This window comes from Desulfofundulus thermobenzoicus (genome assembly GCF_009428905.1).
Lineage (GTDB): Bacteria > Bacillota > Desulfotomaculia > Desulfotomaculales > Desulfovirgulaceae > Desulfofundulus_A > Desulfofundulus_A thermobenzoicus.
This window is the reverse complement of the sequence record NZ_WHYR01000001.1, coordinates 1-57,671: the sequence shown is the minus strand read 5'-3', so window position 1 is coordinate 57,671 and position 57,671 is coordinate 1. Positions and strand designations below refer to the sequence as shown.

General features: G+C 54.1%; 50 protein-coding genes, 1 pseudogene and 1 CRISPR repeat array (1 of these 52 running past the window's edge). Of the genes and pseudogenes, 7 read left to right on the top strand and 44 right to left on the bottom strand.

The features are described from left to right. The 5 genes from GFC01_RS00250 to GFC01_RS00230 all read right to left on the bottom strand — a co-directional run. Positions 1-541, bottom strand: partial view of an N-acyl-D-amino-acid deacylase family protein gene (locus GFC01_RS00250; protein ID WP_152944649.1) — the 5' end (the start) only. It extends 848 nt beyond the left edge of the window; only the first 541 of its 1,389 coding nucleotides appear in the window; the start codon lies at positions 539-541; the stop codon falls past the left edge of the window. Between the two features lie 7 nt (positions 542-548). Beyond that, positions 549-1,397: a carbon-nitrogen hydrolase gene (locus tag GFC01_RS00245; RefSeq protein WP_152944648.1), complete on the bottom strand. Its 849-nt coding sequence runs from the start codon at positions 1,395-1,397 to the stop codon at positions 549-551. 60 nt (positions 1,398-1,457) lie between these two features. Next, positions 1,458-2,852, bottom strand: coding sequence for an APC family permease (locus GFC01_RS00240; RefSeq protein ID WP_194174722.1), 1,395 nt, complete (start codon positions 2,850-2,852; stop codon positions 1,458-1,460). A 65-nt stretch (positions 2,853-2,917) separates the two neighbouring features. Then, positions 2,918-3,724, bottom strand: a complete 807-nt coding sequence (locus GFC01_RS00235) for a carbon-nitrogen hydrolase family protein (RefSeq protein ID WP_152944646.1) — start codon at positions 3,722-3,724, stop codon at positions 2,918-2,920. Between the two features lie 639 nt (positions 3,725-4,363). Next, the gene (locus GFC01_RS00230; protein WP_152944645.1) at positions 4,364-5,659 is read right to left on the bottom strand and encodes a Glu/Leu/Phe/Val family dehydrogenase; all 1,296 of its coding nucleotides are present in this window, start codon (positions 5,657-5,659) and stop codon (positions 4,364-4,366) included. Positions 5,660-6,095: 436 nt separating this feature from the next. On the opposite strand from GFC01_RS00230, the gene GFC01_RS19625 reads away from it, so the two are divergent. Further along, positions 6,096-7,871, top strand: a complete 1,776-nt coding sequence (locus GFC01_RS19625) for a sigma-54-dependent Fis family transcriptional regulator (RefSeq protein WP_152944644.1) — start codon at positions 6,096-6,098, stop codon at positions 7,869-7,871. On the opposite strand, the gene GFC01_RS00220 is transcribed toward GFC01_RS19625, so the two are convergent. Next, positions 7,872-9,620 carry an aldehyde ferredoxin oxidoreductase family protein gene (locus GFC01_RS00220; RefSeq protein ID WP_152944643.1) on the bottom strand — a complete coding sequence of 583 codons (1,749 nt, stop codon included), beginning with the start codon at positions 9,618-9,620 and terminating at the stop codon, positions 7,872-7,874. 252 nt (positions 9,621-9,872) lie between these two features. After that, positions 9,873-11,201 carry a 4-aminobutyrate--2-oxoglutarate transaminase gene (gene gabT / locus GFC01_RS00215; protein WP_152944642.1) on the bottom strand — a complete coding sequence of 443 codons (1,329 nt, stop codon included), beginning with the start codon at positions 11,199-11,201 and terminating at the stop codon, positions 9,873-9,875. An 851-nt stretch (positions 11,202-12,052) separates the two neighbouring features. On the opposite strand from gabT, the gene GFC01_RS00210 reads away from it, so the two are divergent. Next, a complete protein-coding gene (locus GFC01_RS00210; protein ID WP_152944641.1) occupies positions 12,053-13,324 on the top strand; it encodes a Glu/Leu/Phe/Val family dehydrogenase in 1,272 nt (423 codons plus the stop codon). Positions 13,325-13,544: 220 nt separating this feature from the next. Here the strand turns inward: GFC01_RS00210 and GFC01_RS00205 are convergent, their stop codons facing one another. The 13 genes from GFC01_RS00205 to GFC01_RS00145 all read right to left on the bottom strand — a co-directional run bounded on the left by GFC01_RS00205 (position 13,545) and on the right by GFC01_RS00145 (position 23,765). Then, positions 13,545-13,715, bottom strand: coding sequence for a hypothetical protein (locus GFC01_RS00205; protein WP_341473672.1), 171 nt, complete (start codon positions 13,713-13,715; stop codon positions 13,545-13,547). 71 nt (positions 13,716-13,786) lie between these two features. Continuing rightward, a complete protein-coding gene (locus tag GFC01_RS00200; protein ID WP_152944640.1) occupies positions 13,787-13,939 on the bottom strand; it encodes a hypothetical protein in 153 nt (50 codons plus the stop codon). Between the two features lie 13 nt (positions 13,940-13,952). Next, positions 13,953-14,720, bottom strand: coding sequence for a DUF1670 domain-containing protein (locus GFC01_RS00195; RefSeq protein ID WP_152944639.1), 768 nt, complete (start codon positions 14,718-14,720; stop codon positions 13,953-13,955). A 113-nt stretch (positions 14,721-14,833) separates the two neighbouring features. Continuing rightward, positions 14,834-16,507 (bottom strand): IS1634 family transposase, encoded by a 1,674-nt coding sequence (locus tag GFC01_RS00190; RefSeq protein ID WP_194174721.1) that lies wholly within the window; start codon positions 16,505-16,507, stop codon positions 14,834-14,836. Positions 16,508-16,782: 275 nt separating this feature from the next. Beyond that, positions 16,783-16,968 (bottom strand): hypothetical protein, encoded by a 186-nt coding sequence (locus GFC01_RS00185; RefSeq protein ID WP_152944637.1) that lies wholly within the window; start codon positions 16,966-16,968, stop codon positions 16,783-16,785. Between the two features lie 193 nt (positions 16,969-17,161). Then, positions 17,162-17,392, bottom strand: a complete 231-nt coding sequence (locus GFC01_RS00180) for a MoaD/ThiS family protein (protein ID WP_152944636.1) — start codon at positions 17,390-17,392, stop codon at positions 17,162-17,164. Positions 17,393-17,419: 27 nt separating this feature from the next. Beyond that, positions 17,420-19,180: an aldehyde ferredoxin oxidoreductase family protein gene (locus GFC01_RS00175; RefSeq protein ID WP_152944635.1), complete on the bottom strand. Its 1,761-nt coding sequence runs from the start codon at positions 19,178-19,180 to the stop codon at positions 17,420-17,422. A gap of 2 nt (positions 19,181-19,182) precedes the next feature. Beyond that, entirely contained in the window at positions 19,183-19,590 is a 408-nt protein-coding gene (locus GFC01_RS20100) for a 4Fe-4S dicluster domain-containing protein (RefSeq protein WP_152944634.1), read from the bottom strand. Then, a complete protein-coding gene (locus tag GFC01_RS00165; RefSeq protein WP_152944633.1) occupies positions 19,590-20,192 on the bottom strand; it encodes a DUF3156 family protein in 603 nt (200 codons plus the stop codon). Before GFC01_RS00165 ends, GFC01_RS20100 begins: the two co-directional genes overlap by 1 nt. A gap of 79 nt (positions 20,193-20,271) precedes the next feature. After that, positions 20,272-21,435, bottom strand: coding sequence for an iron-containing alcohol dehydrogenase (locus tag GFC01_RS00160; RefSeq protein ID WP_152944741.1), 1,164 nt, complete (start codon positions 21,433-21,435; stop codon positions 20,272-20,274). A gap of 271 nt (positions 21,436-21,706) precedes the next feature. Further along, a complete protein-coding gene (locus GFC01_RS00155) occupies positions 21,707-23,110 on the bottom strand; it encodes an APC family permease (RefSeq protein WP_152944632.1) in 1,404 nt (467 codons plus the stop codon). Between the two features lie 37 nt (positions 23,111-23,147). Further along, positions 23,148-23,435 carry a carboxyltransferase domain-containing protein gene (locus GFC01_RS00150; RefSeq protein ID WP_243137100.1) on the bottom strand — a complete coding sequence of 96 codons (288 nt, stop codon included), beginning with the start codon at positions 23,433-23,435 and terminating at the stop codon, positions 23,148-23,150. A 111-nt stretch (positions 23,436-23,546) separates the two neighbouring features. Continuing rightward, positions 23,547-23,765, bottom strand: coding sequence for a hypothetical protein (locus GFC01_RS00145; RefSeq protein WP_152944631.1), 219 nt, complete (start codon positions 23,763-23,765; stop codon positions 23,547-23,549). Between the two features lie 624 nt (positions 23,766-24,389). On the opposite strand from GFC01_RS00145, the gene GFC01_RS20095 reads away from it, so the two are divergent. From GFC01_RS20095 to GFC01_RS19125, 4 genes and pseudogenes are all read left to right on the top strand, one after another. Continuing rightward, complete coding sequence (locus tag GFC01_RS20095) at positions 24,390-24,659, top strand: transposase (protein WP_423244352.1); 270 nt, start codon at positions 24,390-24,392, stop codon at positions 24,657-24,659. Further along, positions 24,613-24,816, top strand: coding sequence for a transposase (locus tag GFC01_RS20090; RefSeq protein ID WP_423244351.1), 204 nt, complete (start codon positions 24,613-24,615; stop codon positions 24,814-24,816). The genes GFC01_RS20095 and GFC01_RS20090 overlap by 47 nt, the downstream gene beginning before the upstream one ends. A 305-nt stretch (positions 24,817-25,121) precedes the next feature. After that, a pseudogene (locus tag GFC01_RS20085) lies at positions 25,122-25,385 on the top strand (3-keto-5-aminohexanoate cleavage protein); the annotation flags it as partial. Continuing rightward, positions 25,286-25,519: a 3-keto-5-aminohexanoate cleavage protein gene (locus GFC01_RS19125; RefSeq protein WP_423244350.1), complete on the top strand. Its 234-nt coding sequence runs from the start codon at positions 25,286-25,288 to the stop codon at positions 25,517-25,519. The pseudogene GFC01_RS20085 and the gene GFC01_RS19125, both read left to right, overlap by 100 nt. Positions 25,520-25,844: 325 nt before the next feature. Here GFC01_RS19125 and GFC01_RS00125 read toward each other — a convergent pair whose 3' ends face one another. The 8 genes from GFC01_RS00125 to GFC01_RS00090 form a co-directional block, all read right to left on the bottom strand. Beyond that, positions 25,845-27,602 (bottom strand): sigma 54-interacting transcriptional regulator, encoded by a 1,758-nt coding sequence (locus GFC01_RS00125; RefSeq protein WP_243137098.1) that lies wholly within the window; start codon positions 27,600-27,602, stop codon positions 25,845-25,847. Between the two features lie 184 nt (positions 27,603-27,786). Beyond that, positions 27,787-30,474, bottom strand: a complete 2,688-nt coding sequence (gene fdhF / locus GFC01_RS00120; RefSeq protein WP_152944628.1) for a formate dehydrogenase subunit alpha — start codon at positions 30,472-30,474, stop codon at positions 27,787-27,789. A gap of 205 nt (positions 30,475-30,679) precedes the next feature. Beyond that, the gene (locus tag GFC01_RS00115) at positions 30,680-31,612 is read right to left on the bottom strand and encodes an NADH-quinone oxidoreductase subunit G (protein ID WP_341473657.1); all 933 of its coding nucleotides are present in this window, start codon (positions 31,610-31,612) and stop codon (positions 30,680-30,682) included. A gap of 85 nt (positions 31,613-31,697) precedes the next feature. After that, a complete protein-coding gene (gene nuoF, locus GFC01_RS00110) occupies positions 31,698-33,650 on the bottom strand; it encodes an NADH-quinone oxidoreductase subunit NuoF (RefSeq protein ID WP_152944626.1) in 1,953 nt (650 codons plus the stop codon). A gap of 15 nt (positions 33,651-33,665) precedes the next feature. Then, positions 33,666-34,151 carry an NADH-quinone oxidoreductase subunit NuoE gene (nuoE, locus tag GFC01_RS00105; RefSeq protein WP_152944625.1) on the bottom strand — a complete coding sequence of 162 codons (486 nt, stop codon included), beginning with the start codon at positions 34,149-34,151 and terminating at the stop codon, positions 33,666-33,668. 15 nt (positions 34,152-34,166) lie between these two features. Continuing rightward, positions 34,167-34,751, bottom strand: a complete 585-nt coding sequence (locus GFC01_RS00100) for a 5-formyltetrahydrofolate cyclo-ligase (protein ID WP_341473656.1) — start codon at positions 34,749-34,751, stop codon at positions 34,167-34,169. A gap of 170 nt (positions 34,752-34,921) precedes the next feature. Continuing rightward, positions 34,922-35,755 carry a formate/nitrite family transporter gene (locus GFC01_RS00095; RefSeq protein ID WP_207707557.1) on the bottom strand — a complete coding sequence of 278 codons (834 nt, stop codon included), beginning with the start codon at positions 35,753-35,755 and terminating at the stop codon, positions 34,922-34,924. Between the two features lie 411 nt (positions 35,756-36,166). Continuing rightward, a complete protein-coding gene (locus GFC01_RS00090; protein ID WP_194174720.1) occupies positions 36,167-37,225 on the bottom strand; it encodes a cache domain-containing protein in 1,059 nt (352 codons plus the stop codon). An 875-nt stretch (positions 37,226-38,100) separates the two neighbouring features. On the opposite strand from GFC01_RS00090, the gene GFC01_RS00085 reads away from it, so the two are divergent. Next, the gene (locus tag GFC01_RS00085) at positions 38,101-38,283 is read left to right on the top strand and encodes a hypothetical protein (protein ID WP_243137096.1); all 183 of its coding nucleotides are present in this window, start codon (positions 38,101-38,103) and stop codon (positions 38,281-38,283) included. Between the two features lie 180 nt (positions 38,284-38,463). Beyond that, positions 38,464-41,458: a CRISPR direct-repeat array (repeat unit 37 nt; unit sequence CTTTCAGTCCCCTTTTCGTCGGGTCAGTGGGTGCAAC). 198 nt (positions 41,459-41,656) lie between these two features. On the opposite strand, the gene cas4a is transcribed toward GFC01_RS00085, so the two are convergent. From cas4a to GFC01_RS00005, 16 genes are all read right to left on the bottom strand, one after another. Beyond that, entirely contained in the window at positions 41,657-42,586 is a 930-nt protein-coding gene (gene cas4a, locus GFC01_RS00080; protein ID WP_152944622.1) for a type I-A CRISPR-associated protein Cas4/Csa1, read from the bottom strand. Then, entirely contained in the window at positions 42,586-43,167 is a 582-nt protein-coding gene (gene cas4 / locus GFC01_RS00075; protein ID WP_152944738.1) for a CRISPR-associated protein Cas4, read from the bottom strand. Before cas4 ends, cas4a begins: the two co-directional genes overlap by 1 nt. Then, positions 43,167-43,463: a CRISPR-associated endonuclease Cas2 gene (gene cas2 / locus GFC01_RS00070; RefSeq protein ID WP_152944621.1), complete on the bottom strand. Its 297-nt coding sequence runs from the start codon at positions 43,461-43,463 to the stop codon at positions 43,167-43,169. Before cas2 ends, cas4 begins: the two co-directional genes overlap by 1 nt. A gap of 2 nt (positions 43,464-43,465) precedes the next feature. After that, positions 43,466-44,476: a CRISPR-associated endonuclease Cas1 gene (cas1, locus tag GFC01_RS00065; RefSeq protein ID WP_152944620.1), complete on the bottom strand. Its 1,011-nt coding sequence runs from the start codon at positions 44,474-44,476 to the stop codon at positions 43,466-43,468. A gap of 61 nt (positions 44,477-44,537) precedes the next feature. Further along, positions 44,538-45,251 (bottom strand): HIRAN domain-containing protein, encoded by a 714-nt coding sequence (locus GFC01_RS18990; protein ID WP_207707556.1) that lies wholly within the window; start codon positions 45,249-45,251, stop codon positions 44,538-44,540. Between the two features lie 36 nt (positions 45,252-45,287). Then, a complete protein-coding gene (gene cas3 / locus GFC01_RS00055; protein WP_152944619.1) occupies positions 45,288-47,627 on the bottom strand; it encodes a CRISPR-associated helicase Cas3' in 2,340 nt (779 codons plus the stop codon). Then, positions 47,599-48,345 carry a CRISPR-associated protein Cas5 gene (gene cas5, locus GFC01_RS00050; protein ID WP_152944618.1) on the bottom strand — a complete coding sequence of 249 codons (747 nt, stop codon included), beginning with the start codon at positions 48,343-48,345 and terminating at the stop codon, positions 47,599-47,601. The genes cas3 and cas5 overlap by 29 nt, the downstream gene beginning before the upstream one ends. A gap of 23 nt (positions 48,346-48,368) precedes the next feature. Then, positions 48,369-49,451: a type I-B CRISPR-associated protein Cas7/Cst2/DevR gene (gene cas7i / locus GFC01_RS00045; protein ID WP_152944617.1), complete on the bottom strand. Its 1,083-nt coding sequence runs from the start codon at positions 49,449-49,451 to the stop codon at positions 48,369-48,371. Positions 49,452-49,468: 17 nt separating this feature from the next. Further along, complete coding sequence (locus GFC01_RS00040; protein ID WP_152944616.1) at positions 49,469-50,962, bottom strand: type I-B CRISPR-associated protein Cas8b1/Cst1; 1,494 nt, start codon at positions 50,960-50,962, stop codon at positions 49,469-49,471. Between the two features lie 48 nt (positions 50,963-51,010). After that, positions 51,011-51,436, bottom strand: coding sequence for a hypothetical protein (locus GFC01_RS00035; protein WP_152944615.1), 426 nt, complete (start codon positions 51,434-51,436; stop codon positions 51,011-51,013). 233 nt (positions 51,437-51,669) lie between these two features. Then, positions 51,670-52,698 (bottom strand): helix-turn-helix transcriptional regulator, encoded by a 1,029-nt coding sequence (locus GFC01_RS00030; RefSeq protein ID WP_152944614.1) that lies wholly within the window; start codon positions 52,696-52,698, stop codon positions 51,670-51,672. A 64-nt stretch (positions 52,699-52,762) separates the two neighbouring features. Beyond that, positions 52,763-53,785, bottom strand: a complete 1,023-nt coding sequence (gene cas6, locus GFC01_RS00025; protein WP_152944613.1) for a CRISPR system precrRNA processing endoribonuclease RAMP protein Cas6 — start codon at positions 53,783-53,785, stop codon at positions 52,763-52,765. Between the two features lie 96 nt (positions 53,786-53,881). Further along, on the bottom strand, positions 53,882-54,163 hold the full coding sequence (locus GFC01_RS00020) for a universal stress protein (RefSeq protein ID WP_152944612.1): 282 nt from the start codon (positions 54,161-54,163) through the stop codon (positions 53,882-53,884). A gap of 146 nt (positions 54,164-54,309) precedes the next feature. Further along, the gene (locus GFC01_RS00015) at positions 54,310-54,456 is read right to left on the bottom strand and encodes a hypothetical protein (protein WP_152944611.1); all 147 of its coding nucleotides are present in this window, start codon (positions 54,454-54,456) and stop codon (positions 54,310-54,312) included. Between the two features lie 92 nt (positions 54,457-54,548). Then, positions 54,549-56,573, bottom strand: a complete 2,025-nt coding sequence (locus GFC01_RS00010) for a [FeFe] hydrogenase, group A (RefSeq protein WP_152944610.1) — start codon at positions 56,571-56,573, stop codon at positions 54,549-54,551. Positions 56,574-56,765: 192 nt separating this feature from the next. Next, positions 56,766-57,671, bottom strand: a 906-nt coding sequence (locus tag GFC01_RS00005) for an NADH-ubiquinone oxidoreductase-F iron-sulfur binding region domain-containing protein (protein ID WP_152944609.1), incomplete at its 5' end; no start/stop codon positions are given.

The window sequence follows — 57,671 nt, the reverse complement described above, 5'->3', positions numbered from 1 at the left end:
TAGCCGCAACCTGACTTAAGGCCAATACTTCATCAAAGGACGTACCGGGGGCGTATTCTAATCCGAAAGACAGACCAATGGCACCCTGGTCGAATGCTTCTTCCAACAAGGACAACATACAATCCACCTGCTCCGGCGTCGCCGGCGCGTACGGATCGACGGCGCCGGCTTTTTCCCGCAAGGTAAAGGAGTGCCCGATTAGCATTGCCTGGTTCAAGGGAAATCCATCCCTTTCCAGTCCATCAAAGAAACTTTGCAAATCCAGAGGACCGAACCCACAGTTACCACCCACCGAAGTGGTTACACCCTGACGAACCATACACTGCGCCGCATAGAGGTAACCGTCGACGTGGGCGTGGATATCAATAAACCCGGGGCAGACAATGGCCAGACCGGCATCGATTTCATGTCGTCCTCTGATATCCTCCCGGGTGATGGCGGCTATTTTGCCGCCACTGATGCCCAGGTGACCCACGGTAATCCGCCGCTTTTCGGGGTCCACCAGGGTACCATTTTTAATGATTAAATCAAACTCGTGCATTATTAATTCACTCCACAATTAGTTTTAAAATCTCATGGTAGGTCTCAGGGCGGCGGTCCCGGTGGAATTGTAGCAGGTTACGAAATTCCTCAATCTGGTTCAGATCCAATTCGGCAGCAACTACCTGGTCTTCACTACCGCCACGGGCCAGGATTTCGCCGAAGGGATTGCTGATGAAGCTACCGCCATAAAAAGTCATGTCGTCTTCAACCCCTACCCGGTTGACCGCAGCCACAAACAACCCGTTGGCAATGCCGTGTGATTTGATTACTGTTTCCCATGCGCCCTGCGAACTGTAGCCCGGACGGTCGGGTTCGCTGCCGATAGCCGAGGGGTAAAAGATAATCTGGGCACCTTTCAGGCTCAGAATCCTGGCCACTTCCGGAAACCACTCGTCCCAGCATATTCCCACGCCAATAGTGGCGTAAGCCGTCTTGAACACGGGATAACCCAGGTTGCCAGGGGTGAAGTAGTATTTCTCCAGGTACTGTGGCCCTTCTGGAATATGCACCTTCCGGAATTTGCCCGCAATGGAACCATCAGCGTCAACCACCACGGCGGTATTGAAATAAATGCCCGGTTTAGCGTATTCGTAGACCGGCACTACCATCACCAGCTTTTTATCCGCGGCCAACCAACGCATCGTTTCCACAGGCTCACCGTCAAGGGGATGGGCCAGTTGGTAGTGTTTGACGTTCACCGTCTGGGGAAAGTATCGACTGGCGTACAGCTCCTGCAGGCAAACAATATTTGCACCCCTAGTGGCGGCCTCTTCTACCATAGCAACCGCTTTGTTGATATTAAGCTTGATATCCATGCTGCAGGACATTTGGATTAAGGCCACATTCACCTTCATTTATCATACCTCCGTACCTTAATCGAATTGGCTAAATTGCCATAAATTCCCTCTCCCCAATTATATTTTAAAATCCATTTCCGGTGGGAGTTTCCTAAATAACCTGGTTGTAATTGCCAGGTAAACCAGGCCCACCATTGTCCAGGATAAGCCCAGTTCTTTTGACTTAATGTCCAGGTTGTACCAGATTATCAGACATATCAAAGCTCCACACACTGGTACGATTAAATAACGAACAAAATCCCATCCACCGCGCTGTTTATTACGGATAAAATAATGAGCAATTACCGAGATGTTAACCATTGTGAATCCAATTAGCGCTCCGAAATTGATCAGTGAAGCCGCGTCAGATAGGCTCAGCACCAGAGCAGTAAGGCTAATGGCAGCAATTAAAAATATATTGCCTGTTGGCGTTTTATATTTTGGGTGCAGGTACGCGAAAAATTTTTTTGGCAAAATTCCGTCCCGTCCCATACCAAACAAAATCCGGGAAGCGGAAGACTGAGAAGCAATTGCCGAGGCTATACAGCCAAGCACATAAGCTGCGGTAAAAAAGTATCCCATAAATGAACCAGCCACTTTTGTGATTAATTCATAGGCTCCGGTATCAACACTTTTAAATTCACTCCAACCAGTTGGCCAGGCAAGTTGGGTAAAGTAGGCAATTACGATAAAAAATAGACCAGCACCGATACACGTAATAATGATAGCCCTTCCGACGTTAACTTCAGGATTATGCGCCTCTTCCGAGATAGTTGACACCGCATCGAATCCTAGGAAAGAAAGCGCAAGAATCGATGCGCCGGCAAAGATAATGTGCCATCCCATATCAGGCTTGCCAAACTCTGAGGCATTGAAAAAGGCACTCCAGTCAAAAAATGTTCCAGCACCTCCGCCATTCGAAATCCATTTGATAACAAAGAATAACAAGGCTACCAAGAAAACAATTTGAACCCAGATGAGGAAGCTATTTACCCAGGATGTAACTTGAATTCCAAAATAATTGACAATAGTGACTATAACAATAAAGATCAGAATCCATGCCCAATTGGGAAGTCCGGGCAGCGCTTCCACGATGAACAGCGATGCAACCAAATAGTTAATCATTGGCAGCAACATATAATCTAGTAAAATGATCCAACCTGACATAAAGCCAACATATGGGCTAATTGATCGGTGGGCATATGAGTATACCGAACCTGCAATAGGGAATGCTTTAACCATGTTACTGTAACTAAAAGCAGTAAAGCCCATGGCGATTGTGGCTACAAGATACGCCAGAGATAACATGCCGTGAGTCATGTTAGAAACCAGACCATATGTGGTAAATATTGTTAGGGGTACCATATAAGCTAGCCCGTAATAGATTAATGAACTTAACGGAAGAATCCTGTTCAAATCCTGACTATAACCAAATTTTTCCAATTGTCCGGGAGCTTTACTGTCTGCACCCATTTCGTATCCTCCTGACTTCTTTAATATCATAAAACAGGGAAAACCTTGTCATTACCGGTTAAATCCTACAACTTCTGGATCAATCGGTGATATATTTGGGGTCGCCTATGTTCAAGATAACGCAAACCTTCGTCCCGCGGCGGCACCAGGCTGAAATCAATTTGGGCGTATAATAACTCCTCCCCGGATCCACCGAAACATAACAAGTGACCCGTAGGGTCCGCCACCCCGCTTTGGCCAAAGAAACGGAATGTTCCGTCGGTACCAACGGTGTTGGCGATGGCGACAAAAACCCCGTTCTCCATAGCCCTGGCCTTGAGATATACTGACTGGTACTTACTATAAGGATCCATGTTAGCGGTGGGTGACAATATTAATCGGGCACCCTGCAATGCCAGTACTCTCGCCACTTCCGGAAATTCAGAATCATAGCAAATCATTACTCCCACCTTTCCGATGGATGTATTGATAACCGGGATATCCCCGCCCGGAGTAAAATATTTTAACTCATTTCCAAATAAGTGTGTTTTGCGATAGGCACCCAGTACTGTACCATCCGCGTCAATAATACAGGCGCTGTTGTAGGGTAAAAATCCCGGATTTACTTCCGGAAACCCGCAAATCGTCATCAAGTTGAAACGGCGGGCGAGAACGGAAAGCTTTTTAATCAATTGGCCATCCAATGATTCGGCCAATTCTGTTACCTTGTCCCAAACCATATATCCGGTTAAAAACATTTCGGGAAAGAGAATAGCCCGTGCCCCTTTAGCCGCCGCTTCGGACATTAGGAATTCTGCCTTTTTTATATTTTGATCCTTATCGTATAACACCGCGCCGGCTTGGGCTAGGGCCAAAATAAACCGGCTCCCCATTTCCTAAACCCCCTTAATTTTAAAAAGCATTCAGGAAAGGAATTGAAATAAACCGGGTAATTTCAACCAGAAAACAAATGGGCAAGCAGAACAACGCTAAATAAACTAGGATACTTTAAGAACTTCACTTCTGATTCCTCCTTTCGTATGGATAAAAGGGGCAAACCCTAATTGAGCAAAATTTATGCCATGATAGAAGATTCCGAATTGGCATAATCTTGCCAACTCAAGCTCTACCCCCCTGTCTTATGAATACAAGTTGCCCCGAGAGCAAAAAAAGCTCTGCATGAGTATAATCTCATGCCAGAGCTCCCTTGCTCCACATCCGAACAGGCACCGCTTGCCCGCCGGAAAACCATATCTCTACACAAAACACCGGCCTGGTACGCCCCATGTAACGGAACGCCTGAAATAAAGGGCCTTATAACCGGTTTTATCAATATCATCTTTCTCTTATGATCCTCAAGCAAATCATATGCCACTAACAAAACCCGGCGGCCGTGGCGAAACTGGTCAACATCATGGGGATGGGTGAATATCTATTGTTACACTGACGAAAAATGGTGTTATTTTATTGAAACATCCGCCGCCGGTGTAGCCGGGCACAAAACCCGGCACAACAGAGGATGGAACCAAACATCAGGCCAGCTTTACTTCCCTGCCAGAAGCCATCATCCGGGCCGCTTTACCCAGCCAGCCCCGCACTTCCATGGCCTCGGCCACCTTCTTTACCGCCACCATGTAGGCGGCCAGACGCATGTCCACATCCCGGCCCAGACGGCGCATGGCCACCACCTCATGGAAACCGCGGACCATAATTTCTTCCAGGCGGCGGTTGACTTCCTCCCCGGTCCAGTAATATCCCATGTTATTCTGCACCCATTCAAAATAGGAAACCGTCACGCCGCCGGCACTGGCCAGGATATCCGGGATAACAAAAACGCCTTTCTGGTTCAATATGCGGTCGCCTTCCGGCGTGGTGGGCCCGTTGGCCGCCTCGGCCACAATTTTGGCCTTCACCTGCCCGGCCACACTGGCGTTAATCTGGTTTTCCAGCGCCGCCGGCACCAGAATATCGCACTCCATGGTCAGCAGTTCAGCGGAAGAAATGGGCCTGCTGCCCGGGAACCCCCGCACGGAACCGGTTCTGGCTTTGTGCTCACGCAATTTCACCGGATTCATACCGGCAGCGTTATAGGCCCCGCCGGTGGAATCCACCACGGCAATAATGCGGCAGCCCATTTCGTGCAGCAGGCGAGCCACGATGCTGCCGGCGTTACCATAGCCCTGCACCGCCACGGTAGCCCCATCCAGGGGGATGCCCAGCATCCTGGCTGCCTCCCGTACCACAATGGCGCATCCCCGGGCAGTGGCTTCATTACGCCCTGCCGAACCGCCAACACTAAGCGGTTTGCCGGTAATAAAACCAAACTCATTGTGTCCTTTATATCGGCTGAATTCATCCATCATCCAGGCCATGATCTGGGGGTTGGTATATACGTCCGGAGCGGGAATATCCTTTTCAGCACCCACGATCTCCGCAATGGCCCGTACATAGCCCCGGCTCAACCGCTCCAGTTCACCGGGCGAAAGTTCCCTGGGATTGCAGACCACGCCGCCCTTACTGCCGCCGTAAGGCAACCCCACCACGGCACATTTAAAAGTCATCCACATGGCCAGGGCCTTCACTTCTTCCAGGGTAACATCGGGGTGAAAACGTATTCCGCCCTTGACCGGGCCCGGGGCGCTGTTATGCTGCACCCGGTAACCGGTAAACACCCGGATGGTACCGTCGTCCATTTCCACCGGAATGACCACCGTCAGGACCTTTAAAGGCTGCTTTAAAATCTCATACACCGCCGGGTGCAGGCCCAGACGGCTGACCGCCCGCTTGATCTCCTGCTGGGCGTTGATAAAGGGGTTTGTTTCACTCATTTTTTCCGCCTCCTCTTTCGCCGGAAAATTTGGGTATACTGTATGCATTGCCAATTTTCTTAATTAACAAGCAACTGTTGTACCAGCCCTGAAGGTTTTTCCCCGGCACTATAAAGGCATAAAAAAAACCGGCCCGGACGGCCTTTTATCCCTGTGAAAAACCCGATCATCCCCCAGCTGTGATGTTACATGAATGAAAATTTATATCGTACATGAAACAAAGAAGGAATGCGACCATTTCTGTCAAATTATCAGGGATAGAACGTTTCAGGGCTGCAACATACTTTCCTTTAATCTTTTCATACAAATATTTCCTAATAAATAGAATTACAAACATTAATCGGGAATTGTTTCGCAAATTCATGACTGAACCGATATCTGACGATCGTCGACTATTTTCAGGGAAGTCAATCCATATGGATGCCGGGGTGATCAAATGCTTTCACTCTGTACCATCGGCAGCACCGCCCAGCAGGTGGCCGAGGCCATTTCGGCCGTACTGGAAGTGGAGACGGAAATTCTGGCCGGTGATTTAACCATTGTGGCCGGCACCGGGAAATACCGGGAACTGATTGGCTCCCGGGATGAAGAGGTGAACTACCCGGACGCCTCCTACCTGTACACCCGGGTGTTGAAAACGGGGCGGGCCTTTGTGGTGGAAGACCCGGGGCGGGATCCCTTTTACGGACCTGTTTACCTGGGGGAAACCGGTGAAATATGCTGCCCCATCCACAGGGACAACCGGATCATCGGCATCATTGCCCTGGTGGCCTTCAATGAGGAGCAGCGCAAAAGGCTTTTACAAAAGCGCGAACAACTGCAGACTTTCCTCCAGCATATGGCTTTTTTGCTGGCCTCCCGGGTGGCGGAAATGGAAAGCTACAGCCAGCTGGAGCTCACCTCCGGCAAGTTAAGCGCCGTGCTGGAGTCCATCCACGAGGGCATCATTGCCGTGGACCGGGACGGAATGATCACCCACTGCAACAGGGCGGCGGAAAAACTGGTGGGTAAACCCAGGGAGGAAATGCTGGGTTCGCGCATTGACGACCTGTGGCCGGACTCACCCCTGACCGACGTACTGCTAACCGGTCAGGGCTACCGGGACAGGGAAGAGCTTTATGGCCGGCCGCCGGAACAGATGCACCTGCTGGTCACCGCCACACCCATCATGCAAAACAGCCGGCCGGCCGGTGTGGTGGCTTCCTTCCGGAACATGGCAGAAGTGCGCAGCCTGGCCTACCAGTTGACCGGCGAACAGCGCCGCCTGGAGTTCGAGCATATAAAAGGGATCAGTAACCAGCTGGCCGAGGTAAAAAAACAGGCCAGCAAAGTGGCCCAGGGTTCGTCCACAGTGCTCATCCGCGGGGAAAGCGGCACGGGCAAGGAACTGTTTGCCCGGGCCATTCACCATGCCAGCCCCCGGCGGGACAGGCCCTTTGTGATCGTCAACTGCGGGGCCATCCCGGAAACACTGCTGGAGAGTGAACTTTTTGGTTATGAAGAGGGGGCCTTCACCGGCGCCCGCCGGGGTGGCCGGGCCGGGAAATTCGAGCTGGCCGAAGGGGGCACCATCTTTCTGGACGAAATCGGCGACCTGCCCCTGCACCTGCAGGTGAAGCTGCTGCACGTATTGCAGAGACGCCAGGTGGAACGGGTTGGTGGCAACAAGGTGATCTCCGTCAATGTGCGGGTTATTGCGGCCACCCACCGCAACCTGGAAGAAATGTGCGCCCGGGGGGAATTCCGGGAGGATCTTTATTACCGGTTGAACGTCATCCCCCTGGAAATACCCCCCTTGAGGGAACGGCGGGAAGACATAGAAATCCTGATGGAGCACTTTTTAAATAAATACTGCAGCCTGCTGGATAAGCGGATCACCGGTTTCGAACAGGATGTTTACCAGGCCTTCATCACCTACCACTGGCCCGGGAATGTACGGGAACTGGAAAATGCGGTGGAATACGCCGTGAACATGGAAGCCGGGCCGGTAATCACCCTGGACAGCGTGCCCGCCCGCATACGCAATTCCTGGCTGCGGGAGGAAGGCGCGGAGGCCACCTTAAAGTCCCAGCTGATAAATACGGAAAAGGAAATCCTGGCTGCCTACCTGCAGAAAATCCAGGACGGCACCATGACCAGGGGGCAGCTGGCCAAACTGCTGGGCATCAGCCGCATTACCCTTTACCGGAAGATAAAAGAATACGGGCTTTAATTAAGGTAAACCATTTTGATCCCAGCCGCGCAGGCGGTAATAGTCGTCCAGCATGATATCCAGTTCCTGCCTGGTAATCGCGTTTTGACCGTCGTTTACGGGCTCGTTGAAAAATCTGGATGGCAACATGTCGTCCGCCCGGGTGGCCCCTTCCCGGACATTGAACAGACGGGTGGCGGTAACAATGCGACCGGCCAGCCGGGCCAGTTCCTCCCGGGTATATTCCCGGCCGGTGGTTCCCCGGACCGCATCCACCAGATCTTCCCATTGAATCAGGTCCCGGAAGAAGACACAGAAAATCATCGTGTTGAACACCGTCAGACGGTTTTCAAACTCGATAAACAGGGCCGCTTTCCCGTCCGTGGTGGAGGGATCAATCATCCCGCTCAGCTCAGGCTTATAAAATGTGGCCCTCAGGTGACAGGCCCCCCTGGGCGAGGTGGCGTAGGCCAGGCCCATCCCCTTGAGCACCCGGGGGTCATAGCCGGGCGGTTCCAGGCCCTTTACATGTATGGCCAGATCTGCCAGGTCCATTTCCCGGGCCACGTGCTTTATACCCCGGGCCAGCGGCTCTCCAGGGCCACGCCCGTAGGCCATATCGGCCAGCAAACGGGCCGCCCCCTCCCCGTCCCCGTACCGGGGGTAACCCTTTACCCGGCCCCTTTCCCCGGCCTCCATCATCAACCCCACCAGGTTCCCGGCGGTAATGGTATCCATCCCCAGCCTGTCGCACAGGTCGTTCAGGTGGAGGATGTACTCCAGATTGTTGATGCCGCACAGACCGCCGAAGGCATAAAGGGTTTCATACTCGGGACCTTCCACCTGCAGGCCGGCAAATTTCCCTTCCCTGACTGTGGTCAGCTTGCCGCAGGACATGAAACAGTTGGGACAGGCCCTGGGCTTCACTTCAAATCTCTGCAGCAGGGTGTCGCCACTTATGTTCTCCCATTGCGGGTCGGAAGCCGCAGTCCAGTAGCGGGCCGGGAATGCCGCGGCCCGGTTCATGGTGCCCACCATCACCGTTGTGCCGTAGGTCTGGTAGGCCTTTACCCCCGGGTTATCTTTGCCTTTGACCCGCAGGCGGCGGGCCACCTCCTGTAAAAGGTCGGTGTCGGCCACCGCACAACTGGACTCCCCGTGAAACACCAGCGCTTTGAGCTTTTTCGACCCCATGACCGCCCCCATGCCGGTCCGCCCGGCCGAACGCCAGTAGTTGTTTTCCAGGCAGGCAAACCGGACCAGGTTCTCCCCGGCGGGGCCGATGACCACGGCCTGGGCTCCCTTCCGCCCCACCTCCGCCAGTACGGCGTCCTCCGTGGCATAAGTGTCCCGGCCCCAGAGGTGCGAGGCATCATGGAAGCGAACGCCCCGGTCGCTGATCTCCACGTACACGGGCACAGCGGACGCACCCTCCACAATCACCGCATCATACCCGGTACGGCGCATGGCCGGGGCCACACGCCCACCGGCATAGGACTCGGCGTACAGGCCGGTGAGGGGTGATTTGCTGAAAACTCCGTAGCGGCTGTTCCCGGGCAGCACCGTGCCGGTGGCGGGGCCGGTGGTGAAAATGAGCCTGTTGTCCGGGGAGAGAGGGTCCGTCCCCGGTTGCACCTCCCGCAGCAACAGGTAGGTGCCCAGTCCTTTTCCGCCCAGGTATTCTTCATAAATATCTGCCGACAGGTTTTCCACTGCAAAGGTCCTGCCGGTCAGATCCACGCGCAAAATCCGACCGTAAAAGCCGTACATAATCTTATCACTTCCGTTTCTCCTGAGCAATTGGCCAAAGCAATGGCTCCCACCGGAGCATTCGTTCGGGTGGCTACCGGGTTGCTTTACAGCAACCCCGGTAGCGCTTCTCAAACGTAATCTGTGCTAACTCACGTAATCGCATATATTTCGCCAGCTTATTGCCTATCCATGATTTCCCGTGGGATAAACGTAAGCACCGGTGGATGCCTGAATTTCTCTCCCAAAATTCGTAGCCAGAGCAATAAATTGTTAACCGGCCACTTCCGCCACCACTTCTTCCAGTATGGCCAGACCCTCGTCCAGTTGCCCGTCGGTAATGGTCAGGGGCATGAGCATGCGGACCACGTTGCCGAATATGCCCGCCCCGATGACCAGCAGGCCGCGCCGGTAACACTCCTGAATAATGCGGCCGGCCTCCTCTTTAGCCGGTTCCTTGGTCTTTCTGTCCTTGACCAGCTCCATGGCCACCATGGCCCCCAGGCCGCGCACATCGCCGATCAGGGGATACTTTTCCTGCATGGCCCGCAGGCGGGACATGGCTGTTTCCCCGATGCGCGCCGCCCTGTCCGGCAACTGCTGCTCCTGGATGTAGTCCAATGTGGCCAGGGCCGCGGCACAGGAAACGGGGTTGCCGCCGTAGGTGCCGCCGATGTGACCCGGATCGGGTGCATCCATTATTTCCGCCCGGCCAATGACGCCGCTCAGCGGCATCCCGGAAGCGATGGATTTGGCTACCGTCATCAGGTCGGGTTTTACCCCCCAGTGCTCCACGGCAAACATCCTGCCGGTGCGACCGAAACCGGTCTGCACCTCGTCCACTATAAAGACAATGCCTTCCTCTGCGCATATTTTCTGCAGTCCGGGCAGGAACTCCGGCGGCGGTACCAGAAAACCACCTTCGCCCTGTACCGGTTCAATGATCATGGCGGCCACGTTTTCCGGCGCCACTTCGGCCACAAAGAAGCGATGGAACTGTTCCAGGCAATGCAGTCCGCACCCCGGATAGGAGGAATTGAAATGGCAGCGGTAACAGTATGCCGACGGCACCTTGTAGACTTCCGGTGCCATGGGTCCGAAGCCGAACTTGTAGGGCTTCACCTTGCTGGTCAGGCTCATGGTCATCAGCGTTCGGCCGTGGAAAGCGCACTCAAAAGAGATGATGCCCGGCCGCTTCGTGTAAAAACGGGCAATCTTCACGGCATTTTCCACTGCCTCCGCCCCGCTGTTGGCAAACATGGCCTTGGCTTCCCCTTTGACGGGACACAACCCGGCCAGTTTTTCAGCCAGATCCACATAGCTTTCATACATGGTGACCATAAAACAGCTGTGCAGGAGCTTTTCGGCCTGGGCTTTGATGGCGGCCACCACCGGCTCGGGACAATGGCCGGCGTTGAGCGTGGCGATGCCACCGTAAAAATCGATATACTCGTTCCCGTCCACATCCTTGATGACGGCCCCTTTTGCTTCATCCACAAAAATGGGGGCGGTGTTGGAGATACCCCTGGCCACATATTTGTTCTTTTTCGCCAGCAGGCCAGCTGATTTGGGGCCCGGTATTTGTGTAACCTTTTGCGACATAAGCCAAACCTCCTCAAGATACAGTTTGCCATTCAAGCATCCGTAACGGGTAACATTCTCCAGGCCGGATTTCCATCAACCTGAAACGGCCTGATTACGCCCGCAATTCCATTGAAGCCACGGCCTAATGCGGACGCACGGTCAATTTTTTACCTGCCAAAGCACTGCAAATACCATACCCGAACAAAGACAAAGTGTGCTTTTCCGGATGGAGTTAAATAGCGATTCGCTACTTTATTTAACCTGCCACCACTCCCGGCAGGCTCCCTGCGGCAATACCGGAGAGAAAGCAGGATATTAATTTTTGGCTTTTTTCCTATTAATTAATCGGGTAGCCGGTTAGATTATGCTTTTGCGCATCGGGCGGGCCGGATATCTAAAAGTTATCAGGGGAAAACCGGGCGAAAAATAATGTTTATGCGCATCATCCAATGCTTCACAGCATCACTTTCCCTGTGCACCTCTTCGTTTATCAGGCGATCCGGCCATTAATCGTGCATGGACGGGCGCCTTTCCTTTTGAAACATTTTTCGCAGGGCATTGAAAGGGAATTTTAGGGCAAATTTAATGTTTATTTGCATCGACCATAAATCGATCGCGCATTTTTAATCCGCAAGATCGATTTGACCGTTATCATCATTTTGTTGACCGCAGCACCTTAAAGCCATTAATTCGGTATCATTATCGATGCATTATTGCATCTTTAAAGTAAATTTTTCGCTTGACTATATGGCACAGATTTTGCTGTGAATTTATTCAGAACCGCCTATTTACAGCCCGGGCAAATTACCAGTGGCAACTTTTTCTTTATTGTTTTCATTAGCCCGCATCCAGGCAAAGGGGGAAAACATATGGAGATGGCCAATTGCGTTTACGACAACAATAACGATCTTTTGCAGTCTACCTTTTTCCAGGTGGAACGGGCGGCCACCCGCATGGGACTCGACCCCGGTCTTTTAAAAGTGCTTAAAGAACCGAAGCGTATTCTGACAGTATCAGTCCCCCTGCGGAAGGACGACGGCTCCCTGGATGTCTACCAGGGTTTCCGGGTCCAGCATAACCTGGCCCGGGGACCGGCCAAGGGAGGCATCAGGTTCCACCAGGACGTTACTTTAGAAGAAGTGATCGCCTTAGCCGCGCTCATGACCTGGAAGTGCGCCGTGGTGGATATCCCCTATGGCGGAGCAAAGGGCGGTATCATCTGCAATCCCAAGGAATTATCCACCGGCGAGCTGGAACGGCTAACCAGGCGCTACGTAACGGAGATCAGCATCATCATCGGTCCGGAAAAAGACATCCCCGCTCCGGACGTAAATACCAACCCGCAGGTAATGGCCTGGATCATGGATACCTTCAGCATGCAGCACGGCTACTCCATTCCGGCGGTGGTTACGGGCAAGCCCCTGGAAATAGGCGGTTCCCAGGGCCGCAACGAAGCCACCGGCCGGGGCTGTGTCTATACCATCGAAGAAGCGGCCTCTGGCTGCGGCCTCAACCTGGCCGAAGCGACTGCCGCCGTGCAGGGTTTCGGCAATGTGGGGGCGGTGGCCGCCGCCTGTTTAAATGATCTGGGATGCCGGGTGGTGGCCGTCAGTGACTCCAAAGGAGGCGTATACTGCGAAGGCGGCCTGGATATTGCCGAGGTCAGGGAGTACAAAGAGCGCACGGGTTCGGTTGTCGGCTACCCCGATGCCACCCCCATCACCCAGCAGGAGTTGCTCGCCCTGGATTGTGACATCCTGGTCCCTGCCGCCCTGGAAAACCAGATTACGGAAGCCAACGCCGCCGACATCAGGGCGAAAATAGTGGCCGAGGCGGCCAACGGTCCCACCACCGCCCGGGCCGACGATATCCTGCAGCAAAGGGGGATTATGGTCATCCCCGACATTCTGGCCAACGCCGGCGGCGTGGTCGTCTCCTATTTCGAATGGGTGCAGGGCATGCAGCACTTTTTCTGGAGCAAAGATGAAGTCAACCGTCAGTTGCGCCGCCGTATTGTAAGCAGTTTCCGGGAGGTCTGGGAGATTGCCCAACGGGAGCGGGTATCCATGCGTACTGCCGCCTATATGATCGCCCTGGAAAGGGTGAAAAAGGCAACTCTCCTGCGCGGACTGTTTCCGTAATAACCATGGTAGGCTTTCATCCTTTCAATATTGCCCTACACCGTCCCAGTAAGTAAAGCATTTCTCCAAGCCGGTTTTCCATCCTCCCCCGTATCCAGAAATGGTTACGGGGATTTTTCCTGGCCCGGGGATTTATTTATCAACGATACTGCGCCGACTATCGATGGGGTATTCCGGTTAAAAACATAAACCCTTTGATAGCATTCTTTTTCCCAGCAAATCAAAACTTAGCCTCCCCCCTCCGCCGCTTCCCCGGGGAAGGGAAAAGCTGATACTTTCGGATCTTACGAACCACCGTGGATTGGTTGATGGCCAGGGCGTCGGCCACCTTGTAGGTGTTTTTATAACGCGTGTAAGCCATATCCAGCAATTGCCTTTCCAGCTCGTCTATGGCTTCCTTTAAGGGGCAGATATCAAGGACATAAATCCGGTTACTGGAGATAACCGGTATAGCCCGTAAGGCTAAATTTTGACCCCTTTCAGCCTTAAATGGGACTTGACAGCTTCCCGGTCGGGGAAATGTTCAGCAATGATGTTCAGGTACTCCGCCACCAGCGTCGGCCCCCGTCTGACCACCCGGGCCATCAATTCCAGCTGGAGGCCGTAAGTGTGCAAAATTAAAACCCGCTCAAAGTCGTCGATGTACCTGTCCACCGGCCTCCGGGCTGTGCCGGGTGATCCGGGCAATGTCATGGCTGAAATACCCTTTCAGGTAGAAGCCGATAATGATCTCTTTGTGGGTCATGGCGCTGCCGGCGTCCAGTATCGTTCCCGGGGTGGGTAAAACCATCTGGTGATCCACCATGAACTGCCGCAAAAGCCGCGAAAAAGTCTGGTATGAGCGTAAGAACAGCTGCTGCAGATCCACCAGGGCCAGCAAACCGCCCTGCAGGTAGGCCTCAGTAAGCACCCGGGCCATCTGGGCCTGTTGAATGGCTTCCAGTTCGCTTAAGGATTTGACCCGGGCCAGGCGCTTTAACTCCTCCTGGGTATGCAGGGTGAGCAGCAGAGGCACCTGCTCCCGGTAGGCCGTCTGGTGCTCCCTTTGCTGGCGGTCGGTGGTGCTGATGCCGATCCAGGCTACCTGTCCCGGTCTTACCCGGCCAAGGGGCGGGCAGTACAGCTCCCGCAGGCAGGCCAGCCGGAAGATCATGGCCAGTGCCCTGGCCCGGCTGATATGCTCTTCCTGCACGAGAAAGGCCAGCATTTTGTCCACCACTGCCCGGGGAACCAGCACATCGTCCCCGGCGGGCCTGTCCACCGTGCGGGCGTTAACCATTTGCGGTGGCGCCAGGGGACCGGCCAGATACCTGGGTAGAGCGACCTTTTGACGATCCCCGTCCCCGGTATGGGGCAGCTGGTCCCTGGGGCTGATAATGGCCCGTAAGTCTTCCATTGTTGCGCCGGGGACCACATGCTTTATGGCCTTTAGCACCAGTTTACGAAATAGCTCATCTCATTTTGCGAAACCCACAATTGACAAGGGTTTCCGGTTCTAAAACGTAGCACCTAAACAACGTACTCAGCCAGTTCAAGCGCTTCAAAAAGCTTTTTACTCTCCCGGTCCATTTCGGTGAGCATGGTCACCACGACCGGTTCTTGAGCGCGCTTGCCCGGATAAATAATCCTGACCTCCTTGATTTTGGAGAGTTTTTCTAACGCTCCGGGTACGGAAATATTAATCTGTTTGTTGGCCAGTTCCCGCAACAAGAGCGAGCTTAACAAAAGGGCCACAAAGCAGTAAAAGGAATGCACTTTGATCTTGTGGTCGGTCCAGTGAAAACAGGGGTCCCAACTCACCCAGGAGGGGTCTTTCATTTGCTTAAAACACTGCTCGATTTCGTACTGGTCCCGGTAGGCAAGGATAATCTCCTCGGCCGGCCAGTCGTCCCGGTCGGTAAACAGGATGGTTTTTCCTAACGACGTTCTTTTTAATTCTTCGAAAGCCTGGTTGTCAAAACCGAATTCGAGCTTAACCCCCTCTTGATCAGTTACCTTGTACCAGAAAAGGGTTTTCATAAACTGGCGGGAGAGGATCTGCTCCACCTGTTTGGTGACCGAAGAAACCTTTGGCTTGCGCCCCTTCGGGGAGGGGTTGTTGAGCTTTTCCTGCAAAGAAAAAAGCTGCTGCCTGGTCTTGGCCAGATTGTGGTGAATCCCCTGAAGCTGCCCCTTTAATAACGCGAGGTTAAAGACAACCAGCACTGTCCGCGGCGCGTCAAATACTTTGCGCGTCGTCCGGTAATATTTCACCCCGGCCAAACGCTCGTTCTGACAATCCTGGTACTGCTCCAGGGGAATCGCCAGAAGGTCTTTAAAATGGGATAAAACCAGGGAGCCAACGAAATGAAAGGGGCTTTCGTCTAAAAGTTTTAAGTTCTTTTTGGAGTTGTTGCCTTTATCGGCAACAATGGTAAGATCCTGGCACCGGGTAAAAATATCGTTGAACCTTTTGATCAGCTCCCGGATGAACCGGTCAAACTCCACGGGATCGGCCTGGTTGCCCTGGTAAGTGTCGTGAAAAAGAGGAATTCCCCCGTCTCTTGCCACCAGCAAAGCGAGGCCGATCTGGCGCAAATCGTTTCTCTTCTGCTTGTTGTGCCCCCACTGGGGCAAAGTGCAGGGGTTGGTGGTGTCGATGTAAGTAAAAAAGTTGGTGGCGTCGTACAAGAGCACCCTCAAGTCGACCTGGTAGAGCAAAACCACCCTTTTGGCCAGCTCAACCTGGATTTCGGTTAATTCTTCCTCGGTGACCAGGTCCATGTTGTCCCAGAAGCGCTGGCTGGTCAGGTACTTGGGCTCAATCTGGAAGAGCCGGGGTAAGATGGTCTGCTCGTACCACTCCCCGATCTTGCTTTTACTGGTGGGGGAAGAGCAGCGGTTAAAGGCGGCGATCATTAAATACTGCCCCACCGAGGCGCCCTGGCTGCGCTTGATTACCACCTCGTCGATCAGTTCGCGCAAAGATAGCTTCTGGGCGATCTTCATTAAGGCGGCAATGGTTCCGAACTCTTTGGCCTGCACCGCTTGCGGCCGGGGAGGGGCGGTAACCTTTTGGATAATTTCCTCCGCCTTGCCCAGGTAGACCTGGGAGACCACCCGGGGCTTGCCGTTGATCCGTTTGGTCTCCAAAGCATAGTAGTACGTCTTCCCGTTGATCTTTTTCTTGGAAAGAAAAGCCATCTTTCCACCCGCCCAAAGGGAAATATGTACCACTATACCGCGAAAACTGTCGGACGGGCAAAGGTTGTTATGGATCATTTTGGATCGGTTGGGATCATTTATGATCATTAGACATGGGGCCGGGTATCTCCCATATGAGCAAAATAGTGGAGCTCTACCTGCAGGGATAACACGCATTAACACGAATTAACACAAAACCGGGACACCGGACACTTCTCTGCACTCTGTCCCTTTTAGATAATGCAACACAGGATTACATATGATGCGCAATAGCATTATTTTGTGTTTTTCATGAGCTTCTTTTGTTTGCTCCCCGTGGGGTACACGCGGTACTTCTGGATCTTTCTGACAATCGTTGACTGGTTGACCTGCAGGGCACTGGCCATTTCGTAGGTGGTTTTGCAACGCTGTGACGCCAGCATAATTAACTGCCTTTCCACCTCGTCGACGGCCTGTTTCAAGGGGCATATCCCCAGCACATATACCTTGCCGGGAAGATCGCCGTTGGAATTGATAATATATATAATCGGGAATATGCACCGTTTCAATGAGGTTGCTGTCGGTAGTAACCATCAACCGCTCCACCAGGTTTTCCACTTCCCTTACATGAAAAACCCCCTCGTGCTTGTCTCGGCATAAGGGGCTCTATTCTCATTATCCACCCGACACGTGAGGGAATACGATCACTTCATCTCCTTCCTGCAACTGGTAATTAAGGCCCGCCTTAATTCCATTAACTGCTATAAAGCCTATTGCAGTCAATGGCACCTCCACTTGGGAGAGCAGGTCAGCCACCCTCACGGTTAATCCAACTTCCACTTGGTGGGCGCCTTCAATCTTACTATATTTCTCTAAAGGGCCAAACAGCTTTAATTGAATATACATAGGCTTTTCTCTCACTCTCCGTGGAGGCTAGACGTTCAAGCTCTTCAATTTGTCTTCTCGCGGTTTTCCCTCTTTGTCCCAGCCCCTAATGGCGTAATATTCCTCCAACATACGTTGAAACTCCTGCTCAGGTATCAGCTTACCGGCGGTAACTCCACTTTTTAGCGCATCATTAAATACCCTGGCAGGCAAGGTATCATCCTTTTTAGTAAACCCTTCCCGCCAATTAAACAGACGGGCTAGATTGACGATCCGCTCACCCGCGGTAACCAGATCACTCTCCGATATCTCTGCTCCGAGAACCACCGAAGCGATTTCGGCAAGTGTGGCTAACGACAAGGCCCAAAAGTCGCATAAGATAGCAGAGAACTTGATAGCATTATAATGCTGGAGATCCACCACCAGTTGGGCTTTCCCTTCAATGGTAAAGGGGTCCCTCTGCCCGTAAGCCTCTTCGGCAATAGGCCATGCCCTCAAGTGGCACGCCCCCCTGTCGGCGGTGGCATATGCCAGTCCCATACCCCAGGAACCCCTGGGATCATACCCGGGAAATTCAAGCCCTTTCACATGCATGGCAAATTCCCGGCCACCATATTTCTCGCTAAGGGCCTTGACTCCTTGGGCAAGTTCCGCCCCTATACCTTTTCTGGTGGCAATGAGTTCGGGTATCTCCAAATACTTTTCTGTATCGCCAAAAGTGATCCCAAAGTCCTTAATTCCTTTTTCCGTCATTTCCATTACGAAAGCAATCGTGTTGCCACAGGAAATAGTATCAAGCCCCAGGTCATCGCACAAGTAGTTGAACTTAACAATCGCTTGCAGGTCATCAATGCCGCAGTTGGAACCCGCCAGGGCAAGGGTCTCGTATTCCGGGCCCTCTACCGCGCTGTTCCCCACCCTTGAGTAATTGCCACACCCCAAAGCGCAGCTAAGGCATCCCTTTTTACCTGCCCTGGCGTTTTTCATGGCTTCCGAGTTGATTTTTTGATGGCCTTCAAAGGTCCCGTCCTGGTAATTTCTCGTTGGTAACACGCCCGTAGAATTGGATAAATCCACTAGCATGGCTGTCCCGTCGGTATAAGCCCAAAGGTTGGTGTCGGTCAAGGTGTCTTCCCTCATAATCCGGTTGACGGTCTCCATCAGAAGCTTCATGTTTTTGACCTTAACGCTACCACTCCCTTTAACAGCCACAGCCTTCAGGTTTTTACTGCCCATCACGGCACCCACACCACCCCTACCAGCTTGCCGGTAGAGTTCCGAGGTAATGCATGCCATCGGCACCAGGTTTTCCCCTGCCGGCCCGATGGATAGAATTTTGGCATCTTCGCCCAATTCCTCTTTCAAAGCATATTCTGTATCATGAGTTCCTTTGCCCCAAAGGGACCCGGCGTGCCTGATTTCCACTCTCCCGTCCTCGATGTAGAGATAGGAAGGTTGTGATGCTTTCCCTTCTATTATCACCGCGTCATACCCCGAGTACTTCAGTTCCCCCGCAAAATGACCACCTATGGAGCAGTCCAGAATAGTCCCTGTCGCCGGGGATTTGGTGATCACGGCCAGTTTTCCTGAGCAAGGGACGATAGTACCGGTAAAAGGACCAGTCATCAGGATTATCTTGTTATCCGGGGAAAGGGGAGCTAATTTAGCGGGCAACTCTTCATAAAGATACTTGATGCCAAGGCCCTTCCCCCCAAGGTATTTCTGAGCCCAACTCCGGTTGAGTTCTTCACAGTCAATCTTACCTGTTGTTAGATTAACACGTAGGATATTTCCGGTGTAACCCGACATGGTTAACCCACCTCCTCCATTAGTTGTACCATGCTTAACGCCTCGTGGGGACACCAGGCAATGCACTGAGGTTCACCGTTACACATGTCGCACAACCCGACGATGCTTTCTTTATTGACGATTACGCCTTCAGGGCAAGAATCCAAACAGCTCATGCACCCAGTGCATTGAGCCTCATCAAGGCTTAATTTACTACCGTCATATTTAATGGCGTCAACAGGGCAGGTATTAACGCATTGTAGGCACAGGGTGCACACTATCCCTTCGACAACAAGCCCTAGCTTGCTATAAAAAGAGTTAATCTTTAGCCGGGCCAGTTTAGGATTAAATACTCCCTCATGACTGGCGGAACAAGCCAACTGGCAAAGCCTGCATCCAATGCATTTTTGACTGTCAAATTTCAACCTCATTAGCCGCACCCCTTATTCTCGCGCCCAAACTTACTCAAAGTTTCGGCGATAATATTTATACAGGTAACGAGTGTCTCCACCTCTTCTTCTTTTAGCTTAACGAGGTACTTGGCGGGTGGGATCAGCATCGAAATAAACGATCCGGGGAAAGGCACCAGTTGAATTTTCCAGCAATCCATGTTGCTGAAGTAAGTAATAGCGCCCTTTTCTAAGTCGATACCGCTAATTCCCTCCTTCAGTTCGTTGTTTTGGTTTAAAAACTCTAATAAATCAGCCGTTAAGTCGTCCACGTCGGAGTCATACTGCGGGATAAAACACGCCTGACTGTTAAACAGGGAGCCGCGAAACGATATATTAATCTTTATATCGTTATCCGCACAACCATGACCGGCCAAGGTTGCCTCCAACACCGGATGATAAACGCTACTCAACAGCTTAAGAGTTGAAAAATAGTACAACTGGAAATCATCAAGTAGTGGAATTGGTCGCCGAAATTTTATCTTCATGTCTTCTACTACAAATCCACCTAATAATGGCAAAAACTTGGATGCTTCTTGTTTAAGAGCTTGAAAAGCGTGCATGTCCGCTTTACGTTCCGGCACCAGGTTATTCTTCAGTTTAACCACCTCTTGATAAGGCAAAGCTTACCCAGAGTTACCCCTGGGTAAGCGTAATCTTTTGTTAGACCAAGAAAGCCTTACGGAAAATCTTCAGGAAATCTTCGAACGTAACCTTTCGGGGGTTGCTCTCTACCGAAACGTTGGCGGCTGCCCGCCGGGCCAACTCCGGCAAATCCCCCTCTTTGACCCCTACCTCTTTCAGCGTAGGCAATTTCAGGTCCTGCGTGAGTTGCATGACCGCTGCAACCGCCTTTCGGGCACTCTCTTCCTGGCCCAACCCGGATGTATCGACACCCATCACCGATGCTATCCGCGCATACTTCTCGCCGCAAGACGACGCGTTATACTCCATCACATGGGGTAACAAGATTGCGTTGGCGATCCCGTGTGGGATATCGTATAGTCCGCCGACGGCCTCTGCCATACAATGGACTGCAGCCACATCAGAATTGCCAAAGGCCATGCCGGCGATCAAGCTTCCCAAGAGCATCCCGGACCTGGCGGTCAGGTCGTATCCATTAAAGGTGGCTTGTCTAATGTGGCTTGAGATTAGTTCAATGGCGTAGAGGGCTAACCCATCAGTCACGGGGTTTGCCAAGGTCGCCGTATACGCCTCGATGGCGTGAGTCAAGGCATCCATTCCCGTGGAAGCAGTCAGCAGCGGCGGGAGAGACTTGGTGACTTCAGGGTCCACCAGCGCCACTTTAGGGGCGATCAACGGGCTTCCTACACTCATTTTAAACCTACGCTCTGTATCGGTGATCACCGCCCAAAAAGTTACCTCACTTCCCGTACCCGCTGTGGTAGGAATGGCGATTAAAGGGGTAATGGGACGCGAAACCTTACCTAACCCCTCGTAGTATTGGATAGCACCTCCGTGAGTGAGCAGAACTCCAATACCTTTAGCGGTATCTATAGCACTGCCACCACCCACCGCTACCAGCAGGTCTGCCCCGGATTTTCTTGCTATTTCGGCCCCCTTTTCTACAGAGGTATCTCTGGGGTTTGGTTCAATATCACTGAATATGGAATAGGAAATATCTGTCTGTTTCAAAGAACTTGTTACCTGGTCAATAATGCCCGCCTTGATTACCCCGGGATCGGTTACGATTAAAGCACATTCCCCCCCCAGGTTTACCGCTTCATCCCCTATCTTTTGCGAAACTCCCAAGCCAAACTCAACTCTGGTAGGGAGTTGAAAGGTAAACGAATTAAGTAGTTCCATCACACGTATCCCCTCTCATTTTTTTGAAACATTTCTTCAAATAACTCCATTTATCAGCATTTTTAAAAATTCATCCTGGTCTACCCACTCATAGTATCATAGTATGAGAGCCACCGGACAACCCTAGATTTTTATTTTAGGAACATATGGATTGCCCGAATGGCTTGGAACCGGTCCCCATATTACGGATACGAGGCCCCACAGATGGTACACATTCTCTTCAAAAAGACTTGAATTTTTACCGCTGCGCTTTTTATTAAGGATTTAAGGATCAAACCCCCATGGAAGAACCACTGGGACCTTCCAGGTTTTGCGCCATGTGGTCCTTCAAAGGCTGCGGTTCGAACAGGCTTTCCTTCATTTTAAGTTTAATCCACAGTACAGCGTAAAGGACAACAGCTAAGGTAAAGGCTCCGGCTAGCAAGTAGATCTTGCGCTTCATATCCGGATCGGGATGAATGGTGACGATCATATAAACCGAGGCAACAATCCCGACAATTTGAGGGATGGGATAGATTGGTGTTTTGAATGGTCTCTTCATGGTGGGGTATTTCTTGCGCAATATAATTACATCCAATTGAGCAATAATATAAGAAAACAGCCAGGTGATACACGCGGCAAGAATGAGCGTCGAGATTACCGTAATGTCAATTTTGAATAGGAGTGGAATGAAGAGACAAACAAAAACCACGAAGATACCCGCCCAGGGGGTACGAAAACGCGGATGCAGCCAAGCAAATACCCTTGGGAGCATCCCATCGCGAGCCAAACCATACAACATGCGGGGAATAGCGGCCAAGTGGGAATCGATAGAACTCGCGCTGGCCAGAATAGTGACAAAACCCATCCAATATAACCCCACTGTGCCTAGCATTGCTTTGGCGCCCACCAACTGGGGAACCTCTGAACTTACCAACTTTTCCAGCCCAACGTACCTGACAATTGCTTCGCCAAACAGCATATCGGCAATAAAAATGGTTATCAGACCTAAGATCATGGCCCTGGGGATATTTTTTTCGGGCTGAATCACTTCTTCTGACATGGGACACACGTATTCGATACCGATGTAAAGCCACATGCCTAAGGCTAAAGCTTGCCCGACTTGAGACCATCCTGCAGGGTTAAAGGCTGGGGCCTGTGGGGCCGCCACAGTACCGATCTGCAATAAGCCCATGATGCCCATCACACTGGTGGTGATCATCATGGCAAGTGTTAAAACAAGCTGGATTCTGCCAAAAACCTCCACGCCTAGTAGATTAACCACCAAGAATAACACTAATAGGAATACCGCAAAAGCGAAGGGCTGAATCCCGGAAAACATTTCTTTGGCAGAGAAGCCAGCAACAATCGACTCCATGGCACCTGCCGCCGAAACGAGGACGATATACCCCCCCAACACAGCAAAGACTGCCATAAACCGCCCCATCGCATGTACAGTATACTCCCCGATCATACCGGCGCCGGGCATCATACTGGCCAGCTCTGCGTAAGAAAAAGAGATGGCAATACTAATTAACAAAGCTATTCCGGCGGAAACGATAAATGCGGGCCCTACCAGTCCCATACTGTATCCTAACGATACCATTGTGGTTCCGGCTACCACCAACCCTACTGCGGTAGCGTAAGCCTGCCAAAAACCCAAAGCTCTCTTCAAGGTTACTTGCTGTTGACTCATTTTAGATCTCTCCTTGATCTTTTAAACTCCTTATCTTTTAAACTGAGTTAGCACAGATTAGGTCTTGTACGGAAAGCACCTCTGGGTCAAAGTGAAAAAGATTCGTCCTCAGACCGGGCACAGTTTCGTACAATCCCCTAACATCTTTTGCCTTCACTGCATTGTTGATGGTGAGCACACGGAATGAATCAAGCAAGTTAAATCGAGGAACGAAACCATAATCAACCTGTAGAAATCCATCACCCGCCTGTCTGAACAGCACTTCCGGTCTTGAACCGACTGCTGGAAGCCTGTCCAAAATAACATTATAATTTTTGTAATCCATTAATTGTCAGCCCCCTCGTTAATTGCGATTGTCAATTAAAAGCGTTCTATCAACCAAAAGCTCATCATTCCTTCTCCGGTTCTTACCGGCGATAACGGAAACGGCCGGGCACTACACCGCACCTCCCTTGGCCTTACCACGTTCACCTATGATCTGATTGAAAAGACACTGCACGCAGGAAATCAGGCGATCGGCAACGTTGGTCGTGGCTACGAACGTGGAGTAAGGATGTTTGGCCTTGCCGATAACGATTCCTTCCATCACAAATACCCAAGAGAAAGGTAAATCACCCCCATACTTAAAATGCATTACCATATCTATTGAGCCCAAAAATGCTACCATCTTTTTATGAGCCTAAACATTAAAACATCGCCAAAATATTCCCGGAGTAATAAATCTATGTACAGTTTTAAATCTTCACAATTGATAAACAGTAGCAAGTTTTGTGCCACCTTTAGCAACCATATTTAAACTCTATATTTAGCAAAAAAGAAAGGCGCATTATTTGAGATATATTATCTTAAATAAGCGCCTTTGCTTGTTTTCCGCCTTTGGGTTGGCTTCTATAAGATTTTGTTCTTCTAGGTGAGTATTATAAATCAGCGAAGATGCATTGTCAATGCTTTTTTAACAGGCTTAATGCAATGCATTTGTGCATACCATACCCTACTAACACACCTCTATCCGTAGAAATTTTACCTTGCAGCTAACGATGCTTTATCGCATCGTGTTATATTTCATCTGCATCAAAGCATAAAGGGTTTTTAATAACGCCACTTTATAAACGTTTGGGGTAGTAGCCATCGGTTATACGGGCAGCATCGCTCTGGGGGCTTTTTCAAAATATAGCGACCACTGGACAGTGGACCTGTCGGAATTTATCCAAATGATTATCGGGCTGGTCGCCACACCCTTTTTCATTTTTACCCTGGTAAATATATATGGCGGTAGGGAATATCTGGCCAAAAGCTGACCCGGCGCGGGTTACTGAATTTCCATCATAAGAGACCAACAGAGACGCATTTCCAGGGGGCTACCTGGCGGCAGTGCCAGACGCACTTTATCCGAAACATCCTGGATGCCTGGCCCAAGAGCCTTCAGGGTGAGTTGCACAGGTGGCTGCGGTTGATCTTCGACGCGCCGAATATAGAGACGGTTAGGCGGCTGAAACGAAACAATAGAGCCCTTTGGCGCCCGGGCGCCAAAGGCAGTGGAGCGGCTTGAGGCTGGTTTTGAGGATGCAATGGCCGTGATGGCACTGCAGGATCGCTACCGGAAACGGTTACGTACCACTAACTGGGTTGAGCGGCTCAACCAAGAGATCCGCCGGCGGGAGCGGGTGATACGGATCTTCCCAAATGAGGAGTCCGCTATCCGCTGATCGGAGCGGTGCTTGTAGAGATTTATGAAGCTTGGTCTTGTGGATCCCGCTATTTCGATACGTCGGAGTACTGGGGGTGGAAGGCTAACTCAGAAAAACAGCGCAATGAGGTGAATAATGCTACTTCCTTTATAAGCGCGGCTTAAAACAAGGTGTTCTTGTCAACCAGAGGGAATTTACATCAGAATTCGGACTCGATCCAATATCTGGGTATGACCGAGGATTACATCTTCCCAAACACCTTTAAGACCATGCGGGAATACTGTCAGTATTTTTCAGTATTTTGATGAGATGACACCAAGCCCGAACTGGAGATATACGACCTGGGTATGATTAACAACGTGGCCTTCATGCTGGAAAGGGGTTATCTGAAGAAACCGTTTTACATCTGGTTCGTGCTGGGTATCCTGGGGGCTGCCCCGGAACCCTGTAAAACCTCATTTTCTTCTACCGGACCGCCAAGGACACTATCGGCGAATTCGTCTGGTCGGTCTGCGCCGTCGGGCATCATCAAATTAACATGTACACCGCCTCCCTGCTTATGGGCGGTAACGTCCGGGTGGGGCTAGAGGATAATCTTTACCTGGAAAAGGATGTAATGGCTAAAAACAACGCCGAACAGGTAGCCAAGGTAGTACGCATCGCCCGGGAACTGGGAAGAGAGCCGGCCGCACAGGATGAGCCCGTAAAATCCTGGGTTTAAAGGGCCTGGACAGAGATAACTATTAAAGTGTGCTAACTCAATTAAAGTAAATCAGCTGGATAACCTCTTAAGAAATAAAATCTCGAGGAGAACATTTCTCCCCGCATATTTTATTTATCCTTACCTTGAAAATGGTTATAATATCATTCGCCAGATATATCTAACCATAATATTTCTTATACTTCCCGGAACAAGCGATTTGATACACTTTGTTCCATGCTGAACAATTAACCATCACATCGATAAGCTCCCTCCGAAAGTTAAGCTGTGCTAACTCAGTTAAGCCTAAAAGCGGAAGGTTAATTTTCTTTCCAAAATGTTTTCGCTAACTGCTTGCCTTTGCACCCCTGTTTTCTTTCTTATTCCTCCCCCCAATAGTGTTCGCCAGGTACTTCTGGATCTTCCTGACAATGGTCGACTGGTTTACCTGCAGGACGCTGGCCATTTCGTAGGTGGTCTTGCAGCGCTGGGATGCCAGGGTGATCAACTGCCTTTCCACCTCGTCCACGGCCTGTTTTAAAGGGCACAGGCCCAGGACGTAAACCCGCCCGGGGAGGTCGGTGCTGGAGCTGATGACGTAATCGGGAATATGCACCTCTTCAATGAGGGTGGTGTCGGTGGTGACCAGCAACCTCTCCACCAGGTTTTCCACCTCCCGCACATTGCCGGGCCATGGATAGGCCTCCAGGATGTCCAGTGCCCGGGGTGAAAAGCGCTTGTTCATGTCATATTTAAGGTTAAACTGATTGGCAAAGTGTTCAATCAAGGGCCGGATGTCTTCCTTGCGGTAGCGCAGGGGAGGGATGGTGATGGGGACCACATTCAGCCGGTAATAAAGGTCCTCCCGGAACGACCCCTCCCGGACCATTTTTTGGATGTCCCGGTTGGTGGCGGCAATAAAGCGTACGTTCACCATGATCTGGTGATTGCCCCCCACCCGCATGAGCTTTTTTTCCTGGATGACCTGCAAAAGCTTGACCTGCAGGTTCAACGGCAGGTCCGCCACCTCATCCAGAAAAACGGTTCCCCCGTCGGCCATTTCCAGCAATCCCTTTTTCCCCTCGCGCCTGGCCCCGGTAAAGGCGCCGGGTTCGTAGCCGAACAGTTCCGATTCCAGCAGGTTCTCCGGAATGGCCCCGCAGTTGATGGTGATGAAGGGTCCCTGGCAGCGCCTGCTCAGCCGGTGGATGCGGGAAGCGATTATTCCCTTGCCCACACCGGATTCGCCGGTGATCAGGATGGTGGAATCCACCTGGGCCACCCGGTACACCAGATCCAGCACCTGTTTCATCTGGGGACTTAAAGCTACCAGCTCCGTGTTTTCCATCTTTTCCTGCCGCAGGTACATCACCAGGCGGCGGTAGTTGTCCACCAGCTGTTCGGTGTCTTCCAGCCGCTGCTGCAGGTTGATCAGTTCGGAAACATCCCGGGAGTTGACCACTATGCGGGTGATCCGGCCCGATTGGTCAAAAACCGGGTTTCCGGTAACAATGAGGGTCTTGCCCGTCCTGGTTTGCTGGATGATAGTCACTCTCCTTTTCCCCTCAAAAACCAGACGGGAAACGGAAGGGTTGTAGTAGCCTTCTTTTTCCAGATCGCTGTAATGTTTGCCAATTATTTTTTCCAGCTCCACCCCGTAATAGCTTTCGCCAATTCTGTTCACCCGGCGGGTGTAGCCCTGGCTGTCCACCACATAAATCTCATCATAAGAAGAGTCGAACATGGCCTGCAGTTCTTCATTGGCTTCCCGCAGGGATTCCCATTCGGTTATGTCCTGGAGAACCAGCAACTTCCCGGCGTCACGCCCTTCCCGGTTGAGCAGGTGAACATGCACCTGAATCCTGCGGCCGTTGATTTCCAGTTTTTTTGCCGGGGATGATCCGCCGGGGGACAAACAATCCGCCACCAGGGAACGGGGTAATATGTCTGTTGCCGGGCCGCCCTGGACCCGGTCCCGGTCCAGACCCAGCAAATCCCCGGCGGCCCGGTTGCAAAATGCTGCCCGGCCATCCCCATCAATGAGCAACAACCCCACGGGAACCATGTCAAGTAAGCCCATCATTTCCAGCAGCGCCTCTCTCAAGTGAAACCCTCCCCGGCAAACAGTAATGCCAACAGCCTCTGATTCGCCTGGCAACCCCAGGGCAACTATCTTTTACCTACCCCTTTCCGTCCCTGCACTCCAAACCCGGGTTCAGTGTGCATAATGAACCAAAAGACCCGGGCCTGCAGGCAGGAACCGGGTCCCTGGAATTACTTAACTTGATTCAGGCTATCCTTTCCACCCGCACGGCACATACCTTCAGCTCCGGTATTTTGGCCACCGGGTCGCGGGCGGAGTTGGTGAGCCTGTTGATGGCCACCTCCGGGAAGTGGAAGGAGGTGAAGACCACGCCCGGCGGGACCGTGTCCACTACCCGGGCCGTGACTTCCACCCGGCCCCGGCGGGAGACGACCCGCACCCGCTCCCCGTCGGCAATACCCAAGGCCTTTGCGTCGGCCGGGTTTACTTCCAGGTACTCCTGGCCGTAATACTCCTCCAGGGCGCCGGTGCGCAGGGTCATGGTGCCGGTATGGTAGTGGAAATGACGGCGGCCCGTATTCAGGATCAGGGGATATTCTTCATCCGGCTCTTCATCGGGCGGGATGTAATCCACCGGGTGGAACTTGCCCAACCCCCGGGCAAACTTGCCCACGTGCAGGATAGGCGTTCCCGGGTGATCCGGGGCGGGGCAGGGCCAGACCAGGCTGCGACTCTCCAGGCGCTGGTACGAAATGCCGCCGTAAGAGGGGGTGAGCCGGGCAATTTCCTCCATGATTTGCGCCGGTGACTCATAATCCATGGGATAGCCCATGGCCCTGGCCACTGCACAGATAATCTGCCAGTCGGGTTTGGCTTCTCCTACGGGCTCAATGGCTTTGCGCACCCGCTGGACCCGGCGCTCGGTGTTGGTAAAGGTGCCGTCCTTTTCGGCAAAGCTGGCCGCCGGCAATACGACATCGGCCAGCCTGGCCGTCTCAGTCAGGAAGATGTCCTGGACCACCAGGAAATCAAGCTTATCCAGGGCATGAATCACATGGTCGGCGTCGGGATCGGACAGCACCGGGTTTTCGCCCATGATATACATGGCCCTGATCTTCCCCTGGCCGGACGCTTCGAGCATTTCCCCCACGGTGAGTCCCGGTTTGGCCGGTATTTCGTCCACTCCCCAGGCGGCGGCAAATTTGGCCCGCACCTCGTCTACCGTCACGCTCTGATAACCGGTGAGTACGTTGGGCAGGGCACCCATGTCGCAGGCCCCCTGAACGTTATTCTGGCCGCGCAGGGGATTCACCCCGCTGCCGGGTTTGCCGATGTGCCCGCAGAGCATGGCCAGGTTGGCCACGGCAAAGACGTTATGGGTGCCGCAGACATGCTGCGTCAGACCCATGGTGTACAGGATGGTGGCCTTTTGGGCACTGGCATAACCCCGGGCCACCTCCCGGATGGTAGCGGGGTCAATGCCGGTAAGTGCAGACACTTCCTCGGGGGTATACCTGGACACCGTTGCCTTCAATGCTTCAAACCCCTCGGTGCGGCTGTCTACAAATTCTTTATTCCACAGGCCCTCGCTGATAATCACATGGGCCAGGCCATTCAATAAAGCAATGTCTGTACCCGACTTCAAACGCAGGTGATAATGGGCCAGCCGGGCCACCTCCGTGGACCGGGGGTCCACCACCACCAGGATGGCGCCATTGCGCACGGCCTTCTTCACCTGCAGGCCGATGATGGGGTGGGACTCGGTGGTATTGGTCCCAATGGCCAGGATAAAGTCGGCACCGGCCACATCGCTGATCGGATTGGTCATCGCTCCGCTGCCAAATGCAGTCGCCAGACCGGCGACCGTAGGCGCGTGTCAGAGACGGGCACAGTGGTCGATGTTGTTGGTCCCCAGCACCGCCCTGGTGAACTTGCCCATCAAGTAGTTTTCTTCGTTGGTGCACCGGGCCGAGCTCAGGACCCCCAGGGCGTCGGAACCGTATTCTTTCTTAATGGCCCCCAGCTTCCCGGCCACCAGGTTGATGGCCTCTTCCCAGGTGGCTTCCTCAAAGACCCCGTTGCGCTTGATCAGGGGTTTGGTGAGGCGGTCGGGGTGGTGGATGAAGCCGTAGCCGAAACGGCCCTTGACACAGAGCGCCCGGCCGTTCACATCGCCGTCGCAGGAAGTAACCCCCACCACCCGGCCGTCCTTGACATTCAGTTCAAAAGTGCAACCGGAGCCGCAGTAGGGGCAGGTGGTGCGTACCTTTTTCACTTCCCAGGTGCGGGCCGCCGTGCGCAGGCCCTTTTCCTGCAGCGCCCCCACGGGGCAGACAGCCACGCAGTTGCCGCAGAAGACACAGTCGGAGCCGGACAGGGCGGTGTCCATGGCCGGAGTGATTTTGGTGTTGAACCCCCGGTAGGCAAAGTCCACTATGCTTTTACCCTGTATTTCAGCACAGGCCCGGACGCACTTCCCGCACAGGATGCATTTATTCAGGTCCCGGATGATAAAGGGATTGTCGTCTTCAATGGGATAGGTGTGGCGCTCACCGGTGAAACCGGGCTCCCGCACGCCGTACCTGTAGGCGTAATCCTGCAAACGGCAGTCGCCGTTGCGGCCGCAGGTGAGGCAGTCCATGGGGTGGTTGGCCAGGAGAAGCTCCAAGATGGTCCTGCGGGCTTCAATGACTGCATCCGAGGCGGTATAAACCACCATTCCCTCGGTGGCCGTGGTAACACAGGAGGCCGGCAGATTGCGCATCCTTTCAATTTCCACCACACACAGCCGGCAGCCGCCCCACGGGGTAAGCTCCGGATCGTGGCACAGGGTGGGGATGAATATCCCCGCCGACCGGGCCGCTTCCAGGACGGTGGTGCCGGCCGGCACGGTGACCTGTTTCCCGTCTATGGTTAAGGTGACTTCCGCCAAATCATGTACCCCCTTTCTACCTGATTACCTTCTTGTTGCCGGGCTGTCCGGAGGACGGTTCCCCTCCGGACAGGAGGGGAAACAGCCCTTTGCCTGCCGCCTGCGCCGCACGTTCCGTTTGCCTTGCAGGCGAAAACGCCCCATCCCGAACTCCGGCGGAATTCCCGGTTCATTCCAGGTGCAAAACGGCAGCCATTTTCATTTTTTATTTCCCTTCCACTTCCTTCATCCTGGCCACCACGCCATCCAGGCCCAGGGCCTCGGCCCAGGATACGGGCACAAACCGGCCGTCCTTCTTGAGCATGGGGGTCATGGGTTCGGCCACATAGAGCAGCTCCAGACCCAGGCGTCCTTTCAGGCACAGGGGACGGCCCGGACCGGGTTCCTTAGCCATAATCCCAATCACTTTACCCTGTTTGCTGATCAGGTCAAAGGTGCAGCCGTTGTCACAGAAGGTGCAGGTGACGGTCTTTTTCTCCATCTCCCAGGTGCGGCCCTTGCCGGCCAGGGGTCTATAGGTCAGCGCCCCCACCGGGCAGACGGCCACACAGCGGGCGCAGTACACGCAGTCCGATTCGCCCAGCGGGAGATCCATGGCCGTGACCACTTTAGTGTTAAAACCCCGGTAGCCGAAGTCAATGACACTGCGCTCGGGCACCGCCTGGCAGGTACGCACGCATTTGCCGCAGAGGATGCATTTATTCTGATCCCGGATGATATAGGGGTTGGAGTCGTCCAGGGGATAGTTCTTCCTTTCCCCCTGGAAACTGCTCTGTTTTACACCGTACATAAAGGCGTAGTCCTGCAAGCGGCAGTCCCCGTTTCTTTCACAGGTCAGGCAGTCCTGGGGATGGTTGGCCAGGAGCAAATCGATAATGGTCCGCCGGGCTTCAATGACCGCCTCCGAGGCGGTATAAACCACCATTCCCCCGGTGGCCGTGGTGACGCAGGAGGCCGGCAGGTTGCGCATCCCCGGGATCTCCACGATACACAGCCGGCACGCCCCCCAGCCGGGGATGGCCGGGTCGTGACAGAGGGTGGGGATGAATATCCCCGCGGATCTGGCCGCTTCCAGCACGGTGGTGCCGGCCGGTACGGTGACCTTCTGGCCGTCTATGGTTAAAGTAACATTGGGCACTTGCATTCCCCCTTATTCCTCACTGAAACGGATACGTCACAACGCCCTTCCGGCAATTCATATCAGCAGACCCGCCGGCGGCCGCTTACGCCTTTTCCACCGCGCCGAACTTGCACTTCTGCAGGCAGTTGCCGCACTTGATGCATTTTTCCGGGTCGATGACGTGGGGCTCTTTCTTCTCGCCGGTGATGGCGCCGGCCGGGCAGGCCCGGGCGCAGGCCCCGCAGCCGGTACATTTTTCGGCGTTGATGGTGTAGACCAGCAGCGCCTGGCAGACGTGGGCCGGGCAGCGCTTGTCCCGGATGTGGGCTTCGTATTCGTTCCGGAAGTAGCGCAGGGTGGACAGGATGGGGTTGGGGCAGGTCTGCCCCAGGCCGCACAGGGCCGTGTTTTTCACCACCCGGGCCAGGCGTTCCAGGGTTTCAATATCTTCCATTTCACCCTTGCCTTCAGTAATGCGGGTGAGGATTTCCAGCATGCGCTTGGTGCCCTCCCGGCAGGGGGTGCACTTGCCGCAGGACTCGGCCTGGGTGAAGTTTAAGAAGAACCGGGCCACATCCACCATGCAGGTGGTTTCGTCCATAACCACCAGGCCGCCGGAACCCATGATGGCGCCGGCCGCCGTCAGGGAGTCGTAATCCACCGGCAGGTCCAGCTGTTCGTCGGGCAGGCAGCCGCCGGAGGGGCCGCCGATCTGCACGGCCTTGAACTTCTTCCCTTCCCGGATGCCGCCGCCCACGCCAAAGATGATCTCCCGCATGGTGATGCCCATGGGCACTTCCACCAGGCCGGTGTTGTTCACCTTGCCGGTGAGGGCAAAGATCTTGGTGCCCTTGCTCTTTTCCGTACCCATGGCCGCGTACCAGGCGCCGCCGTGGCGGATGATCAGGGGTACGTTGGCGTAAGTTTCCACATTGTTCAGGTTGGTGGGCTTGCCCCACAGGCCCTTCTGGGCCGGGAAGGGAGGACGCACCCGGGGCATACCCCGGTTGCCTTCGATGGAGGTCAGCAGGGCCGTCTCCTCGCCGCAGACGAAGGCGCCGGCACCGGCCTTGATCTTGATATGGAAGTTAAAGCCGGAATTGAGAATGTTATCCCCTAAAAGGCCGCACTTCTCGGCCTGGGCGATGGCTATTTTTAACCGGTGAATGGCCAGGGGATACTCGGCCCGCACGTAAATATAACCCTCATCGGCACCCACGGCATAGCCGCAGACCAGCATCCCCTCCAGCACCGCGTGGGGGTCGCCCTCCAGCACGCTGCGGTCCATAAAGGCTCCCGGGTCCCCTTCGTCGGCGTTGCACACCACATATTTCTTGTCCCCCTCGGCGGCCCGGACAAAGCTCCACTTCATGCCCGTGGGGAAGCCGGCACCGCCCCGGCCCCTTAAGCCCGAAGTCTTGACTTCTTCAATAACCTGCTCCGGTGTCATTTCAAAAAGGGCCTTCGTCAGGGCCAGGTAACCTTCGCTGGCCACGTAGTCGGCAATATTTTCCGGGTTGATGTGGCCGCAGTTGTGCAGCACCAAACGTTTTTGCTTGGCGTAGAAGGGAACGGTCTCGTAGGTGAGGGCTTTTTCACCGGTGGTGGGATCCACGTAGAGGAGGCGCTCCACCACCCGGCCGTTGACCAGGTGGCTTTCCACAATCTCGGGAACGTCCTCCACCTGCACCCGGGTGTAGAAAACTTTCTGGGGTTCCACAATCATCAGGGGGCCCTGCTCGCAGAAACCGTGGCAGCCGGTGATTTTGACCGATACTTTGTCCTGCAGGCCATGCTTTTGCAGTTCCTCCGCCAGCGCATCCACCAGTTTGCGGGAACCGGAGGAGGTACAGCCGGTACCGGCACAGATGAGGATCTGCCGTTTGGCACTATCCGCCGGCAGGTGTATGCCTTCCAAAAAGGCTTTATATTTTGCCCGGCAGTTCTCATCCTCGTGGCACAGGGGCCCCTGCAGGCGGCATTTTACATAATCTTTACAGGGGCTGGCCGGGGTATGGAAACACTTTTCGCAACATTGATCCATTAATGATTTCATTTAAGCCACCCCTTTCTATTCATAATCCTTCAAAATATCCGCCGCCCGCTCCGGAGTCAGCCGGCCGTGGGTGTCATCGTTGACCATCATTACCGGGGCCAGACCGCAGGCACCCAGGCAGGCCACCGTTTCCAGGGTATAGCGCAAATCGGGAGTGGTTTCATTCCGGCCCACCCCCAGCTTATCCGATACCGAGGAAAAAACCCGGGCCGCACCCCGCACATGGCAGGCCGTACCCTGGCAGATACGCACGATATTGCGCCCCCTGGGCTTTAAGTGGAACTGGGCGTAAAAGGTGGCCACCCCGAAGACCTTGCTGAAGGGCACCTTCAATTCACCGGCGATGCTTTCCATCACTTCTCCGGGCAGATAGCCGTAAATCTCCTGGGCTTCCTGCAACAGGGGGATCAGCGCCCCCCTCACCCCCCGGTAGTGCTCGAAGGCCTTTTCCAGGGCTTCTCTCTTGGCCGCCTCATCATGATGACTGCACTGACAGCTCAAAAAGTTCCCCTCCTCTCATTGCTTTCCCCTGCGGGCATAAACAACCCGTTCTTCAGTAACTAAAATGTGCACCGGGCAATCGTGGGGACCGTGGTAAACTTCCGGTACCACCTGCACCTCGAAGGCCGGGGCCAGCCACACTGTGTCCGGCCCGGTTTGAGGCAGGAAGCGGTCGTAAAACCCGCCACCATAGCCCAACCGGTTACCCTGCCGGTCAAAGGCCACCCCGGGCACCACCACCAGGTCCAGCTCCTGTGGTTCCAGGGGACGCAGGCATTCCGGCCGGGGCTCCAGAATGCCCCAGGTACCCGGCGCCAGGTCCCCCGGAAAATCCAGTAAGAGGGACGGCACCAGGCGCTTCCCGGCCACATCGGTCAGCGGCACGGCCACCCTCTTCCCCCGGGCCATGGATTCTACAATCAGATCACCGGTCTTAACCTCATTGCGGAAATCCACATAGGCCATGAGGGTTTTTGCCCGGTGAAATTCTTCCAGGGACAGGACACGGGTCAAAATCCGCTTACTTTTTTCGGCCACTTCAACCGGAGAAAGGCTGCCCCGTGCTTTTAAGACATCTTTTCTTAATTCGCCCTTGCCCACCAGAAATCCTCCAACCGTCAGATTTCAATAAAAATTTTTAATTACTTCTTGAAAAAACAATTCGCCGGCACGGCTAAACTTCCTGCCCATGCCGACATTTCTTTTTATTAAAATGATTGCCATCGACCCGCAAACGCCAGCTATATTTTGAAATTTAAGCAAGAGGGGGGTTATCTTTTCACAGCGCTATCGTTAACCCTGAGGGAAATACGACTTTTTAGAACCGTCCAGGAAAGGTTGCCATAGCAAAAAGCGTAAATCACCCCCACAAAAAGCCCGCCGCCCACGATATTGCCAAAGGTAACGGGCAACTGGTTGTTGATCCAGAACTGGATCCAGGTTACCGGCGCGCCGGCCCAGATCCCGGCAGGGATGAAAAACATGTTGGCAATGCTGTGTTCAAACCCCATGGTGACAAAAGCCATGATGGGCACCCAGATACCCAAAACTTTCCCGGCCGCATGATCCGAAGCCATTGCCAGCCAACAGGCCATGCAAACCAGCCAGTTGCAGCCAACACCGCGCCAGAAAGCCTGCTCAAAGGTAAGAGAGGTTTTCGTTACGGCGATTTTCTGGACCCAGCCAAGCCAGGGTTCGGCGGAGAGAAACCCGGAAGCCATGGCCAGGTAAACCACAAATACCGCCCCCAGGAAGTTCCCTGCATAGGCATAAAACCAGTTTCTGAAAAGATCACCGGCGCCCATTTTCCCCTGGACCAGACCAACGGTATTGTACATCACATCCCCGGTAAAAAGGTCCGCACCACCAAGTATAACCATAATCAAACCGATGGGAAAGAGCGCACCGCCAATGAACTTAGTCAGGGTGCCAAAACTTTCCTGGGGAAGGCCCGCCACCACCGTAACCATCAACAAAGCGCCAAAAGCGATGTATGCCCCGGCCAGAAAGGCAAGCAGTAAAGTTTTCGGAACCCCCGTCCCGGCTCGCATGGCTCCCACATTGCCGCAGGATTCCAGAATTTCCGCCGGTTTTAGAACAGCCACTGATCAATACCTCCCTTGAAAATAGATTTTCATGCTTTATGGAGGGAACCAATGTTCCCATGGGCAACTCCTTTAAAAAAACCCTTAATTATAGAAGTATCCGATTGGGCAGCCATAATCCCCTGTCATCGATTGCCTGCTTTCATTTCCACAACACCCTTTCCTTCAATAAATTTTTTGAATTCAGTCAATAGGTATTATATTAAGGCCTTTCAGCCCGGGGCAATTTTTGCAAAATATGTTTAATTTAAAATCAGATTCTGTGAACAAAAACTTAAAAAATACTAGATAAAAGATAAATAAAAAATAAAATAAATAAAAAATATTAACGCACAAAAGACCGCCACAAATAAAAAACCCCTTTATGCAGGGGTTGAATAAGCGCCGAACACAGGTAAAGACCAGGCGGGGCTATGTTTTCAGCCTGTAAATTTTCAAGGGCCTTCCCACTGAACCATACTTCTGATCAATGTCCAGAAGACCGCACCGTTCCAGATAATCAAGATAGCGCCGCACGGTAACCTTGGAAAGATTCACTCCTTCGGCCACCTCATCGGAAGATACACCGCTGTTTTTATTCCGCTCCAGGAACCTGACCACCTGTTCCAACGTAACCCGGTTTAAACCCTTGGGAAGCTCCTCCTGTGATTTTGGTACAATTTCGATTTCTTGCTGATTAACCGGGGAAGCAACAGTCTTAGCAAGGGGCAACTGCCCGTTGTTCTGGGCAAAGCCGGCCACTTTACCCAGCTCGTTGGCCAGGGCCTGCATTCCCTCCACCATCTGGTTAAAGGCCCGGGCCAGTTCACCAATTTCGTTGTTGCTGTGTACGGCCACAGGTTGCCCCGGGCTGCCCAGGGCCACCCGTCTTGTACCTGCAATGATCTCCTGCAGGGGATCGATAATGGTGCGCTGGGTAAAGACCCAGGCCCCCAGGCCTATTACCAGGGTCAATACCACTGCCACCAGACCCATAACTTTAAGTGAACCGTACAGTATGGTATCGTAAAAGGTCCTGGGTGCTCCCACGTAGAGCATACCAATTACCTCTCCGCTTTCGTCCGTGATCGGTTTGTATGCGGTCTGATACTTCCTGCCGACCACGTAGGCTTCACCGACATATTCCTGTTTGGCCCCGAGCACTTTTTGGACTACTTCTCTAGAAGCACGGGTACCAACGGCCCTGTTGCCCTGGTCATCCCGCACGGTGGTGGTCACGCGTACATCATTTAAAAAAATGGTACATGAGTCACCGGTCAACTTTTCCACGTAATCGACAATGGCGAAGTTATCGTTAATTTTAGCTTCACCTTTATACAACACCCCGTCTTTAATCTTCCAGGGGCCGGGATACTGCAGATTGATCAGTGCTTCCACCGTGGCGAGGTCACTCATGGCCTTGGTTTCTGCGGCCATCAGGGCGGTAGCCCGGGTTTGAAAGAAGACCGCCAGCATGAAACCCGCGGTCATGATAATAATTGCCCCAACCACGAGTAAGGTAATTTGCTGTTTCAGGGAGTGCATGTGTGGTACCACCACCCCACCCGTTGTTACAAAGAAGAAATAAAAGAGACGGCCCGTAGCCACCTCCGCCTTAAATTCTACTTCAATTAAAGAAAATCCTTCAAATGCAATTAATTTTCATAATTGGTAACTATTCAGTCAAACCGGTGCAGGCACGGCGTTGTCCCGCCCACTCCAGTGCTCCGCGTAAGATGCGCACCACAGCGAAGCAATGTGGCCGGCTCTGGCTCGTCTTTCAGATTGCCATCGTTACTATTTCGGGTTGGCCGGAATACAGCAGCAATCGTGCTTTCCTGCCGTTTTTCCCCGATGTGATTATGTCACGTTTCTAAAGACGATTTTCATTGGCGTCCTCGGGAGCCGGGCCACCCGGCACTCACTAAAAAAGCTTTGCTGCGAAGACCAAATCTTCTATTGACTGTTCCATTAATTTTGGAATGAGCATTTTTGCCGGTGAGTGCTGGGTCGCTGGGTGCTGTTACCGGCGCTTCGTCCGGCACTCACTGGTACATACTGTACTGGACTTCTATCAGGGCCTGGCCCTGGCCATGGGAGCCAAAAAACAAGAAGGTGCGTCTAAGCCATCTACGCCATCACCAAGGGTTTGCCCCGGCTGGTAAACGATCTGGTCACCACCTGCCTGCTCTGTGCCTACGGCCGAAAGCAAAGGCAGATTAGAGAGAGGTGGTTTACCAGGCCCAGCAGGAACTGGAAACTTGATGGCAGGGGGCGGTAAGTGTGCCTGAAGGAGATAGTCTGCATAGTCTTAATTACTACTTTGCCAACACAGGTTTTTATAATTTGTTGCCTGCAGCAATGAGTTGGCCATAGAGCTGGGTTACAGCCCGGAAGAAATGATTGAGGCAGTCTGCAAGGTGGCCGATAAGGCCAGGCATTACCCGCCGACAAAAAATCGGGCTACCTGGTTTGCCACCGTGTTCCGGGAAAAATTAGGAGAAGCCCGGGCCGAAATGCTGGCCATTAAAAAAAGGCGGCTGCTTTAACCGGAACAATTGGTCGGGGTGCCTGAAAAATGAGGCAGCCCGGCTTTTTGTTCGCCAACGCTATTTGAGAATTGTATTTGGGTTTACCTTTTTAAAGTGATAATTTCTTAGGTTTTGTGGCTGGCTGACCTAATTTAATATGATAATTTTTTCCGGTTTATTTTGAGAATTGACAATTGGCTTTCAGTCCCCTTTTCGTCGGGTCAGTGGGTGCAACTTAATTAGGTCCTCCGGGTTCAGCTTGTTTGTTTCCTTTCAGTCCCCTTTTCGTCGGGTCAGTGGGTGCAACGGTGGCCGTCCGGTCGGAAATGTCCCTCTTATTCACTTTCAGTCCCCTTTTCGTCGGGTCAATGGGTGCAACGCCGGGCTGCCCGTGCGTCCCTACGGTCAGGACCTGTACTTTCAGTCCCCTTTTCGTCGGGTCAATGGGTGCAACTAACGTTTTTGGACCTGATAGAAACCTTTCCGGCTAGCTTTCAGTCCCCTTTTCGTCGGGTCAATGGGTGCAACTTACGATGAATGGAGGGATTAAATAGAATTTATGAGCTTTCAGTCCCCTTTTCGTCGGGTCAGTGGGTGCAACCTAATAGAGGCGGCTCTACGGGCTTTTAAGGATGAATTTCTTTCAGTCCCCTTTTCGTCGGGTCAGTGGGTGCAACCTCTTGCCGACTGTACTGCAGGCTTCGCTGTACTCCTTTCAGTCCCCTTTTCGTCGGGTCAGTGGGTGCAACCGAATAGTCCGGGGGGAGCTGGAGCTGCCCGCTCATTCTTTCAGTCCCCTTTTCGTCGGGTCAGTGGGTGCAACTGCTAAGGAACTGCGGGACGCTGGAGTCCCCTTGCCTTTCAGTCCCCTTTTCGTCGGGTCAGTGGGTGCAACGTGGGCTGGGAACAGCGCATCCGGGACAAGCTGGGCGCTTTCAGTCCCCTTTTCGTCGGGTCAGTGGGTGCAACAATTCAACCTCTGCAGTCGCCCCCTCGATCCCCAGGCTTTCAGTCCCCTTTTCGTCGGGTCAGTGGGTGCAACGCCGCAATGCCGCCAGAGAAATTCGGCGATCTGAAACTCTTTCAGTCCCCTTTTCGTCGGGTCAGTGGGTGCAACTTACGGCGGCTTTAGAAAAGGTTGGCGTTACTGACCTTTCAGTCCCCTTTTCGTCGGGTCAGTGGGTGCAACGCTGATGTGGCCTGGCCTGCTCGTGCAACCACTCGGCTTTCAGTCCCCTTTTCGTCGGGTCAGTGGGTGCAACCTTGATAATGCACGCCTGCCCGTGGGCCTGAAGGTATCCTTTCAGTCCCCTTTTCGTCGGGTCAGTGGGTGCAACTAGCGTAGAAATTAGTGGACCATTACGAATTACTATCTTTCAGTCCCCTTTTCGTCGGGTCAGTGGGTGCAACATCTCCGCGCAGAAGAACATGGCCTTACCCGCAAACCGGCTTTCAGTCCCCTTTTCGTCGGGTCAGTGGGTGCAACACAGCATGCGGTTCATCGTTGACGTGCGGGTGGTTGCCCTTTCAGTCCCCTTTTCGTCGGGTCAGTGGGTGCAACCCGTGGTTCACGGAAGGCTCGGCAGGACCCTGCGGCTTTCAGTCCCCTTTTCGTCGGGTCAGTGGGTGCAACTCCAATCCCCCGGTGCAGCGCGAAGCGGACCTTCCACTTTCAGTCCCCTTTTCGTCGGGTCAGTGGGTGCAACTCCAATCCCCCGGTGCAGCGCGAAGCGGACCTTCCACTTTCAGTCCCCTTTTCGTCGGGTCAGTGGGTGCAACTTGATGGCTACCTTGGACACCGACAGCCTCTGGCCGGTCCTTTCAGTCCCCTTTTCGTCGGGTCAGTGGGTGCAACCCCACTGACCGGGCTTACCCCTGGAACAACCTATACCGCTTTCAGTCCCCTTTTCGTCGGGTCAGTGGGTGCAACTTTACCCTGCCTGCGCGAAACTAGACGATACAAAGCTCCTTTCAGTCCCCTTTTCGTCGGGTCAGTGGGTGCAACGTCGCCGGGGGAGTTATGAGGACTAATCCGCTGAACACTTTCAGTCCCCTTTTCGTCGGGTCAGTGGGTGCAACATGCGGTCAAATTCTGGCGACAACTGGCACGGGAATTAGCTTTCAGTCCCCTTTTCGTCGGGTCAGTGGGTGCAACTTTACCCTGCCTGCGCGAAACTAGACGATACAAAGCTCCTTTCAGTCCCCTTTTCGTCGGGTCAGTGGGTGCAACGTCGCCGGGGGAGTTATGAGGACTAATCCGCTGAACACTTTCAGTCCCCTTTTCGTCGGGTCAGTGGGTGCAACCCTGCTTCGCCCAGGCTTTATATTGGTCCCGATAGCTTTCAGTCCCCTTTTCGTCGGGTCAGTGGGTGCAACAGAGTGGGCTAACACCAAAAAACGCGAGTTGGTTCGCTTTCAGTCCCCTTTTCGTCGGGTCAGTGGGTGCAACGCCCGGGATGCGGAAGAGTCTGGTACAGCGCTGATAGTGGTCTTTCAGTCCCCTTTTCGTCGGGTCAGTGGGTGCAACGCACCAGGCCAAAGGATGCCGTAACCCGGGAAGAGTTGTCTTTCAGTCCCCTTTTCGTCGGGTCAGTGGGTGCAACTGAATACTGGAAGCCCCAGGCCGACGGCCAGAAGTTGCTTTCAGTCCCCTTTTCGTCGGGTCAGTGGGTGCAACCTGGTATTCGGCAAAGTCTGGCCAGGCTGGTCTTATTGTTACTTTCAGTCCCCTTTTCGTCGGGTCAGTGGGTGCAACCGGGTGCCCTGGTTCCAGCCGCCGTTGGTCTGTGACTTTCAGTCCCCTTTTCGTCGGGTCAGTGGGTGCAACCAGCGCCGCTTTAAGCCCTGCCGGTGGTTCCCAACTAACTTTCAGTCCCCTTTTCGTCGGGTCAGTGGGTGCAACTCTGGCTGCCGATGGCCTGGGAAAACCGGCGCTGCCTTTCAGTCCCCTTTTCGTCGGGTCAGTGGGTGCAACCCGCGGGGGCGATTTCCGCCGTTTGCGCCAGGTACACTTTCAGTCCCCTTTTCGTCGGGTCAGTGGGTGCAACATTTGCTTGTTGGTCGGGCTCTGGTGCGCCGCCAGGACTTTCAGTCCCCTTTTCGTCGGGTCAGTGGGTGCAACGGTTTCTACGCTTCTGGTCCAAGGAGTATACATCACTTTCAGTCCCCTTTTCGTCGGGTCAGTGGGTGCAACCGACCGCGATGGCCAGAAAAAATCCAGCTGTTATGCGGGCTGGCGGCTTTCTGATGCGGCTCAGGAAAGCATTTTTTTCGAAAATGGTTTTTCTGCACGAAAGCCGGGGGTATTTGCGAAATGATCACAAAGCCAGTTATCCACCTGACATTCATTTCACCGCCGGGGGAAAAATACCTTCCCCGGCGGATACATTTATTACCGGCAAAAAGGAAAATACGGGCATGAGGCGGGGCAGTTTTCCGGCACTCCCGGATCAATTTCCTCCGCCACCAGCCGGGCTTTTTCATCCCGTACTTCGCAGAACCGCTGGCGCAATTCGTCGCTGATGATGTGCAGGTCTTTCCTTACAAGCAGCCTGTCGTCTTTGAACTCGGCATAAACGAGGCACCCCAGGTTGACCGGAAATTCATACAAAGATTCCATAACCAGGGCGTAACCGGTGGTATTCAACCGGTGAAAAGGCTGCGGGCGCCCGAACTTTAAATCCACGATAACCGGCTCGGGATAAGTAACGGCATCAGTGCTTAAATTCGGGCTTAAACCCAGAAAGGAACCGTCCAGCTTCTGTTCTACCACCACCGGAATGGCCAGGCTGACCAGGGAATCTTCCCCGATGTAAGGCTGTTTGACCAGTATTTCCTGGATCCGGGCGATGAGGCGGGATTTTTCAAAATCCGTGAGAACTTTAACATTCCGGAGCAGGCGGGCATAGTTTTCCGGGTCTTCCCCCGGATCAGCTTCCCCCGGCCAGCACTCCGGCGGGTACAGCGGCAATTCGTTAAGACGGGCAACAATTTTCTGGTAATTCGCCACTCCCTCTTCGTAAATTATTCTTTTAGCGGCTACAATAAGGTGGGCAAGGGCTCCGTGCAGAACGGTGCCTTTTTGCATGGCTAAATTGGGCCTGGTCTTAATTCCTTTCACCCTGCGCAAATACAGGTCGCGGCCCGTCGGGCAATAGGCCCCGGCCACTTCGTAGATGGCGAGCAGGACGTCGTAAATGGGCGCCAGAGGCGGGAAAGGCCAGTTCCACCCCCGCAGTTCGTCGGCCACGCCCATTTCCCTCGCCTTTGGCAAAAGGCCCCGGTAGAGGTTCTTCTTTTCTTCATCTGTAAAAAAATACATTATCCCACATCCCCGCAGAAATTTTTGTACTCACAATCCACGCACCTGCCCCGGCGACGCGGGGCCTCCGGGAAAATCTGCCTTTCGATCAGGCTGCGGATTTTTTTCAATTTATCCTTCACATGAACGCGCATCCCCGGGGTCACTTCTATATAACGGGCCGTTTTGCGGGGGAGGTAATAGATAAAGCCGCCGCGCACGGGTTTGCCATAATGTTCCTCAAGCAAAAGGACGTAGGCGGCCAGCTGGTATTTATGGTTGACGGACAAAGGACTGTTGGTATCCTTGAACTCCACAGGAAAACAGCCGGTGGGAGTGACCAGGTGCATGTCCAAAAGACCCGTGAGGCCAAGCCGCTCGGAAACCAGAGGGGTACGGAAAATACGCTGGCCTTCCTCCAGTTTAAAAGCCTTGAGGCTCCGCCGCCCTTCCAAACGCACGGCCTCCAGGTGAGCTAGGGCACCCTCCTGCATTTTGGCGGTTACTTTTCTTTCCACCGGTAAAACGTAGGTAAAATAGATGATGCGCGGGCAATAGAAAAATTGTTTCAAGTCGGTAACTGTTAAATAAAACACCACCATCACCTGATGATATACCCGGCGGGCTTATCCGCCGGCATGAGAGGCTCTCCTTCCGGAACGCAGATTTCCAGCAGCAATCGCAGATCTTTGTCGCACACCGGAACGATGACTATTTTCCCTTCTTTCTTACCGACCGTCCTTTTAAGCCGCCGGTAGAGCTCTTCCCGCCGGTTGTGGTTGAGTTCACCGAAAAAGGCGGAATACTGGATGTGGGTCAGGCCGTAATCCTTGCAGGTCTGGAACACTTTGTTGCGGAGGCGGTCTTCCGTGATATCGTAAATGACAAAAGTTTTCATCCCTACCACCCCGTCAGAAAGGGCCTGTATTTCCCTTCCCCCCGCAGGTAGGAGGCCAGGCGGCGGGATTGCATCTGGATTATTGTGCGCACCTTGTGCTTTTTCCCGTCGTAGTTTTCTTCACCGTCGAGCCTTTCCAAAACGCGCCGGGCAATTTCCCGGCGGCTTTCCTGGGAGAGCTTTTCGTCCTCCATGGCAATGGTTCCGCCCCTGGTGAAAAAGGAAACGATCGCCCGGTCCACCACGGCGGGCCGGAACTCCTCGGTCAGGTCCAGGACCAAACTCGGCTTTCCCGGGCGGTCGGTATGCAGGAAACCGGCAAAGGGCTCCAGCCCGGCCAGCATCACCGCACCCCAGATCTGGCCGTAAAGGATGCCGTAGCCGTAGTTTAAAGCGGCGTTTACGGGGTCGGCGGCTCCCCGGTGCTCCCGCCCGGTAAACTCCACATGGCCTCGCAAAAGCATAGCCACAGCTCCCCAGTACTGCAGGGCGGCCCTCCCTTCCACGGAAAAGAGCCGGGGCCGGACCTCATCGATATTCTCTCCCTCGATCTCCTCCAGTTCCAGTACGGCGTTTTCCAGTTGGCGGCAAACGGCCTGCAGGTCCTCGTAAAGAACGGTGTCGGTATTTCGCCGGTATTTGGCGAAATATTTGATCAGGTTGGCCTGGTTCTTCAGCTTTCCTTCCACGAAGCATTTGGACAGGTACAGGCCGCGCCCGTCCCGGTAGGCCAAAATCTGCTCCCGGCGCGTGATTACCGTACCCGTTAAACTGGGCGCGGTCAACCGGGCGTACGGCTTCCCCGTAGAAGTCAAAAAATTGATCTGCACGCCGCACTCCACGCACTCCCTGATAACATCGGCGGAAATAGATACCCCCGAGGAAGCAATGGTAATCTGGGTGATGTCCCGGAAGGGAACTTCCTCGACCACCTGGCCTTTTTCTTTAACCACCAGCCGCTCGCTTTTCTTCCCCAGGGAAACGCCGTATTCGGTTATGAACAGTTCGGGCATGTATTTATCACCTACCCGGTATAAATTAAAATCCGGAAGAAATAAACCAGGGGTCCGCTTTCTAACTTAAACCGGGGGAGGCCAACCCTTCCGGAGCCCCGTTCGTTGTTTCCAAAAATTTCAGCATGATAATCTTCCCTTCCGGGGGACCGCTTCTCACCTTTAGGTGAAGCCGCTCGTTGGGATCGTACTCCGCACCCAGAATTGCCGCCACGCAAGCAAAAAATGTTTCCCCGTCCTCGCAGCGGGAACTGATTACGGAAGCCAGAGGAGCGCGCAGGTAGCCCAGGCAGGTCCCCCAGGGGGAAAGGACCGCCACTGCACTGGGGTCAACTTTGTTCTCCGGCTCCCGAACCAGGACTACGGGCATGCCCGGGGCAAGGAGCGCCGCCTCCCGGAACCGCTCCTCGTACCTTAAGCCCACTACCCGCGTGAAAAATTCCCGGGCTTTAAAAAAGTATTCCTGAACATCATCGGCCACCGGTCCCAGGAGGGCTCCCAGGATGAACAGAAGATGGCTTCCCGGAAAAAAGGAGTGGTGGTACAGCTCGGCGGCGGCGTTAACCAGAAGATCTTCGGGAACAAACTCCCGCAACAGCTCAAAAGCCGCCGCGTGCCAGTGCTTGACTTTCTCCAGTTCCCGGATGGCTCCCCAGACGGCGCCCTTCAGCAAAAAATCAGCCCCCCGCACAACCGCCAGGAAATCTTCTCCTTCTTCTTCAGGCCACTCGTCGGCATACCCGTTCCGCACGGCCGCCTTAAGAAGCTCCAGCACGCAAAAACCTCCCTTCTTTTTTACTATGCCTGAAACTCAAGCTTTTCCAGGTTCCAGCCCCATCTCCGGCGAATAGGGGACGTCTACCACGGGCGGCCATTCCCCGGGCCGCGAGCGAACAAGACCGGCTTTTCTTATTTTCTCCCACCATCCCCAGGAAATGGGGACCAGGAGCTGGGAGGCTTCAAGGGGCCTTTGTTCTCTTAAAGCCCTGTATTCTTCCCAAAGAACCGCCGGCAGAACTTCTACCCCGTCAAAAAGCCGCGCAAAGGCTTCTTCCAGGGCATCGTCGCTGTCGAAAGGCCGCAGGGTGTCTAAAAAGGCCCGCCTGAACTCACCGGCCACCTGCTCATAACCGTTCTCCCACCGGTTAAGCACCTCACCGGTATATATTTCGTCCAGCCACGTCTGAACCAGGGATTCGTCCACCGCCCGCCCGTTGGCGTTTTTTTCTAAAATATTAAGGCTTTTTTCCACCAGTTCGCTTGAGTAAACTCCTTCTCCCCGGGCGGGTGCGACAAAAACATTTACCGGGGCAAGAGCCACCCTCCTTTTCCGGTTCACCCGCCCGAACCGCTGCACCAGCGCCTCCAGAGGAGCCGGGTCGGTAAAAAGTACGTCCAAATCGATGTTCAGGCTTACTTCCACCACCTGTGTAGCCACCACAACCGCCGGATTTCGCTGCTTTTTGCCTACCGCCACCGCCTCCATAATCCTGCCCTCTTTTTCCAGCCTGTCGCGCCCGTTGAAGCGCCCGTGCAGGAGGACAAGCCGTTCCTCGGGAATTTTTCCCTTTAAGCAGCGGTAGGCCTCCTGAGCTCTTTTCACCGTATTGCACGTAACCAGGACCGCCCCGCCTTTTCTGTAAACGGAGACAATCTGCTCCAGAGAGCCCTTTTCCAGCAACTCCCCTTCCAGCAGGTTAATCTGGTGTCGGGAAAATGCGTGGAAGAGATCCGGCGAAGCAATAATGCTTTGAGCATCCCCCAGCACTTCTTGAACCCGCAGCCGCACCGGGCGGGGTAGCGTCGCCGACATGATAAAAAAACGGCTGCCAAAATTTTTCCGAAGATAGCCAATAGTTTCCAGGATCATGGCCAGGCGACCCGGCTCGTATGCGTGAATTTCGTCAAATATAAAGGCAGCTCCGGCGTAATCGGCAAGGATCGCTTCATAACCTTTAAGCCTGTATACTCCTTTGAGCATCTGGTAAGGGCTAAAGATGCTTACCGGGTAGAAGCGCAACCGGGCTAAATTTCTTTCCCGGCGCGCCTTGCCGGCCGCTTCTGCAGGATTTTCCTCTCTCTCCATAAAGCGCCGGTAAAGGGCGAGCAGGCTGCGGCTGTGTAAAAGCCCCACCTGGCCGGTAAAGATTTCTGTCAGCCGGTCGTACATGGCGTTCATGCTGGCCTGGTAGGGAAGAACGTAAAAAAGGCGGGGTAGCCCGTGTCTGGTTTCGGCCTGCCGGGCAGCCCAAAGGAGAGCCGCCTCCGTTTTACCGCTGCCCGTGGGCGCCACCAAAACAGCGCATTCCGGAGCTTCGGCGGCTTTCTTCTGGTGAAAATAAAGCTTTTCGAGCGATAATCTCGCCCCGGTGAGCACTTTTTGCCGGAAGCCGGCAAGGCCCGCTATAACCCCTGTGAAGGCAGAGGCGGCGTGGTCAGCCTGCAGCATCAGTCCACGCAATAAAATCCCTGCTAATGCCCGGGATGGGTCTGTCCCTTCCCGGAAACCGCGGACAAGGCGGCTGTAGCGGGAAAGCAGCCGGCGTACCGTATCCGGGCCGGATTGTTTCCCAGCAACCGCTTCATTGAAGGAAATGGGCAGGGAATAGCTAACCCCCAGTTTGTCAAACCCCAGTTCTTTAACCCATACGGGGCATATTTCCGCCAGCCACCGGTATAGTTTTTGTAATGTCGCCTCCTCCAGTTCATTTAAGATTTCCGATAGCGGGTCATCCTCCGGAGACAGGCCTGGGGGGTAAAGGCGCTCCAATTCGTCAGCGTCGCGGTGGTGGGAAAGAATGACAGCTGCTACCTCATCTGCTTCCCCGGCGGCCAGGATCCATTCTAAAAACAAAAGAGATAAGACCTCATGGCGGTGGGGCCATTTACCCTTTCGCTTCAGCATGTCTTGAAAACCCCTTGCAGCCTTCCCCCAATCATGGAAAAAAGCGGCCCAGAAAAGCACATTCCAAAGACGCGGAAAACCACAGAGCTCGGGAAGCCATGGGCGCAGGCTTGCCAAATCCCGCAGCCGGGCCAGAACCTCCCACGTGTGCGCGCAAAGGCTCTGTCCTTCCGTCTCGCCAGGAGCAGGGCTTTTGGCCCAAATATCGGAAAGCCATTCAGGACACCGACAGAGAGCTTCCCTCATAGTCTCCAACCCACCGGTGAAAAATCAATCCCAGGCGGTCCCCGTCTATCTCCGGCGAAGCAGGATCCACCCAAAACAGCGGTGCCGGCTCTTTTTCATAGCGCACAAAATCCCGTGCGTGGACGCGCCGGTGTAAAACGACGTACCGGCAAAAGGCAGGGAACCTGTTCTTCTCGTATTCCAGAAACCGGGGCATCAGCACTACGACACCTCGTGCCGTATAGCGGACAAAGTCATAGGGAACCAGGGTGTGCTCCAGGTAGGCGTTTTCAGCCCGCTCCAAAGTAACGATCTCCACACTTCGATAAAAAAACAGATCCTGGGAACGGCCCAGCACTACGGGGTAGCGAGGGCTGCGGAAGGCGCCGGCCCATTGCGGACGGTTGAGATATAAAACTAGACGCGGGCGAAATAGAACCTGGCGCACAAAAGGATTGACCTCACCTTCCAGAACTTTGGGTATCTTTGTTCCCGCCAGTCTTCCCGTAGAGGGCCGCAGGATGTGTGTGTGCTCCACCTCGGAAAAGCGCGCCGCATAGGTGAAGTGAACGGCAAATTCCACCCCCGCCGGATCAAACCACTCGCCAAGGGCGCTGCAGATGTGGCCGTACAGAGTTGCCGGAGGCGGCATCTCGTAGGTCGGCTGTACGCCCTGAATAAAGTGCGGGTAGCGAAAGGAGGTGGTGAGACCCTCGGCCACTACTTTGAGCACCTGCATACGACTCCCTCCCGGCAACCGGATCACGCAAGCAGGCTGGGGTTGGACTCTAACTCACCAACCAATTCTTTGAGAACCTCCCGGGGATGGCCCAGGACAATTTTCTCCCGCCAGCTTTTCAAGCCTTCTTCCGCCTCCAGCGAAGCTTCGAAACGTTTCCTTTCCTCGTCCCGGTAGCCCTTTACCCAACCTATGTAAACCCGGGAAAGGATCTCTTCATTAAATACAGTTAAACTTTCCCGCAGAGCTTCAATTTTTACTACAGGAAGCTGGGCGGAGTCTACCCCGATAACGTGCCCGAAGATATTGTTTCCCCCCCTGGTCACGGCAGCAATAAGTAAATCAGGGGTAATATCTGTATAATGAAGGGCCTGCTTGGCTCCCCCTTCTAACTGGGCCAGCGCTTCCAAAAGGGCAGAGATGCGCTTGAGGCGCTCTTCTACCGGTAGCCGGTAGGCCTTTTCTTCCGGTAATTCTTCGAGTTTTTTCTCTTGAGCTTCCGCCATGCGGACCTTGTCCAGATTTAAATACCCGGTTTTTTGCCTGTAGGTAAAAGTTCCGGCGGCATGCAAATCCAGGGAGAAAAGACTCTGCAGGGTTGCCCGGTAAAACTGGTGCTCGTGAGGAACCGGATCTCCTTCGTGGCGCGCCATTACCCCGAAATCGTTGACAATCCTTACCGGAGCAAGGGAAACGAGAGTGCTCACCCGGAACGGAGAAACCCGGGTAACCGTCTCTTCTACCGGGGTAAAGCTCTCCAGAACAGCATCGGCCTCCCGGGCTGCGGCCGCCGAGGCCCGCTTGGAGGGCGCCCGCATGTAGCCGAAAAGATCGTCGTCCCACCAGCGGATGGGGTTGGCGTCCGTGTAGGCTATCTTTTCTTCCCTGTAGATGGGAGCTTTTCTCCAGCCCCAGGGTCCCTTTTCCAGAGTGCTCCTCAACCAGTAGCGGAAGGCCTGCGCGGATACGTACGGGTAGGCTCCCTCCCGTGTCCAGATACACTTTACTCCCACAGCGTTGTCGGTCATTGTTCCTTCCATTTGGCCCATATTGTTCAGGGCTGAAGCCGGGGCGTCAATCAAAAACAGGCCGGTCACAAAAGCCATCTTAAGGTACCTCCTTTTCAGGCAACGACTTCCTCTTCGGGTTCGGGTATTTCTTGAGCATTTTCTTGAATCCAGCCCAGTTCGTACAGGCGCTCGATCATCCGGATCAGGATCAGGTCGCGAATAAGGCGCCAGTTAACGTCGGGCAGGCCTTCCCCATATTCGAAGATCTCGATATAGGGATCGAAAGTTATAAGGGGCGGCTGCTTCTTTTTTATCCGCGCAAAACTCACGCGGATCAATGCCTCCCGCAAAACATTGTAATTGCGCGCCGTTAAAAAAGTTTGAAAAAACCGGCGGTCGTTTTCGCCATGTACGTACTCTGCCAGGGTGTCGCCCAAGTCTCGTATCTTTTGAATGCGGCTTGCCTCCATAAGAACCACCTTTCTCAAAAAAAGCTCCACCAGCCCCCAGTTGACCATCTCCGCTTCGGTTTTCAAAGAATAAGTAGCCCGCGGATCCCCTTTATCCCTGACTCTAACCGGTGTACGCAAAAAATAGCAACGAATGAAGGAAGCAGCCTTCTCGGGAAGGCGTAAAATGTCTTCGTAAAGAATGTTGTACCTCGGCTCGGGAGTGCTCTCATCCCCCTTTTTCGTTTTCTTTGCCTTAACGATTTCCCAACCCCGCTGGCAAATTTTCCTCCAGGCATCGATATATCGCGGAGTCTGTACTGTGCGTAAAAAGTCAATAATCTCCAGGGGGAGGTGGTAGATATCTAAAGCCACCCCCTGTCCTGAATTGCTTAAATGATAAGCAGTAACCGACGGAAGCCGGGCCGTTTCACCTTCAGCTCCCTGAATGCTTTCCTGAAGGCGCTCTTGTTCGATCTGGAAAAGTTTGTCCAGAAGCAACGTACCTGCTTTGTGCGGCGCTTCCGGCAGCTTACTGCTCCCAATTTGCTGTGCCGTCTGAATCGCCCGGCGGTTTTCCTCTAAGAAAAGCCGGGCAAAACGATAGGTCAGATCGGGATCGTCGGAGTGTACGGCCAGAAGCCGCCCCTGCACCTTAGCGCAGCCCAGGGGAAATGCCTGGATGGCTAACAGGGCCTCGCCGGATACCGGCAGACCGGCCGAACCGTAAGGATGAAAATTAATTACCCCTTCACCGGTGAGCAGGGGAACGTGCTGGCGAAAGGCGTTGAGCACCGCCGGCCGCCGCGTGAAGACACAGCTCGCTGCCCTAGGAAAGGGCTCTTCTGGATAACTCCCCCTTGCGAGATCACCCTCCTCCTTATTCTTATCCTCCTGGCGCCAGGCATTTAAAATCCACTCCGCATAAGCTTTTCTCTTTTCCGGGTGCTTCTCAAAGGCAGGGTTTGTAAAACCGGAGTTGGGAAAGGCAACGGTTAGAAAGGATTTTAGCGGATTAACCACATAATTGGTTTGCATATATTGGATAGCCTTGTCCAAATCTTCCGGGAGGAGCGTCGAAGGATCTTTTTTCCCGGCAAAAGCGGCCAGGGTGGCTATACCCACATCGATCAGCGGATGGCCGGCGTAGGAAAACAAACATCTTCACCCCTTTTTCGGAAAGCATTAAAAAGATAAAAAACAAGCTTACCCGCCATTCCCATCCCCCCACCAATGCCCCAGTAGGAACCCAACCAATAGCCATGACCAGGGGACACAGGCTGTCCTCGACTGCACAATTTTACCCGTGCCTGCTTCGTCACCGCTCCCGGAACAAAGGGAGCCCACCATCCCTATGCCAAACAGAAGCGCCCCAAAGCCGGTGAAAATCATCAACAACCAAAAGGGCAGACCCAGCAGGTGGTGCAGGATGACTGCTGCGATGGCTGCCAGGCCCATTATACAACCAGCAAAGAGCAATGCCGAAACGGCAAGCCCCCCCAGGAGGAACAGCAGGAAAAGAAGTACCGGTGAAGCCACTACCAGCCCTACCGCAGCAAAAAGAACGTAAACCACAATCCGGCAGGCCAGGATAAGCCATTTCTGGGCCTGAGCCCCTGAAAATGCCGCCATAAAAACCTGCACCCCACTCCGCTTTGTAAAAATTAACCATTGCTGTTTTGCGGCAGGTAATCTTTTATTGCTTGATTAAATTGTTGCCCTCCCACGGTTATTAATCCAGGAAGCCGCAAAATCACAATACTATCACACAAGCCGTTTCTTATAAATTTAGCAAAGCGTACTGCAGCCAGTGATCAGTGCCTGAGGCAAGTAAAACATTTTTCAGTTAGGCGGACTATTCGCGTTCACTTTTGGGTAAAGCAGCTTTTTTCGTTCCCGGACAAGTTTGGCGGTAAATGCGATTTTATTTGATATAGCCGCAGCATATCCCTTATTTCCTCCGCCACTTCCCGCCTCAGCTCGGGCGGCGCCAGGACCTCGGCACGGCTGCCGTAGCCCATAACCCAGCGTTTGATCTCTTCTAATCCACCCACCCGCAGGCGCAGGATCAGGCTACCGTCGCCGAGTTCCTCCGTCTCCTGGGTTGGATGCCAGCATCTTTCCCGAATGTAGCGGGCCTGATGAGGATCGAAGCGGATTACAACCTCCACCGGCGCATTTCCCCGTTCCGCCGAGAAAGCCTGAGCCATCCACTCTTCCGCCGAAAATCCCGGGTTGCGGGCGAAATGTTCCCGGAGAACCTCCCACTTTTCAATCCTCCCGGTGTGAAAAACCCGCATCTCCTTGCGGAAGTGGTCGAAGGCAACCAGGTACCAATCTCCCCGCAGGTTGTATAGATGATAGGGTTCCACAATCCTCTCCTGCCTGGCACCCCGGCTGGCCGTGTAGTATAAGATTTTCACCCGGAGACACTCCCTTACCGCCCGGTGCAGGTCCAGGAGTACTTCCCTTTTTACCATCACTGCGGGCGGGGCGGCAATGCTATAGCAGGTGCGCAACTCCTCCAGATTAACTTGCACCTGCCCCTGTAACCCCATCCTGATCTTTTCCACCGCCGAGCGCAAAGGAGCCTCAAAAGCTGTTCCCAAATAACGCTGCGCCACCTCCACGCTCAAGAAAAAAGCCAGCAATTCACCATCAGTGATCATTATCGACGGCAGTGCCCAGGTGGGGTCTTTATAGTACCATCCCCCGCGGCGGCGGTCATAAGCCAGCGGCGCCTTCAGCCGGTCCACCAGGAACTGCCGGTCCTGGTAGATGGTCCGCTCGCTTACTTCCAGCTCCCTGGCCAGGCGGGTAGCGTTGGGGTAGTTCTTCGCCCGGATCTGCCGGTCGATCTCCAGGATACGCTCCAGTTGCTGCCTGCTTCCCATCGCCAGACTCCACCTTAGTTATATGTTCCAACTGCTGATGGCCGGACATTTTTCTTCCTTGCACTCAGACCAATTCCACCCGGTACTTTCCCATCCCGAAAACCGCCCCTTTGCCCACGTGGACCAGTTCGCCCAGCCGCAAAAGGGGAATGAACTCCGCCACCTCTCCCTCGTATAGAGCCCGGCCCACCACGCCGCCCATCTTTATCCTGCTGTCCTGGCGGGCGGAAAACCGCTCCCAGTCCACCCATTGGGTATAGTCTTCCGCCAGCCTTACCCCTGCGGCCCGGGCGATCAGCCCGGTGAAATCCAGCTCTAATTCTTCGCCGTGGTGGAAATAAGCCAGGGAGGAAAGGCGGCGCAGGAGGTTCCGGATGAGCACGTGAAATTCGATCTTACCAGCGTAGGCTTCCGCGTACTTAAGGCGGGTCATGGTCAAAAAATCGATTGCCAGGCGGTGCGGCTCTGTAGCGGTCGGCTGCCGGAGAAAAGGCTCCGGGGACGCCGGAAGCAGATCCTCAGGCGACCCGTAAAGTCCCGCGAGCCCCGGAATGTCGCTCCCCCGCACCGGGAGTTCTATATTTCTAACCATTCTGTCCTGCTCAAGGTATATGGACGCCCGCCGGTTTTTCAGGGGATCCACCGCCACAATTTCTTTCAGGCGGTATTTCTTGCGCCCTTTGCCGATTCCCATCTCACCCAATTCTTTGAAAACCACGATGAAATAGGGCAAGTAAGACACGGCTTTGCCGATGAGGATCAGCCGGAAGGCCAGTGTCTCTCCGGGGCGGTAAAAGGTCTTTTCTTCCAGGGGGGGCTCGAGAACAAACGGGCGTGGCACGTTGTCGTAATTGCGGAGAGCCTCCGAACCGGGGGGAGGACTGGTTTCGAAGATGTAGGCATAGGGGCAGTGCTGGCTTAGAAGGCAGGCCCGGCAATCTTTTTGCCGTGATGTACAGGTAATGCGCTGGAAAACCCGGCCGAATCCCCCGCGCAGGGTCGAACCCTTATAGGGCGGCAGGATCAGCCCTTCCCGGCCGGCCGCCAGGATTATCTCGTAGATGGCAACGCGAAAATTCACCAGCATGGTACTTTCCTTCAGGTAGATAAAAGTTTTTCACCTTAAATTTCATTTCGCCAGAAAGAGGCATAATCCTTCCTGCAGTGGTCGAAAAAACCATTTTTAAAAGAAAAAGTCCCCTTGTCGTCGGGTCAGTGGGTGTAACTTGATACGCAGGTCCTTTTCCTGCAGCTGATCATCCGGAACTACGGCCTCTTCACCGTCGGAGTCTACAAACACTGCCATTATCTTTGCACCATGACACCTGGCTAAAGCTACGGCATATTTAGTTGCTCCAACAGCCGGAGCGGAACCATCCACTGCCAGAATAATCCTGTCAATGAAAATGCTTGCCACTTCCAGTTGATATCCTCTCAAAAGTTGCTCAGCAAGCTCACTAATCATTTTAATACCTCCCAAGCTTAAAAATGAATAATGCGGACAGCAGCAAATCCAGCAATTGAAATGACCAGGGATCCGAGCAAACCGACGAAAAATGATTTTAAGCCCATACGTTTAAACATTACAATATCAACGTTGTTTTCCACCTCTTAACGGTATTCCGCCGTGATTTCCTTCCCCTTTTTCCTGAGCAACCGGATTAATTGTTCGATGGTCCGGTGTTTGCAGGCCAGGGTTTCCATGACTTCCTCGATTTTCCCGAATGCGCGCATGGTGGCCGCAGTTCCGGTGGTCAAAGATGAGAGAATACCGGCCTTCACCCCGGTAGGTGTCTATTCCAAGACAAAGGACGGGGCTCCTGCCCCGTCCCTTGTCTCACCGCCCTATCTCAAACCACCCAGGGCGGGCTGGCTTTAACGGCGATGCGGGTTTTAAACACCTCCGGAGCGTTTTCCAGGGTTACGTTGGTGATGATTTCGTCATTAACCTTGACGCTCACTCCCTGATCGCAGTGCTCCAGGCAGAAGGTACCTTTAAGCTGGATGTAATCGCTGATGCCCATTTGCCTGGCCAGTTCCATAAATTTGTTCAAAACATCATAGGAGCCTTTCAGGTAACAGTTGGTACCCACGCACACGGCCACCTCCACCGGGCGCTCCTCCCGGCGGCCGCTCACCTCCACGGGCCGGCCGCTGATGCGCCGCCGCGGGTAATAGCGGGTGTGCAGGTCCCGGTGGGTATTGGGGTTGGCCGGCCCGCCGAACCAGCGCTCCAGCGCCCTGGTGACAAAAATGTTGTCCTGGGGATTGTGCAGCTGTTCCGCCCGGTCCAGGCCGTACAGGCCCTTCATGCGCCCCAGCCGGGCGGCGGTGTTGTTGGGCACGGGCTGGCCGCCGCCACCCAGGCAGCCGCCGGGGCAGGCCATCACTTCCACGGCGTGGTAAAAGGCCCGGCCGGATTTGATGCGCTGGATCAGCTTTTCGGCGTTGGCCAGGCCGTTGACCACCGCCAGCTGTAAAGTCTGCCCGTTCAATTCCAGCGACGCTTCCTTGATGCCCTGCATTCCCCGGACGGGGTAGAAATCCACCCGCCCCCCATCACCGCCTGAAAGATGAGTCGAGACAAAACGGACCACCGATTCCATCACCCCGCCGGAGGCGCCGTAAATAACCGCCGCACCGGAGCCCATGCCCAGGGGGTTGTCGAACATCTCCGGTTCCAGTTCGTTGAAAACAATGCCGGCTTCTTTGATCATCCGGGCCAGCTCCGTGGTGGAGAGGACAAAATCCACATCGGGCACGCCTTCGGTGGTAAATTCAGGCCGCCGTGCCTCGAATTTCTTGGCCGTACAGGGCATCACCGACACGCAGACCACTTCCGCCGGCTGTTTGCCCACTTCCCGGGCGTAGTGTTTCTTGACCAGGGAACCGAACATCTGCTGGGGAGACCGGCAGGTGGACAGGTTATCCAGCAGGTCGGCATGAAACTGCTCGGCGTACTTGACCCAGGCCGGACAGCAGGAGGTGAACAGGGGAAGCCTGCCGCCCTTTTCCAGCCGGCCCAACAGCTCCAGCCCTTCCTCGATGGTGGTCATATCGGCGGTAAACAGGGTATCAAATACCCGGTCGAAACCCAGCTTTTTCAGGGCCGCCACCATCTGGCCGGTGGCCTTTTCCCCGGGCAGAAGGCCGAATTCCTCACCAATGGCCACCCGCACCGCCGGAGCCACCTGCACCACCACCATTTTGGCGGGGTCCAGGATGGCATCCCAAACCCGGTCCACTTCGGATTTTACCGTCAGCGCCCCGGTGGGGCAGACGGCGGCACACTGGCCGCAGTTGACACAGGCCACCTCGGCCAGGGGTTTGTTAAAGGCGGTGGTCACCATGGTTTTGGCCCCCCGGAAGGCAAAATCCCAGATGCCCAAACCCTGGATTTCCTTGCACATGCGCACGCAGTCGCCGCAGAGGATGCACTTGTTGGGATTCTTCACCAGGGCATATGAGGTGCCGTCCACAGGCACCTTCCTGTCCCGGTGGCCGAAGCGCACCTCCGTCACCCCCAGCTGCCGGGCCAGCTGCTGCAGCTTGCAGCTGCCGCTGCGATCGCAGCTGGTACATTCCCGGTCATGATTGGCCAGGAGCAGTTCGATGACCATGCGCCGCAGCCGGCGGGTACGGGGCGTACTGGTGTGAATGACCATGCCGTCGGCCGGGGGTGTGGAACAGGAAGCCACCAGCCCCCTGCCCTCCACCTCCACCATACACATGCGGCAGGCGCCGTAAACACTCAATTCCGAATGATAACAAAAGGTGGGCAGCTTGATACCGGCCCGGCGCACCACTTCCAGAATGTTCCGGGCATCATTTATTTCCACCACCTGGCCGTCCACGGTTACTTTCCCGGAAGACATTGCCGCGGTCACTTCCTTTCCTGAATAATTTACCAGTGCAGGCGTAAAATCACCCGGGCAGCGGTCCTCCCTCGTCGCACCTGCCGGTAGAAACACCGGCAGGCCCCGGACAAACCCGACAGCGATGTATATACGATGGATGACCGGGCTCTATCGTAACAGAGAAGCGTTGCCCGATTCCGGGATGATCTCCTACGCCGTATATACGGCGTCAAATTTGCAGTTCTCCAGGCATGTGCCGCACTTGATGCATTTCTCCTGGTCGATAACATGAGGCTGCTTCTTTTCCCCGCTGATGGCCTCCGCGGGGCATTTCCTGGCACACAGGCCGCATCCCTTGCATTTATCCGGGTCGATAAAGTAACCGAGCAGTTCCTTGCACACACCGGCGGGGCATTTTTTATCCCGCACGTGGGCTTCATATTCGTGCCGGAAGTAGCGCAGGGTGGTCAGCACCGGGTTGGGCGCCGTTTTACCCAGGCCGCACAGCGCCCCGTCCTTCACCACCAGGGCCAGTTCTTCCAGCAGGGCCAGATCCTCCTCCGTGGCCTTGCCGGTGGTGATTTTGGTCAACATCTCCAGCATGCGCCGGGTACCTTCCCGGCAGGGCACGCATTTGCCGCAGGACTCGTTCTGGACGAAGGTCATGAAAAACCGGGCCACTTCCACCATACAGCTGTCCTGGCCGATGACCACCATACCGCCGGAGCCGATCATGGCCCCCACCTTTTGCAGGGAGTCGAAATCCAGGGGTAGATCCAGATGCTCTTCCGTCAGGCAGCCGCCGGAGGGACCGCCGATCTGCACCGCCTTGAATTTTTTGCCCTGCCGCAGGCCGCCGCCGATGTCGAATACCACTTCCCGCAGGGTGATGCCCATGGGCACTTCCACCAGACCCGTATGGGCCACCTGCCCGGCCAGGGCGAAGGTCTTGGTGCCCGGGCTGGTGGGGGTGCCGTACCGCCGGAACCACTCCGCCCCCCGGGTGATGATGGGCGCCACATTGGCCAGGGTCTCCACATTGTTGATGATGGTGGGGCAGCCCCACAGGCCGCTGTTGGCCGGGAAGGGCGGGCGGCTGTCTCTTATACACAGCTG

Coding starts and splice junctions, on each gene's coding strand:
- GFC01_RS00245 (WP_152944648.1), bottom strand. CDS start 1,397: ATGAAGGTGAATGTGGCCTTAATCCAAATGTCCTGCAGCATGGATATC.
- GFC01_RS00240 (WP_194174722.1), bottom strand. CDS start 2,852: ATGGGTGCAGACAGTAAAGCTCCCGGACAATTGGAAAAATTTGGTTAT.
- GFC01_RS00235 (WP_152944646.1), bottom strand. CDS start 3,724: ATGGGGAGCCGGTTTATTTTGGCCCTAGCCCAAGCCGGCGCGGTGTTA.
- GFC01_RS00230 (WP_152944645.1), bottom strand. CDS start 5,659: ATGAGTGAAACAAACCCCTTTATCAACGCCCAGCAGGAGATCAAGCGG.
- GFC01_RS19625 (WP_152944644.1), top strand. CDS start 6,096: ATGCTTTCACTCTGTACCATCGGCAGCACCGCCCAGCAGGTGGCCGAG.
- GFC01_RS00220 (WP_152944643.1), bottom strand. CDS start 9,620: ATGTACGGCTTTTACGGTCGGATTTTGCGCGTGGATCTGACCGGCAGG.
- gabT (WP_152944642.1), bottom strand. CDS start 11,201: ATGTCGCAAAAGGTTACACAAATACCGGGCCCCAAATCAGCTGGCCTG.
- GFC01_RS00210 (WP_152944641.1), top strand. CDS start 12,053: ATGGAGATGGCCAATTGCGTTTACGACAACAATAACGATCTTTTGCAG.
- GFC01_RS00195 (WP_152944639.1), bottom strand. CDS start 14,720: ATGGAAGACTTACGGGCCATTATCAGCCCCAGGGACCAGCTGCCCCAT.
- GFC01_RS00190 (WP_194174721.1), bottom strand. CDS start 16,507: ATGGCTTTTCTTTCCAAGAAAAAGATCAACGGGAAGACGTACTACTAT.
- GFC01_RS00180 (WP_152944636.1), bottom strand. CDS start 17,392: ATGTATATTCAATTAAAGCTGTTTGGCCCTTTAGAGAAATATAGTAAG.
- GFC01_RS00175 (WP_152944635.1), bottom strand. CDS start 19,180: ATGTCGGGTTACACCGGAAATATCCTACGTGTTAATCTAACAACAGGT.
- GFC01_RS20100 (WP_152944634.1), bottom strand. CDS start 19,590: ATGAGGTTGAAATTTGACAGTCAAAAATGCATTGGATGCAGGCTTTGC.
- GFC01_RS00160 (WP_152944741.1), bottom strand. CDS start 21,435: ATGGAACTACTTAATTCGTTTACCTTTCAACTCCCTACCAGAGTTGAG.
- GFC01_RS00155 (WP_152944632.1), bottom strand. CDS start 23,110: ATGAGTCAACAGCAAGTAACCTTGAAGAGAGCTTTGGGTTTTTGGCAG.
- GFC01_RS00150 (WP_243137100.1), bottom strand. CDS start 23,435: ATGGATTACAAAAATTATAATGTTATTTTGGACAGGCTTCCAGCAGTC.
- nuoF (WP_152944626.1), bottom strand. CDS start 33,650: ATGAAATCATTAATGGATCAATGTTGCGAAAAGTGTTTCCATACCCCG.
- GFC01_RS00090 (WP_194174720.1), bottom strand. CDS start 37,225: ATGACCGCGGGTTTCATGCTGGCGGTCTTCTTTCAAACCCGGGCTACC.
- cas4a (WP_152944622.1), bottom strand. CDS start 42,586: ATGTATTTTTTTACAGATGAAGAAAAGAAGAACCTCTACCGGGGCCTT.
- cas4 (WP_152944738.1), bottom strand. CDS start 43,167: ATGGTGGTGTTTTATTTAACAGTTACCGACTTGAAACAATTTTTCTAT.
- cas2 (WP_152944621.1), bottom strand. CDS start 43,463: ATGAAAACTTTTGTCATTTACGATATCACGGAAGACCGCCTCCGCAAC.
- cas1 (WP_152944620.1), bottom strand. CDS start 44,476: ATGCCCGAACTGTTCATAACCGAATACGGCGTTTCCCTGGGGAAGAAA.
- cas3 (WP_152944619.1), bottom strand. CDS start 47,627: ATGAGGGAAGCTCTCTGTCGGTGTCCTGAATGGCTTTCCGATATTTGG.
- cas5 (WP_152944618.1), bottom strand. CDS start 48,345: ATGCAGGTGCTCAAAGTAGTGGCCGAGGGTCTCACCACCTCCTTTCGC.
- cas7i (WP_152944617.1), bottom strand. CDS start 49,451: ATGGCTTTTGTGACCGGCCTGTTTTTGATTGACGCCCCGGCTTCAGCC.
- GFC01_RS00035 (WP_152944615.1), bottom strand. CDS start 51,436: ATGGCGGCATTTTCAGGGGCTCAGGCCCAGAAATGGCTTATCCTGGCC.
- GFC01_RS00030 (WP_152944614.1), bottom strand. CDS start 52,698: ATGGGAAGCAGGCAGCAACTGGAGCGTATCCTGGAGATCGACCGGCAG.
- cas6 (WP_152944613.1), bottom strand. CDS start 53,785: ATGCTGGTGAATTTTCGCGTTGCCATCTACGAGATAATCCTGGCGGCC.
- GFC01_RS00020 (WP_152944612.1), bottom strand. CDS start 54,163: ATGATTAGTGAGCTTGCTGAGCAACTTTTGAGAGGATATCAACTGGAA.
- GFC01_RS00010 (WP_152944610.1), bottom strand. CDS start 56,573: ATGTCTTCCGGGAAAGTAACCGTGGACGGCCAGGTGGTGGAAATAAAT.